This is a genomic window from Gracilibacillus thailandensis, from assembly GCF_010994055.1.
Classification (GTDB): Bacteria; Bacillota; Bacilli; order Bacillales; family Amphibacillaceae; genus Gracilibacillus; species Gracilibacillus lacisalsi.
This window is the reverse complement of sequence record NZ_WJID01000003.1, coordinates 57,672-110,903: the sequence shown is the minus strand read 5'-3', so window position 1 is coordinate 110,903 and position 53,232 is coordinate 57,672. Positions and strand designations below refer to the sequence as shown.

Sequence of the window (53,232 nt, the reverse complement as noted above, 5' to 3'; positions counted from 1 at the left end):
AATAGTCGCAAAACAGTAACGACCGCAGCCTATTAAGAGCTACCCATTTATATAATAGGTAGAATATAAGAAAAGCCCAGAGCGCCCGCTTAAAAACGTAGCGGCTGGAGCTAATCAACTGAGATAAAGGAATCGCGGGGAGCTTGCGAACCGATGATGACTTATCGTAGGGCGATTCGTGAAGTCGCCTAGTTTTTGGGCGCTCGGAGCTAGACAAATACCTAAATTTTATACTTTCTTGTCCTAAGAAAAACCGGCTAACCACGCCGGTCCTTTATTACTTTAGTAGTAATGATGAATTATTTGAACAGTTTTATCACCGCTCCGGCTTCCCCCTTCCCTTTCTGTGGGGTTTGCCCTTCAGCTAACTTTTTCGAGCCAAAACCGCTCGAAAAAGTGGATCTTCAGGCCAAACGATTCCCACAGGAGTGAAAGGGGGCGGCCTTCGCTTTATACATGTGCTACAACATTTGTCAGATCAGGCAGCTTGAGTTGTCATCCCTGTGAAAGTGCAGGTATGGCATAGGAAATTACGAATAAGTTTTATAAAACCCAATATCCTTTTTCTATTATTTGTTGTAGAACAAGAATAGCGAAGGCGACCGTTTCGACTCCTTTAGCGTTAGCATGCTCTTGGAAAGCGAAACGGTCAGCCGTAGTGGTTGACTTGCACTAGCTAGCTTTCAAAATAGCTACTCTGCTTACAAATGCGTTGATACCACGGATTATATACTTTCCTTACAAGTAACAAAAAAGAGAGGATTATTCCTCTCCTTTTGTCTCTGTTGCTTCTTCATTTGTTAGGTCTTCTGAATGAGTTGCTTCATTTAATGGTTCTTCATTTAATACTGATTCCTGATTTGTTTGTTCCTGTGGCTCTTCTTCGACAGCCGTTACTTCGTTTGTTTCTTGTACGATATGTGGCGCTTCTTCTACTGGTTGTTGTACGGTATTCATTACTCCGAACGATTTTTTCTTACTTGGTACATGTTTTTTCTTCTTTTTACTTATTTCAGGTTCAGGTTCTCCATTAGGAAAAACAACTGGGCATTGTGCCGGAATCGTTGGTGATGGGCAAGGTGGAACTGGTAACATATCACGTGACTGACAAAAATCAGCTTCTAACTCAATTGTAACCTCATGTGTTGATTGAATGCTTTGACATATCCGGACTGTTATTGCCAAATTTAATTCATCGATTTCCGTCGTTGTACCTGTATCACAATTTACCGAACATACAAAACAACTTAAATCAGTATAGGATACATTAATATCTGTTCCTTCTGGTGCACAAAGTATCACTTGCTCACAACGTGAAAAGGTAGCCGTACCAATTTCAATTGTACCCCCACCAAGCTCTGGTATTAGTTGTGCATTTACGATGACATCAAAGCTTTTTCGGATATTGACAACTTGTAAAGTTACTTCTTCATCATCTATTGTAAATACCTGATCTTCGCGATCTAACACAACAATTGAATCTACTTCCGCTGGAATAACCTCACATGTTACGGTATTTAGATCAATATCGTCACATTCTAATTGGGCACCAGTCACCGTATTAATTGGCAATTCCAATCCATCTATATTTAAATCAAATGTTCCCTCATTTAGGACCCAGTCATATACTTTTTCGGTATTGACACATAATAACTCCTGCCCACCTGTTATGTGGTTAATTGCCATTTCACTTACACACCTCCATTATGATCGTCATCTCCCTATAGACTATGAAACTAATAGGTAAAACGTTAATGTTATTTCACGGTTTATCAGAAGCATCATACATTAGGTAGTAGGCGATAATCACGAAAGGAGATTCAGAAAATGAACGAAAAAAGTGATCAATTAGATATCGAAAATCTTAACGAGGTGCTCGCAGAATTACAACAAGAAGTACAGTCCATAAAAGGTGACGTGGAGAAATTGCGAATAGCGAAATTGATCGATAGGTTAGAACTATTTATTAATGAAATGAATGGCGTCAAACAGGATGTCGATCAGCTGCAACAAGGATTAACAGAAATGAGAAAACCGGTGACATCTAAAAAAAACAAATATCAGCCATCAGAATACAGTAAGTTGCAGAGAATGCTTCAATCGGTTCAGACAAATAGCTCTAACAATACAAATAGAAAGTGGAATAACACAACGACTGAGGTAACAGCTATTCATACTAATAATCGATAAATACCTAATTTTTCTGTAACACTTCCATTCGTCCAAACCCTTTTTAAAACATTTCAATATACTAAAATGGACAATAATTAAAGGAGATGTATCAATGAAAGCTAAACAAATTACAAAAAAAGTAGGCAATTATTTTAAATCATCAAATGAACCAATCGTAATCACTTCTCAGATTAAAAGAAAAGCTATAAGAAGAAGCAAAGGCGGCTGCTGTATGAAATAATTCATTCTGGTTTAATATGGAAGAGATTTCGCGAAATTTGCTTAATCGTTCGCTTGGGCGGTTGGTCCTCTATATCATCTAATTTTTGATAAAAGGATTTAATTTCCGCTGCAGACAATGAAAATTTCCGCTTTTGCTTTCTAATTTTTTTTTCCTGTTGGACCTTAGGGTTCGAACGGCTACGAGGTGGTGATGGCAACGAAATCGTATTACATAAATCTAAAATATAATCAACCGCATATTTATCTTTTTCCCAGCTACAGTAATGATACAACCTATCATCACCTGGAATAACAACTGGATGATGTAACAGCTGATCAATGGTATCACGTAATTCCGTCAAACTTGTTGCCTTAAAACCTAATAAATTTGGCAGCTCTACTTCATTTGTTTCAAAAGGTTGATAGACAATCACTGGCTGATCCAGAAGAAAGGCTTCAATACCTGATGTACAACCATTATGAATTACGAGTTTTGCTGCTAATATCCATTTATTAATGCCGCCTTCATGGACTACATGGACATTTGATATATTTTTGAACAGTCGTCGGTAAGAATTAAAATTTTCAGCTGGGTGTGGACGAATAACTATGTTGACATGGGGAAAATGGCTTGCAGTCACTTCAATCATTTCTACAAAAGACTCATAAAGTGCTTTGATATGTTGGACAAAGACCGTATCTTTTTTACCTTTTGCCGCATTATATAAAGAGAACCTGGTATTAATTAAAATAAAATCGCCATATTGTTGTCGCAGGCTTTTAACCTCATCCTGATACAAATTTCGAAATTTAGGCTTTAGTAAATCAATTCGTGGATTACCTACCACATGACATTTGTTAGCCATATCAGGATATGTATCACTAATAATTTGTTTTTGGTGCTCACCCCAACAATATTCATGTTCGACAAGCTTTAAAGTATCTTTTCTCATTCGATCACGTATATATTGATTTTTTTCAATTAATAATCCTTCTTCATCCAGTTCAACAACCTTTAGATCCTGTTCAACAGCATTGGTAACCATGCGTTTTCGAAAGCCTTTTGGTCCGCCTTTTGCGAAATATATACCTGAAGGATAATGAGCTGCAGCTTCTGCCACGAAGGCAAGGTCGCCAATTATTACTTGATAGCCTCTACGAATTGCATAATAAGCCAGAAGTAATTTAGCATCTAGTTCACGTACTTTCACTTCAATCGGCAAATATAACCAACGATTAGTCATTTTCGTTACTTCCTTCAACTCTAGATTTTAATAGCTGAATTACTTCTTCATAACCTAGACGGTTGTTTTCAATATGACGATCTAGTACCTCCGCTAGTTCTGATAAATTAACTTGACTACTGTCGGTATTATTACTAGTATTTTTTATAAATAAATACATGAGCAGCATATGCAATGTTTCGTTTTCCAAATATACAAAACTATTATTCTTTTTATAATCCTCCTTATGGATACGGTCGATATAGTCTTTCATATATTGGCTTATCATTTGATTAAAATCAAATGATTGTTGATCTCTTTTACTTTTTTTCATGTTGATTGCCCTCCTGTTGTCGATCTGCTACGGAGCCGTTCAGGTTAATCTGATTCAATGCATTCACACCATTAGGTAATTCATTGCCATAGGTGAATCCTTGAATCGTACCAGAGTATTTATCGGTTGGAATCCATTTAATTTGGAAATTGGTAAAGGTTAATGTCTCACCTGGTTCAATTGTCTGTTGTTGGGTAGGCCTTAACCAAATCTCATTTTTGTCAGATGGTTCATTAATTCGCTCCCATGCATTTGACAGCATTCTTGTTTGTTTGGAATTTTGATAGAGGTATTTTCCTGAAAATTGAAAGTCAATGTTGGCGGTGATCTTTAGCCCTATATGTGGGTTAGTTAAGGCTTTGTTTCCAACATTCTGAACATGAAAGGAACCGATGCCATAATTCTCCCGATCTTCTTGATGTGCCAGTTGAAAAGAAGAAGCAAAATAGCAAATTATCTTTAAATCTTCAGGAACACCTAAATCTTGAATTAAACCTTTGATTTGGTCTAAATAAGACGACTGCTCTTCTTGCCAGTCAATTAGTTTTTGTTGTATTTCCTGATGATCAGACATAAATACACCTCTTTCGTATGTCTTTCTAGATGAAAAAAAAGAAAGAGAGGATTTTCCCTCTCTTTATCCCTATGTCGTTGAATTATCCGTTATTCCCGTTACTAGGGAAAACTACAGGGCATTGTGCTGGAATAGTTGGTGCTGGGCATGGTGGGAATGGTAAAATGTCTCGTGGTTGACAGAACTCAGCTACAAGTTCTAATGTTACATCAAAAGTAGATTGGATGCTTTGGCATAGACGTACAGTTACTGTAACATCTAATTCATCTGCTTCTGTAGTAGTACCTGCATCACATGCAGCAGTACACACAAAGCAATCTAGATCTGTATACGATACATCTATGTCTGTTCCTTCTGGTGCACAAAGAATGACTTGCTCACAACGAGTAAATTCTGCCGTACCAACTTCTACCTGAGTACCACCAAGCGCCGGTACCAAATTAACGAAAACAGTTACCTCGAAATTTTTACGAATGTTAACAATTTGTAATGTTACTTCTTCATCATCCACGATAAACACTTGATCTTCACGTTCCAATACAACGATTGGATCCGTTTCAGCAGGAGCAACTTCACAAGTTACTGTGTCTAAATCAATATCATCACATTCTAGCGGATCACCAGTTACAGGGTTGATCGGTAATTCTAAGTCTGGCAAATTCAAATCGAAAGTTGCTTCGTTTAAGATCCAGTCATATACCTTCTCTGTATTAATACACAGAAGCTCCTGCCCTCCTGTTAGATTATCCATTTGCATCGAGCAAACACCTCCAAATAAGATTACTGTCCATATAGCCTATGACAACACACCAAAAAATGTTTTAGTGAATTTGCGGAAATATCATGATATTTAGGAAGTTAGGCGAATATCATATGATAAAAAAGAGTCCGCAAGCGCAAAACAAGTGTGAGTTTCATCAGTATCAGTTATAAAATCTGAATAAAACAGCACATTTGTCACGAATTGGTGTTTCACCAATATTATATTAATGTGCAGTAAAAAGGGTGAATCGTCATGTATCAATATAGGCTCTATAATTATGAAGAAATTGAAAAATTAAATCGTGATCTAGAAGTTTATAAAAAAGCAATAGAAACATGGAATCAGAGTGAATCCGTTTTATATATGGAAGCCCAGAAAGAACTAGAATCAACAAAGAAAGAATTAGCTAAATATAAAGGAGAAATGAAGGTTATGGAAGAAACCTATCAAAAGCAAATACAAGGTTATGAACAGAAGGAACAAAAAGTAGCTGCTCAAATCCATGCAATTAACCACTCAATCCAACAATTAAAGAAGGACGTTCACAGTATAAAGGATGATGTGAAAGAAATACGTATTAATGAATTACTCGAAAAAGTAGATCAAATAATCGGACATACAGATACAGAATTACATGAAGTAAAAAAACAAATAGATCAGCAGAAGCATGTATTTACTCAAGACAAAAATCAGCCTCAACCTGAAAAACAACAACAGCGAACGAGAAGACGTACGAGTGAATACCGTCGATTGCATAACATGTTAAATGCAGCAAAGCCTAAAAGCCATGTAACCCCACCCCAAAGTAATCGTACGATGACAAATCCAAAACCGCGACGTCCATCTACTGATACGAATATGATCACTGTCCAAAATGGTAAGAAGGTATTCCACAATGCAAAATACGAACTCAACAAAAATATCATTGTCAAAAAGAAAACAGCAAATACGGAATCAAAAACGGAAATGAAAAATAATGAAAAGGTAAAAAAAGAAAACGTGAATAAAAAGATAACTGAAAATGAAGAGAAAAACATCCAACAGGTGGAGCAAGTAGAAGAACCAAAAACGAGAGTATCCGAACTTCCTTCTGAACCAAAAGAGCAAGAATCAGCCGTTTCTCGAGAACCAAAGAAACAAGAGCCAATTGTTGAGCCTAAACCAAGTAAACCAGAACCAGCCTCAGTTAAGCCAGAACAAAAAAGCGTTTCACAAAAACAAGATCCAAAAACTACACAAGAGGAAAACACTTCTCCAAGTGGCATTAAAAAAACATGGTTATTAGCTAAATCATTATGGAAAAAATAATTACTTTACCAAATAACATCTATCAAACCTTGATTGCAGAAGGCGAAAGACAGTTACCTTATGAAGCATGCGGACTATTAGCTGGTTTTCAACAACAAGTCACGTCATTTTGGTCATTACAAAACCAAGTCAAATCAAGCAGCCGTTTTTATGTTCCTAAAGAAATCGTTACTTCCACAGTTGAGAAGATTCAAAACAGGAAGGAACAGGTTTTAGCTATTTTCCATACACACCCCTCAACTAAACCTGTCCCTTCACATTTTGATTTGAAACATCACCCAGATGACGAAGTGGATATGGTAATATTATCCCATAAATATGCCCTACCACAAATAAAGTGGTATCAGATTCGACATAATACCTACACTACATGTAAACTTGTTATAATTAATGACTAATTAGAAAGTTTGTGCAAGGAAATCATCTTTTTTCTAAAAAAGGTAACCCATATATACAGTGGATAAATGATGTAGATAGTTATTTAGTATCTGTTTGATTGATTTTAACTAATTCCTTCAGTACACGGTGGATATTTTGCAGGCTGATTAAAATTAATCCTAACATCACAAAAGTTACTATTTCACCTGTTACAACCGATATGATTCCAAGCACCAAAGCGTACAAGACATATGGCCAATTGCTCAATGGTATTCACCTTCCTTTTAACACCTGTTAAATTTTAATTTTAAGCCTTCATGTGTTGCTTTGAAACCAAGGTTTTCATAGAACCTTAAAGCATCTGTTCTTGATTTGTCTGTTGTTAGTTGAACTAAGTGACAATTTCGGGTTTTGGCACGCTCAATTGCCCAGGTAATCATCTTCGTTCCGATCCCTTTCCCTCTTACTGACTCATCAGTCCGCACCCCTTCAATCGTTGCTCGCCATCCCCCTTGATGCGTTATGTAAGGGGTAAATGTAATTTGTAGTACTCCAATAATATCTCCTTCCAAAACAGCCACCATTAACTCGTTATTGGGATCTGATTGAATCGCTTCAAACGCTTTAATATATTGCTTTGGTAGAGGATGTCTATAATTTTCACGTGTTTTACCTAGTGGATCATCCGCTAACATTTTCACAATTTTATCCAAATCTCTTGCTTCTGCTTGCCTGAATAGTAACTCATTTTCCAATACACATCAAACTCCTTTTATCCATTTTCGTGTTGCTGTACTTCGATATTCTTCATGTGAAAATTGCCCTTTCACTAAAGATAAATTTTAATTCTTTTTTTAACATCATGATCACCTCTTCCGTTAACCACGCTTTATTTATATGCTCTTCTTTACCGTTATCCTGCACCAATAAAAACATATCGTCCATCTCAACAACACGCTTAATGTTACGATATTCAATTTTTATTCTGGTTAACAAATTTGGTCGATACAATGAGATAGAGTTCTCTTCCAACCGTAAATATACTTTATTAGGCATTTTATAATAAAACATAACCCGAGTTATACCGAATAAAATAATTAACAATTGCAAGATAAGGCCGATAATTAACTGGATCATGCCTATCTCTAACATGTTAGAAAATGTGCTCACCACAGTCACAACAACAGCGATTACATATAGAAACCAATTGACACTGTATTTCTTCCATTTAACATCAGGATTAAATGTAAACTGCAACTAATCCCCCCTAAGCTTAAGTTTTGTCGGAATAGTCTCCCCCATTATTATACAGTTCTTCTATATTTTCAATAATCTCATATTAGATTATAATGTAAAGTATTGATTGAAATTTACATACTTATTGAGGTGCAGTAAAAATGAAACAAATTTATACAGATGTGATCCAATTTCGTGGTTCGCATTATGATCTAGGCTATATTCAAGGTCAAAAATTAAAAAACTCTTTTCTTGTGCAAAATCGAAATAGACAATGGAAAGTAAGAATTCCCCGATTTCGAATTGACGAGAATGCAGCAAAAACCATATTTAGACGTTTTAATTCCTCTATCTGGGACGAAATGGAAGGGTTAAGAGATGCACTGGGCTGGCCAATGGAACGCGTTTTGTTAGAGTTTGGCGGCTATCGCTTGAAACTACAGCAATCCGGTTGTTCTATTTTTGTCGGAAAAGATTATATGATCCGTAATTATGATTATCACCCGAAAACCTATGATGGGCGTTACGTAGTATATCAACCAACAGATCATGGTTATGCGACAATTGGTGTCAGTCAACGAGTTTCAGGAAGATCGGACGGAATGAACGAAAAGGGACTTACTTTAGGCTATACATTTATTAACCGAAAACGCCCTGGTGACGGATTTGTTTGTCACATGGTTGGAAGACTTATTCTAGAATTATGTGCTAATGTGGAAGAAGCAGTTTCCTTATTAAAAGAACTTCCGCATCGTGGTTCATTTAGTTATATACTCTTCGATGGAAAAAGTAATATGGCTTCGATTGTAGAAACGTCACCTCGAGGTGTACAAGTACGTCAAGGAAATACTTGTACTAATCATTTTGAAATGATGACTAAAGAAAACCGCCATTTCTTAGATGATTCCAACAAAAGGTTACATGCAATGAATAACAAACAAAATCATGATTTATCTGGACTCGAAGCTTTCCGGATGTTGAACGATTCTGATCAAGAGCTGTTTTCGAATCAATATCGTAATTGGGCTGGAACGATTCATACATCAGCATACTTCCCTCAGTCATTAGCTTCATGGCTTGCATTAGGTGGTGATCAAAAGCCGACTGAGTTTGATTTTGCTGAATGGTTAGCTGGAACCGATTTTTCCAATGTACGAATTGAAGGAAAGGTTGATACGGATATTCCGTTTCTACATATGGAAAAAGCGGATTGGTTTAAAAATTAGCATGAATAAAACCAGTTACTCCTTATGCCGGGTAACTGGTTTTAATTTAACACGTTAAAAGAATATTTCGACATAGTGAAATATCCTGATTATCAACAGCCAAGTCCTTTTTTTGTCATTTTGATAAATTCGATACATTTTTGTAACTTAATCAAACTATCAGACGACTAAGTTAATAAGGGAGGTTTGGATAATGGGAAAAAATAATCTACTTGTTTTCTCCACTATTCTTTTGTTTGGACTTTTTGCGTGTTCTAATCCACAAAATGCAAATGATTATGCTAACCAACATATGGGTAAACACAACAAACAATCGAGTAAAACCGACTTAGTTGAAGTTAAAAAGACTGTTTGGGGCCAACTATCAGCTGAGCAGAAAGAATGGGTTAATGGCACTTGGGAAGATGGTGACGTATCCAAAATTACTTTAAACCAAAATATGATCATTCACCTAGATGATCAATCATATCAAGGGAAGGAAGTTTATTTGATTGATTATCCTACAAAAAATACAGGTATGCCTAATAATATGATTGTATATGCTGATTTAGAAACTCTAGATTATATTGGAAATGGACTTGTTGATTGATGATTCTTTAACTCTTTTATAATATGTAGCAATTCATATCCATACATAAAAATCAATAATTGATCTTTCCAGGGTTACTTTTCAACGCTAAATAAAGTGCAGCTATCCAACCGAGTAGAGTCCAACCTAAGAAAAGGTTAATAATATATACAATTATTTTGTTAGGTTTATTTTTTTTAGTAGCTAAAATACTTGGTATGAAATAAATAAAAACTTGTGCTGTAAATACAAATATGGTTAATAAAACTTCCATACTAATGCGCACCAATACTCCTCCTTTTTGAATAAAATGGTATAATTGTATTAAATTATATCAAGTATTACTACTATTTTCATCTATCAAGTATGAGCTTGAGCGTGCGCGGAAAACCAGTTAAGAAATACCTGGTCTGTTATACAATATTTTACAATCGAACTATTTTTAAAGTATAATCAAAAGAAAATTATAAATAGAAAACTAGGGGAGACATAATAAAAACAATTATAGAGTTTCTTCTTATGTTTCTTCTTTTAATTGGGGTTGGTGCTTTTATTGAAATAAGTTTTATTGCATTAAAAATCAATTCTACATTCAAGAACATCTTCATGTATTCTGTTGCATTTATATTATTAGGATTCTTTTTATTCCGTGTAATAAAAAGACATCAATTAAATAAATGGATTCTATTAATAGCAGCTGCTGTATTTTTATTTCTATCAACGATCATACCGGATCAAACACCCACATTACTGCATACAACAAAATATACTTATACTTTTGGTGTTCCATTTCCGTTTATTACAATCTACAGCGAAAATAATTCTGGCTTCCTTTTACAACATCTTTCTATAAAAAATTCATATTCAGTTAACATCTTCGCATTCATTGCAAATATAATTTTAATGTATTTTGTCATAAAGTGGATTTGGAATATTTATCATAAACCACAAATACCAACCACTACTTCTCAAATGAATTCCTAACCACAGAAAAACCAGTTATTCCTTTGTAGAATAACTGGTTTTCATCTAAAGCTCTAACTCGCCCATTCGCAATAACTCCACTACAGCTTGTGAGCGCCCCTTTACAGCCAGCTTCTGCTACATTGGAATTCTATCAAATTTCAATTGCATATCAAATGCTTTTCTGATGATCATAACAATAGATTTCACCTTTAAATTTCCGATTAGATAAACAATATGCTTTCACTTTTGCCGATACAGGTTTATGGCAAATTTTGCACTTCGCCCCTTCTTCTTTAGATTCCTTATTCTCTTTCTTCAATGAATCTACATGCTGTTTTCTTATAGATTGATCAGTAATATTTGCTTTTTCAAATTGAGCATAAATCTTTTGGATTTCACTATCTGTTAAAAACGGGGCTTTATATTGATGCTTATTAACGGATACTTTTCTGGCAATGTAATCTGATAATTCAACGTCATAAACAAGTAATTCGTTGGAAGCAATTTTTCTTAACTCTGTATCATTTAGTTTGAAGGTACAGCGTTTTGTAAAAGATACCATTGATATAAAAAATGGATAATATTTTTCATCAATAAATGCTTTCAATGCTTGAATATGACCGTAATTTTGCTTAAATGGATTCATCATTTTAAATTTACCATTTACCGACCATACTTTTCTGTCTTTCCCACCATAAACCGTTCCTTGATAATTTTTCGTTTCTATTACAAAAATTCCATATGGGGAGATGACAATATGGTCAATTTGTGAATAACCGGTTTTACCTTTTGCATTCAGAACCATTACATCTTCTAAATGCATATACTCTTTTGGAAGTTGATCTAATTGGATATTAATTTTGTACTCGCCAATTTCCCCTTTGCGTTTTGCTACTTGTTCACTACCTTTCTTTTTAAGAGACGTAGTTTTTTTCTTCGTTTGCATGTTTTTTACCTGTGTTTCATCATTTTTATTACTAAATAATTTTGACAAAAAACTCATAGGGAATCTTCCATTCTTATTGATTTTTACCATGATTTTATCACTCACCAACATTAATTACTAGTATTTATTGCCTGATTCAATTTTATTATTGCAATCACTCACTAATATTTACTTTGCCAAATATATGAGCCCACACAGAAAAACCAGTTATTCCTTTGTAGAATAACTGGTTTTCATCTAAAGCTCTAACTCGCCCATTCGCAATAACTCCACTACAGCTTGTGAGCGCCCCTTTACACCCAGCTTCTGCATGGCATTTGAGATATGATTCCTCACAGTTTTTTGCGAAATAAATAACTCTTGGGCGATTTCCTTTGTTGTTTTGTCCTGTACTAGTAGCTCAAATACTTCTCTTTCCCTTTTCGTTAGTAATTGCTTCGGCTTGTAGTCATTATCTTTCAAATGTGAACCCCTCCTTGCTAACTTTAGGGCGTTGAAAATAAGAGGGTAATTACTTAGTCAATCTTATAATATGTCAACCACAGTAAAGTTGTGCTCTACAAACGTCTAAATTGGCTACAAGTTTTTATGGATAATTATTAGCATAAAAAGGTACATGCGACATCTAGATCACCGTCTTCATTCCCTCACACCTTCTACTGGTACATAATAACTTATGATTGACACTCGAACTTTGCAATCAACTGTAGCCCATTATTTATTAACAAAAGGATTTTTGCTAGCAAGTTTATGGTTTTATTGGCAACTCCGGGGGCTTTACTGGCAACTTTTCAATTTTACTGGCAACTCCGACCACTTTACTGGCAACTTTCCGATTTTTACTGGCAACTCTGGGGACTTAACTGGCAACTTCAAGCTCCCAGAAGCACAGAAAACCCTTCTCCATCGGAGAAGGGTTTTGAATAATGATATTAGTGTGCGTTGTCGCTTCCGAAGAAGTTTTTGAATGATTGGATGTTGGTATCACGGTTTAGTGCTGCGATGGATGTTGTTAAAGGAATTCCTTTTGGACAAACTTGTACGCAGTTTTGTGAGTTACCGCATCCTGCTAGACCGCCATCTTCCATTAGTGCTTCTAAACGTTCACTTTTGTTCATCTCACCAGTTGGATGAGAATTGAACAGACGTACTTGTGACAATGGTGCAGGTCCGATGAAGTCGGACTTGCTGTTCACGTTTGGACATGCTTCTAAGCAAACACCACATGTCATACATTTGGATAATTCATATGCCCATTGGCGTTTCTTTTCTGGCATTCTTGGTCCAGGGCCAAGATCGTGTGTACCGTCGATTGGAATCCACGCTTTTACCTTTTTTAAAGAGTCAAACATGCGACTACGATCAACGACTAAGTCACGAACAACCGGGAATGTCGACATCGGTGCGACACGGATAGGTTGTTCTAATTTATCGACAAGCGTTGAACAAGCTTGTCGAGGTTCCCCATTAATTACCATCGAACAAGCACCACATACTTCTTCTAAACAATTTGATTCCCATTGCACTGGTGCTACAGATTCTCCGTTTGCATTGACTGGATTTTTTTGTGTTTCCATTAATGCGGAGATGATATTCATATTTTTACGGTAATTTACCTTGAAAGTCTCCTCATAGGGAGCTGAATCTGGACTATCTTGACGAGTTACTATTAGTGTTAATTTCTCCTCTGCCATTTCGCGCTACCCCCTTTATTTTTTCTTACTGTAGTCACGTTTTCTTGGCTTAATTAATGACACATCCACATCTTCATATTCAAATTTCGGTGCTTGATTTTGTTCGTCAAAAGATGCTTTCGTTGTCTTTAACCATTCTTCATCATTACGATCAGGGAATTCTGGTTTGTAATGGGCGCCACGGCTTTCATTACGGTTATATGCCCCTTGTGTAATAACTCGAGCTAAATGAAGCATGTTTTTCAATTGACGAGTAAACATAACACCTGAGTTATTCCAACGTGATGTATCGTCCATATTGATGTTTTCCCAACGTTCTAATAATTCCTGAATTTTTTCATCTGTTTTTAACAGTTTATCGTTGTCACGTACAACGGTTACGTTATCAGTCATCCATTCCCCTAGCTCTTTGTGGATCTGATATGCATTCTCGTCACCACGCATATTCAATAACGCTTCGAATTTCTCTTCTTCTTCTTTTAATTGGTTATCAAATAAAGTGGATGATACGTCTTCAACTGTTTTTTCAAGACCGTCCATATATTTAATCGCATTAGGTCCAGCAACCATACCACCATAAATAGATGATAGTAATGAGTTAGCACCTAGACGATTGGCACCATGCTGTGTGTAATCACACTCACCAGCGGCAAAAATACCAGGAATATTGGTCATTTGTTCGTAATCAACCCATAGACCACCCATGGAGTAGTGTACAGCTGGGAAGATTTTCATCGGTACTTTACGAGGGTCTTCCCCAACGAATTTCTCGTAAATTTCGATGATACCACCAAGTTTTACATCTAATTCCTTTGGATCTTTGTGTGATAGATCCAAGTAAACCATGTTTTCACCATTGATACCTAATTTTTGATTGACACAGACATCAAAAATTTCACGTGTTGCAATATCACGAGGTACAAGGTTTCCGTATGCAGGATATTTCTCTTCTAAGAAATACCATGGCTCTCCATCTTTATAAGTCCATACTCGACCACCTTCACCACGAGCAGATTCACTCATGAGACGAAGTTTATCATCACCAGGGATTGCAGTTGGGTGGATTTGAATGAACTCACCATTTGCATAAATACCACCTTGTAGGTAAAGAGCTGCAGCTGCTGAACCGGTATTAATAACGGAGTTGGTAGATTTACCAAAGATAATACCAGGTCCACCTGACGCTAATATAGTGGCATCCGCTTTAAATGCTTTTAGTTCATGAGATTTGATGTTTTGACCGATAATACCTCGTCCAACACCTTCATCATCAATAATAGCCGAAATAAATTCCCATCCTTCATATTTCGTTACAAGCCCTTGTACTTCATAACGACGAACTTGTTCGTCTAATGCATACAATAATTGTTGCCCTGTTGTCGCACCGGCATATGCTGTACGGTGATGTTGTGTACCACCGAAACGACGGAAGTCAAGTAACCCTTCTGGCGTACGGTTAAACATAACTCCCATACGATCAAGCATATGTATAATTCCTGGTGCAGCTTCACACATTGCTTTTACTGGTGGTTGATTCGCTAAAAAGTCACCACCGTAAACTGTATCATCAAAGTGTTCCCAAGGAGAATCTCCTTCCCCTTTTGTATTTACTGCACCGTTAATTCCACCTTGTGCACAAACAGAGTGAGACCTTTTTACAGGTACAATTGATAATAGATCAACGTGTACGCCTGCTTCTGCTGCTTTAATTGTGGCCATTAAACCTGCCAAGCCACCACCAACAATAACAATATTGCGATCACTCATTTATACTCACTCCCTTTACTCCCTACTACTTATTAAACAAACGCGAACAATGCGCGAATACCGATATATGTTACTGCTAAGAAAACTAATAGTGTTGCATATGTAGCAATTTTTTGTGAACGTGGTGTAACGGTAATACCCCAGCTTACTAAAAAGCTCCACAAGCCATTTGCAAAGTGGAATGTAGTGGAAACTACACCAATCACATAGAACCAGAACATGACAGGATTAGCCAAAATGTTTTCCATTAAGCTATAATCCAATTCTTTAGTTCCCATTCCAATTTGAACTCGTGTCTCCCATACGTGCCACACAATAAATACAAGTGTAATGATACCCGTGATTCGTTGCAGATAGAACATCCAGTTACGGAAGAAACCATAACGGCTGACATTGTTTTTAGCAACAAATACGATATACACACCCAATACTGCGTGGAATATTATAGGAAGAAAAATGATAAAGATTTCAAGCACGATACGGAATGGTAAATCATGCATAAAGTGTGCCGCTTTATTAAAGCTCTCAGGACCATAAACTGCAAAATGGTTGACAACCAAGTGCTGAATTAAAAAGATCCCGATTGGCACAACCCCTAATAGTGAATGTAACCTGCGATAAAAAAATTCCCTATTCTCCACCTTTTGTGTACCCCCCTCTAGTTCATCATAAATTCAACATACGACTCTTTTTTTGCGCAAAAATTTTAAAGCGCTTTACATCTCGTTGTACGGATTCTTTCTTTCGTTTCCTCCCTCTTACGAGACATCCCATCCAAGAATTTCGTATATTGGTACCACAACTATTGTACTTCTATCAGGAAAAAGCGTCAAGAAAACGAATTCTTTTTCTTCAAATATTTGTCGATTATCCATGGAAAAAAAGAGAAAGTTACTTTTGAACGATTGCAGAAAACGGTAAAAAAGGTGATAATAGTTGTAAAGCGTTAGGTTTTGATTGAGGTAAGAGAGGGGACAATGAAGTGACAAATAAAAAGACAAACATTGCTACAGTACTTACAAACCTTCAAACAACAAGCAGTGGATATGATTTACTTCGCTATATCGGATTACCAGATATGTTGGGACAGGAATCCGATCTTATTTTATATGTTATGGGTAAAAATTTGGCCAGACAAGCGGAATGTGCATCAACAGAAGAAATACAAGAATTTTTTCAACATGTTGGCTGGGGAGAGTTAGCTTTAACACACGAAAAGCGGCGTGGTTTTATATATGAATTGAGTGGAAGCTTAATTAAAGCACGACTGCAAACATTAAAAGAGATTGATTTTCAACTGGAAGCTGGATTTTTAGCGGAAACTATGCTACAAATAACGGACAAAAGCTGTGAGTGTGTAGCTGAGGTCAATAAAGATCATGTTATTTTACACGTACTACATAATTAAAGCCCCTTATTCCTATTAGTCGGCTATAAATGGCCACGTCCTGTGGCCAATGCCGACATCCATTTTAGGAAAAGGGGCATTATTCATCTTCCTGGAGATGTTCTAAGATATTTTCTGCAACAGGTTTTGGGATTCCTAGCTTTACGATCGAGTCAACAGATGCCTGCTCGATATCCTTAATCGATTTAAAATGGGTAAGTAATAATTTCTTCCGCTGGGCACCTACACCATCAATTTCATCTAACTTAGAATGGAAGGCACTTTTTCCTCTGAGCTGACGATGGAAGGTGATTGCGAACCGGTGTACTTCATCTTGTATCCGCTGAATAAAATAAAATTCCTGTGAACGCCGATCTAATTCGACTACTTTTGGCGGATCTCCATACAATAATTCACTTGTCCGGTGTTTATCATCTTTTGCTAAGCCACAAAGTGGAATATCTAAACCTAATTCATTTTCTAAAACGTCTATAGCGGCCGACATCTGACCTTTGGCTCCATCAACAAGGATTAAATCAGGAAGTGGTGCTCCTTCTTTTAATACCCTCGTATATCTTCTGCGGATAACCTCACGCATTGTTTCATAGTCATCAGGACCATCCACTTGTTTAATTTTATATTTACGATATTCTTTTTTTGCCGGTTTCCCATCAATAAAAACGACCATCGCTGATACCGGATCTGTTCCTTGAATATTCGAGTTATCAAAAGATTCAATTCGATGTGGTGTCTCGATATGCAGTTTGTCACCTAGTGTTTCGACAGCACGGATAGTCCGCTCTTCATCTCGTTCAATTAAGCTGAATTTTTCCTGCAAAGCTATTTCAGCATTTTTCTTGGCTAACTCTACTAGTTCCTTCTTGCGACCTCTCATTGGGATATGCACATCTACATCTAATAATTGCTTGAGCAAATCCACATCCGTAGGAATTGGTACTAGTATTTGCTTTGGTTTCGGATGATGGTGGTGCATGTAAAAACTCCCGATAAAACTAAGGAAGGTTTCCTCTGCTTCATCATAAAACGGAAATATTGAGATATCACGTTCAATTAATTTTCCTTGGCGGATAAAAAATACTTGTACACACATCCAGCCCTTATCATAGCTAAAGTTAAACACGTCTCTGTCAACCTGATCTTTCATCGTCATTTTTTGCTGCTCCATGACTGATTCGATATGTTGGATTAAATCACGAAACTCCTTAGCTCGTTCGAAATTTAACTCTTCAGAAGCAGTTAGCATCTTTTCTTTTAATTCCGCTTTTATTTTTTTATGGCCACCATTTAAAAAACTCGTGACTTCTTGGGTAATGTTTCGATATTCTTCTTTAGACGGTGGCTTATCAGCACAAGCCAGGCACTGACCCATATGATAGTACAGACAATGCCGCCCTTTTTGATTATTACATTTGCGCAATGGATATAGGCGATCTAACAATTTTTTCGTTTCCTTTGCTGCCAATACGTTAGGATAAGGTCCAAAATATTTTCCTTTATCCTTTTTGACTTTTCTTGTAATAATAAGGCGCGGATGTCGTTCATTAGTAATTTTTAAAAAAGGATAAGATTTGTCATCTTTCAATAGTACATTATATTTTGGATCATATTTTTTAATTAAGTTCATTTCCAAGATTAGTGCTTCGATCTCTGAACTGGTGACAATATATTCAAAATCTCTTATCTCACGGACAAGACGTTGCGTTTTTTGATCATTAGCCCCAATAAAATAAGAACGAACCCGGTTACGAAGAATTTTGGACTTACCGACATAAATAATCGTTCCATGCTTATCCTTCATTAAATAACAACCAGGTTGCGCTGGCAATACTGCTAATTTCTCCTTAATATGGTCGTTCACCACTTCACCCCCCCAGAATTTCAAAATGTTTCTCTCTATTCTTTATTTTTTCGATGTAAATATTATTATAGTACAAAAAAAGATCCAGTACGTAAAGAATCCCTTATTATAGGGTCTCTATAATAAGGGATAATCGCGTTTTATTAAGCGTGTTTGTTAATTAGTTCTACAAGCGCTTCTTTTGGTTGATAACCAACTACTTGGTCAACTACTTCCCCATCTTTGAAAAGTAGAAGAGTTGGAATACTCATTACGCCGTATTTTCCAGCTGTTTCTTGGTTTTCGTCTACATCAAGTTTTACGATTTTAACTTGATCACTCATTTCACCATCTATTTCTTCTAGGACTGGTGCAATCATTTTACATGGTCCACACCAAGTAGCCCAAAAATCAGCTAATACTAATCCCTCGCTAGTTTCATTACTAAAAGTGCTATCGCTAGCTGCTACAATTGCCATTATGAAATTCCTCCTTCATTATTCCGATTTCTTTACAAGTATAACATTGACAAAATAATCAGCCTAATACTTTGCTTATCGTTATTATATGTTGCCAAAAAAATACTATACAGTCATGACATAATAGATTCCTACTGCTAAAAAAATGACTGCTATAACCATTAAAACATAGGCTAATGTTTTCACGACGCCACTCCTTTACTGGATGCTTGACCCGATAACATAGGATAATCCAACGGAAATTACTAGTGATATAAAGCCAACAGCTCGGTTATCGTTGGCAATTTCCTGATCAATTTTATAAGTTGGGGTTAAAAATTCAAAAATAAAGTATCCGAATAACAGTAACAAAAACCCATATCCACCCCATGCAATGCTTTCTAAAATCGTATCATTGTGTTGTATAGAATAGCGGATCACATTAGCAATCCCAAAAATTTTCCCACCTGTTGCCATCGCTACACTGAAATTACCTCGTTTAATTTCTTCCCAATTTTTATAAGAAGTGACTAATTCAAAAATTACAAGAAATAAAACTAAACATAACACTGCTACACTATAACGGGCTGCGGTTTCGACAAAGATATTTCCCCAAAAGTCAGACATGACATGGCCTCCTTTTATTTTAATTCCATTACAGTAACACCAAGACCACCTTCACCCATATCACCATCACGTGCACTGGCAACTTTCGAATGCTTCCGGGCAAAATCTTTAACCCCTTTTCTTAGTGCTCCGGTTCCTTTTCCATGAATGATTGATACTTTGTTGTAACCTGCAAGCAGGGCATCATCGATATATTTCTCTAGCTGTTGTACAGCATCTTCAAAACGTTCCCCACGCAAGTCTAACTCTGGTTTGACATGGTAGGCAGAACCTCTGACTGTTGCTAATGGTTTTTCCATTTTTGGCTCTTCTCTTCTAATAAATAAAAGATCTTTTCGTTTTGCCTTCATTTTCATTATACCTACTTGGACTTGGAATTCATTTTTACCTGTCTGTTCAATAATAGTTCCTTTTTGATCCAGTGTTAATAATCGTACCTCATCACCAGGCTTTAACGCTTTTGCTTTGTCTTCATCAATGGTTGGTGCTTGTTTTTCCTGTTTTTTCGATAACTCAGGCCTTGCTTCATTTAATAATTTCTTCGCTTCGATCCATTCATGCTCTTTTAATTCCGCCTCTGTCTGCATATTACGCAGTTCAGATACGATAGTTTCAGCTTCTTCTCGTGCTTTAGCGACTGCTTTTTCTGCCTTTTCTTCTGCTTTCTTATATAATACTTCGCGTTCTTTCTCGAACTGCTGCCATTGTTTTTCCAGATCCTGTTTTAACTGTTCTGCATCTTCTAAAATGGCCTCTGCATCTTCATAATCGCTTTCCGCTTTTCGGCGTGAATCTTCAAGGGATGCGATCATATTTTCCACACTTTTCGAATCCGTTCCGATATGTCCTTTAGCGTCTTCAATAATGACTTCATTTAGCCCTAGACGTCTAGAAATTTCAAATGCATTACTCCGTCCTGGTACACCAATCAGCAGATGATAGGTTGGCTTTAATGTTTGAATATCAAATTCAACGGATGCATTTGTCACGCCTTCGCGGTTGTAACCATACGCCTTCAGTTCCGGATAGTGGGTAGTTGCGATAACGCGAGCTTGTTTGCTGATGACATGATCGAGAATAGACATGGCTAATGCTGCCCCTTCTTGTGGGTCTGTACCAGCACCAAGCTCATCAAATAATAGCAATGATTTTTCGTCGAAAGTATTCAAGATATCTACAATGTTCGTCATATGCGAGGAAAAAGTACTTAAACTTTGCTCAATCGATTGTTCATCGCCTATGTCTGCGAATACATCTGAAAATACGGCTAACTCACAACCGTCCAATGCAGGAATCTGTAATCCTGATTGGGCCATTAACGTACAGAGTCCTACCATTTTTAAAGTAACAGTCTTACCACCCGTATTGGGACCTGTTATGACAATCGCCGTGAAGTCTTCACCTAATTCCACATCATTTGCTACGACTTCATCTGCCGGAATCAGCGGATGGCGCGCCTGTTTCATTTTGATGACCCCTCGGTTATTCATCGTTGGTCTGCTTGCTTTCATTTGATGACTTAATTTTGCCCTAGCAAAAATAAAATCAATCATAGCAAGTGCTTCGACATTTTGGATTAAAAATCCTTCATCAGCAGCGATTCTTTGTGACAAATCTTTTAAGATTCGTTCGATTTCCCTTTTTTCTTCAACTCGTGCTGCTTGTAATTGATTATTTAATTCCACAACTGATTGCGGCTCCATGAACAATGTTTGTCCTGAGGCTGATTGATCATGGACAATGCCACCTATACTAGAACGATACTCTTGTTTTACTGGAAGCACATAACGGTCATTACGAATCGTAATAATCGCATCTGACAGCATTTTTGATTTAGTTTTTGTAACATGATCTAAACGATCACGCACCTTATTTTCATTGGTACGAATTTTAGATCGTAATCCTCGGAGTTTATCGCTTGCCCCATCCATCATATGACCATGATCATCAATACAGCTTTTGATCTCTCGTTCTAGTTCATTTAACGGGACAATTTCATCTGCTAAACTCTGAATAATTGGTAATTCGATGTCTTCTAATTTATCAATAAAAAGCTTTAGTTGTTTACCTCCATAAATGGTACTAGCGATATCTAGGCATTCATGGGTAGTCAATATCCCTCCAATAACAGCTCTTTTCACACTAGGTTTAATGTCGGATATGCCACCGAGCGGGACATTGCCTTTTAAGCGAATGACATGATAGGCTTCATCTGTTTCCTCTTGCCAATTCACAACTTGATCGAGATCCGTTGATGGCTTCAACTTACGTATTTTTTCGATACCTAGGGAGGAAGCTGCTTTTTCAGCTAGTTGATCGATAATTTTATGAAATTCTAAAACATGAAGAATTCTTTCGTTCATAAACGGACCTCCTCTTCGTTTATTTCGTTAAAAATTCAATTAATTGTTCTTTCGTCCACGTATTTACGACGGTTTGTTTTGTTAGTTTACCTCTTCTAGCCGTTCCTACCCCTGTTGTCATATCTTCTAACATAGCATAGCTGTGGGCATCCGTATTAATTGCAATATGCACACCTTGTTGTTGGGCAAGTTCCACCCACTTAGCTGCTAAGTCAAGACGATTTGGGTTCGCATTTAATTCTAATATCGTATTGGTTTCTTTGGCTTTTTCGATCAACCATTCTACATCAACTGCATATCCGTCTCTTCTGCCCAGAAGTCTTCCTGTTGGATGAGCAATCATATCGACATTCGGGTTTTCTAACGCATTTAGTAAACGTTCATGAATCTTTTCTTGTGCTTGTCCGAAACTAGAGTGGATCGATGCGATTACAAAATCAAGCTCTTGTAGAAAGTCATCATCAAAATCCAAGCGTCCATCAGGTAAAATATCCATTTCAATACCAGCAAAAATATGAATATCTGGATGTTTTGCTTGTACTTGCTCGATTTCTTTCCGTTGTAATCGTAAGCGTTCCTCGTTTAATCCGTTTGCGACACGAAGATATTTGGAGTGATCAGTGATCGCAATAAATTCATAGTCCTTTTCTTTGGCACGGACCACCATCTCTTCTAAAGATTGGGCACCATCGCTCCACGTGGTGTGCATATGCAGATCTCCACGAATCGCTGCTTCATCCACTAAATCTATTTCTGTTTTAGCTAGTTCTATTTCATCTTTTCCTTCACGAATCTCTGGTGGAATGTAGTGAAGTCCAAAACTTTCATAAAATGCAGTCTCGGTAGCAAAGGTTTCCACTTCGCCTGTTTCAACATCCTCTACACCATACTCACTAATTTTTTTACCTTGTGCTTTTGCCAGTTGTCGCATCAAGACGTTATGGTCTTTCGAACCAGTAAAATGATGTAATGTTGTCGGAAACTCTTTCTCTGTAACTAAGCGGAAATCAACACTTATATCGAAACGACCTTCCACAACAATCGAAACCTTTGTATCACCAGCGGCAATTGTGTCGATGAGGTCTTCAAACTGTAATAGCTTTTCACGTACTACTTCAGGCTCATCAGTTGCAATGATAAAATCCAGATCTTTGACCGTCTCCCGAAAACGTCGCATACTACCAGCAATAGAAAACTGCTTAATCTCTTCAATCGTATAAAGGAAAGCTTCTATCTTCTCAACAATAGCCACTACCATTGATACTGGTAAACGTTCCGGTCGAGCTCCGGCACTATTTAATGCTTCTAAAATTTTTTCCTCTGTCTTTTTACCAAAACCTTTTAACCCGCGGATCTCACCTTTTTCACATGCTTCTCTTAAAGTTTGTTCATCGACAATATTTAGCTCTTGATACAGCTTAGCTAATTTCTTACCTCCAAGTCCTTGCAGGTTTAACAGTGGGATTAACCCTTGCGGTACCTCTTTCTCTAACTGTTTTAATGTATCTGATTCATCATTGTCAATAAACTCCTTTATAACCGCTTCCGTTCCTTTGCCGACTCCTTGTAATTTAGTAAAGTCGTCTATTTCCGTAAGCGAACGATCATCTCGTTCCAGAGCTTGAGCTGCTTTACGGTAAGCAGAAATTTTAAAAGGATTTTCACCTTTTAGTTCGAGATACGTGGCTATTTTTTCAAGTAGTTTAATGACATCTTTTTTGTTAACAGACATCTTAATTCCCTCGCTTTTTTGTATTCTACATGTGAAATACCCTTGCTTACTCCAGTGGCAAGGGTATATGATGGATTAACCATTATTGAATGGATCATTTTCAAACCAATACGTTGTTAATTTATCCGTTAATACTGGTGTATGTTCAATAATATAAGTGGCAATACTTGAACCATCAATATAGTCCTGAATAACGGAGACAGGTGCAAGTGCTAAAATATAAAGTGCAACAAAAATAAGTAAATAAACCTCTATAAATCCTAAAATAGCTCCTAGCCAGCTATTAATAACATTCAGCAGTGGTAAATCCGCAACAAAATCAAGCATCGTTGCTACGATTTGCAAGATAATTTTAGTTACAAAGAATAAAGCACCAAATGCAATCGCATTATAATAGGCTGCTTCTAAAGGTAATGACTCTAAAAAGACAGCCCACGAAGAATCAGACATTACTTCAGGATACGGTATCCATAATTCTAATTTGGAAGCAATATCATCGTAATATGTAGCTGCTACAATAAAAGCAATAATAAACGCAGTAAGATGAAGTACTTGCAATATAAAACCTCTCCTTAGGCCAACAAGTACCCCGATAATTAATAAAACAATCAATATAAAGTTCACCATGACAAATTTATTCCTCTTTCTCCTCTAGTAATTTTTGTAATACTTCAAACTCTTCTTTCAGTTTCATATAATCATTCATAGTATTTACAGCTGTCAAAACAGCCAAGTTAGTGGAATCTAATGATTTATTCACAGCATGAATTTCACGCATTTTTTCATCTACTAAATTTGCTACAGCACGGATTTGCTCAGGTTTTTCATTTCCAACAATATTATATGATCTTCCATATATATCAACGGTAGTCCGTGTTTTTTCTGGCTGGGACACCATGATTCCCCCTTCTAGACAAATAACCTTAAAATTAATATTAACATGAAGCATCCAAATAGAAAACTATTCTGATAAATCCTATCTCTGTTATACTTATAGAAAAGAGGAGAGAGTACCGTTCTATCCTCCTATTTTATACTATTAGGTTAAAGAAAGGACGAATACTGTTGTCAAATATCGTATTACAATTTTCAAAAAATGAGTTATCTAAGGTTAAAGAATACTACGAAAAATATATTACCAAAGTTCCGCCAAATAGTCTTTTCTTAGCAAAAATCAATCATGTAACGGTTACTGCCTATAAATCCGGAAAGGTTATGTTTCAAGGTGATCATGCTCAACAAGAAGCAGAGAAATGGAGTGCGCAGACTACAGGGAAATCCTCCTCCAACCGCGCTAAAGCTTCGGTTAACGAGCATAATTACCAACCACCTGAAACACTTTTCACCCATGCACATATCGGCACAGATGAAGCAGGCACAGGTGACTATTTCGGCCCAATTACTGTTAGTGCTGTTTATGTCCCAGAGGATAAAATCCCGTTACTCCAGTCCATGGGCATTACCGATTCCAAAACATTAACAGATATAAATATTGCTCGACTGGCTAAAGAAATTGTCCAAGAGAAGATTCCTTACACTTTGTTAACCTTAGATAATACGAGATATAATAAACTGCAGAAAAAGGGCTGGAATCAAGGTAAAATGAAAGCAATGCTCCACCAGCACGCGATCCAAAAATTATTAGCGAAAATCGGTCAAGCTCCTAGTCATGGTATCTTAATTGATCAATTTTGTCAGCCATCCTCTTACCTAAAACATATCGGTCAGGAGGGAATGAATTTAGAGAAAAACACTTTTTTTATGACAAAAGCTGAAAGTTATTCCACTTCGGTTGCCGCAGCCTCGATTATTGCACGTGCTAAGTTTGTGAAAGAGATGGATCAAATGTCCAAGCAGTATGGCTTCACCATTCCAAAGGGTGCTTCCAGTAAAGTCGATGAAGCTGCCGCATATTTTATTAAGAAAAATGGTTTAGATGCTTTATCTCATGTTGCAAAAATGCACTTTGCTAATACGGATAAAGCTTTGAAATATGTAAAAAGGTAAGGCGCATTCATGTAACAATGTAATACCACTTCCTTTTCTGTTGGCTTTTGCCCTTCAGCTATGGTTAGAACTGAAACTTTTTCAAGATCAACTGAAATAATGAATAGTGTCACGAGGAAAACTGTTAAATAAAAAAGTAAGATTTCCCCGTAAAGTTGGATTAACAGGGAAATCTGTCAATGAGAAGGAACGGTTTTCCCGATAAACAGATAATTACCGGCAAATCTTACATGTGAAATGAGAGGTTTTCCACGTAAGATATGCTAGTTCGATGTATGTTTGCCACTTCTTTCGGTGGTGTTACTCCAAGATCTTCACACTTGCCATGGTCTTCGTCTATAAGAAAGAGTCTCGACTTCCCTTTTTCCCTAGTAGAAGGTTCTAATTGACAAGGCTGTAAGAGAGTTACTTTGTAACGGGAATTCAACCTTAGAATTTCTCTATCAGTTACTCGTCAGCTACCGAGCTTCTTGGCACATCGGATTGAACTTTCACCATCTTGGCTAGGCACACTGCTTTTGAAAAAGAGAACAGAAAAAAAAGATTGATTAGATAGGAAAATCCGAACATTAATGTCTGATCGCAAATACTGCTTCAGCAAAATACTTCGCTTTCCGTGGGCGCGACTTCAGCTATTCCCACAGGAGTTTACGTATTTTGCCTACGCTGCGTTCAGATTGTTCGGATTCTCGTTCTAACTATTTTATTATGTTCTAGCCTATTTTGTTTTATCCTCTTAATTCAGCATTATGGTCGTTTGCTACTGCATCTAGAATAGCTTGGTAAGATGATTCTACTTCTTCATCTGTTAGTGTTCTTTCAGGATCTTGATAGAACAAACTGAATGCAATAGACTTCTTACCTTCTGCTAAATGCTCACCTTGGTACACATCAAATACTTGGATGTCTTTAACCAATTCTCCGCCAGCCTGTGCAATCGTTGCTTGCAATGCACCTGCCTGAACAGATTCATCGACAACTAATGCGATATCTCTAGTTACACTTGGATAACGAGGTATCTTCGTAAAACTAGGTTCGTTTTCATGGATGGAAAGAATATAATCAAAATCGATATCAAACACGAATGTTTCTTTCAAATCATAATCTTTTTGTAGTTGTGGATGCACCTGTCCAATAAAACCAATTGCTTGATCAGCTAAGAACAATTGAGCCGTTCTACCTGGATGCATTCCCTCCACTTTCGCCTGTACAAAAGTAATATCTAGATTTAATGTTTCAAATAATGCTTCTACAATTCCTTTCACAACAAAGAAATCTACTGTTTTCTTCTCTTGTTGCCAAGGGTGTGTAAGCCATTCTCCAGTTAGTGCACCTGCTAATCGTACTTTCTCTTCTGGTTGCTTTGTTACTTTCTCTTCTTTGGAAATGAAAATACTACCTAATTCATAATAGGCTACATTCGCTTGTTTACGCGCCAAATTATAGGCAACAGATGATAGCATTTCAGGCAAAATACTTAAGCGTAATGTACTATGCTCTTCACTCATCGGCATTGCCAACGAGACAGAAGAAACCATTACTTCTGCTACTTCAGGACTAACAAGTTCAGTTGCTCGTTCCTTACTTGTTAATGAATAGGTTACTGTTTCAGATAAGCCTGCACCTTCTAAGAATCGTTTAACATGACGTTTTAACGCTTGTTGTTTCGTTAATCCTCCTGCTTGTGCACCGCCACTTGGTAAGGTGAAAGGTAAATTGTCATAGCCATAAATTCGTGCCACCTCTTCTAGCATATCTTCAAAGATAACAATATCCTGACGACGAGTTGGTGCATAAACTGTAAAAGTTTCACCGTCTTGATCATAGTTAAAGTTTAATTTCCGCAAAATATCAGCAATATCAGCATCAGAAATATTCGTACCTAATCGATCATTAATAGTAGACGTCCAAATCGTTACAGTTTTCTCTGAATAATCTAATTGATCATATTCGGCTACACCTTTTAAAACAGTTGCCTCTGCGTATTCTTGTAGTAATTGACAAGCTCTTTCACCAGCTGTTTTAACACGATTAGGGTCTACTCCTTTTTCAAAACGATTACTTGCTTCACTGCGTAAATCAAAGTCTTTAGATGCTTTACGGACGGTTTGACCATCGAAATAAGCTGCCTCTAATAACACAGTAGTAGTTTGCTCAGAAACTTCTGAATCAGCACCACCCATTACACCAGCAAGTGCTACAGGTTCTTTTCCATTTGTAATCACTAAATGCTCATTTGTTAATGTGCGTTCTTGGTCATCTAGTGTAATCAGTTTTTCCCCTTCGTTCGCCATTCTGACAACCACTTCATTTGATCCAAACTTATCAAAATCGAAAGCGTGTAATGGCTGACCATATTCTAACAACACATAATTAGTAATATCTACCACGTTATTAATTGGTCGAATACCTGCTGCCATTAAGTAGTTACGCATCCAAAGTGGTGATGGACCAACTTTCACGTCTTTAAGTAAAAATGCACCATAGTAAGGGTTTTGCTCAGCTGCGTCTACTTTAACAGAAACTTGCTTCTCTATCTCCTCATCATTTGACAGATAGTTCGTCTGTGGTAAACGAATTGGTACATCTAAAATAGCCGCTACTTCATATGCAACACCTAGCATGCTTAATGCATCGGAACGATTGGGTGTTAAACCAAGTTCGATAATAATATCATCGAGATTCAATAGTTCGTTTACATCTGCACCAATTTCTGCATCATCCGGAAATACGAAAATACCACTAGCAAATTCTTTTGGTACAAATTTTTCTTCTACACCTAATTCTTGTAGGGAGCAAATCATCCCATTTGATTCCACACCACGCAGTTTTGCTTTTTTTATTTTAAAATTCCCAGGTAAAACAGCACCAGGTTTTGCTACAGCAACTTTTTGTCCTTGCGCAATATTCGGTGCACCGCAGATGATTTGTAGTGTTTCGTCACCTACACTCACCTGACATAAGTTTAATTTATCAGCGTTCGGATGTTTTTCACAGCTCTCTACATAACCAACAACCACATTATTTGCTGGGCTTGCAAAATGCTCTAACCCTTCTACTTCAATCCCAGACTTAGTAATACGTTCCGCTAAATCTTCTGGGGATAATTGATCGATATCTACATAATTTTTTAACCAATTTAATGATACAAACATGTTTCAGCCTCCTCCTTATGCTTGATGATACTGTTTCAAGAATCGAATATCGTTCGTATAGAAATGACGAATATCGTCCACACCGTATTTCAACATGGCAATTCGTTCTGGTCCCATACCGAATGCGAACCCACTGTATACTTTCGGATCATATCCTGCCATTTCCAATACTCGTGGATGTACCATTCCAGCACCTAAGATTTCGATCCAGCCAGTTTGTTTACATACGCTACATCCTTCTCCGTTACATACTTTACAAGAAATATCCATCTCAACAGATGGTTCTGTAAACGGGAAAAAGCTCGGACGTAAGCGAATCTCTCGTTCTTGACCAAACATCTGCTTCGCAAAACGATCCAGAACACCTTTCAAGTCGCTCATCCGTACATTTTTGTCTACGTAAAGCCCTTCGATCTGCGTAAATTGATGTGAGTGTGTCGCATCATCGGTATCTCGGCGATATACTTTCCCAGGACAAATCATTTTTACGGGGCGTTTATCCTCCATAGCGTTCATAGTTCTTGCTTGTACTGGTGAGGTATGTGTACGCATCAAGATTTCTTCTGTAATATAGAAGGAATCTTGCATATCTCGTGCTGGGTGTCCTTTTGGTAAATTAAGTGCCTCAAAATTATAATAGTCCGTTTCTACTTCTGGACCTTCTCGTACTTCGAATCCCATACCGATGAATAAGTCTTCAATCTCTTCAACAATACTTGTTAAAAGATGTGGGCCACCTGTTGGAACAGGTCGTCCTGGTAATGTGACATCAATCGTTTCTTCTTCCAGCTGTTTTTCTAACTCTGCTGCTTCGATAGACGCTTTTTTGCTGTCAATAGCGTCCGCGATATTTCCTCTTACTTTGTTAGCTAATTCACCTATTACCGGTCGTTCTTCTTTCGATAATTTTCCCATTCCTCTTAATACTTCTGTGATAGGACCTTTCTTACCTAAATAGGCAACTCTTACATCTTGTAATTCCTTAAGGGATGTTGCATCGTCCACTTTTTGTAACGCTTCTTTTTCTAATGCTTGTAACTGTTCTTTCATCTTGTGAACCTCCTTCTTTTATTCAAAACTAATTTCTGACTGCGAAAGCAATTAAAAAAGTCTCGCTCCCTAAAAAAGGGACGAGACTGTATGTATCGCGGTACCACCCTTGTTGATATAGTTCACTATATCCACTCAAGTTAAAAGATAACGGTATAAACCGGAACACCTTTACTTGTCAAACAAGATCCAAGTGTCAGCTCCAGAGTGAAATTTCAACATGTGATCGTTAGAAGCATTTCCAGTCCGTGATGCTTCTTCCCTTGAAACGATAAGTCACACATCTACTAGCTCTTTCGACGCTTTTATAAATGTTTTTACTTCATATAGTATAAGCAAGCATTGCAAATGTTGCAAGTCCAACTGTTTATTTTTTTGCTACTTCATACATAAGAATCGCTGCAGCAATGCTAACATTTAATGATTCTGCCAGACCATATATCGGAATTTTAACATTTTGAGTGGCTTTTTTCATTAAATCAGGATCAACACCTGACCCTTCATTGCCAACCAATATTGCAAGGTTATTCGGTACTTCTAGTTCATGATAAAACGTCGCATTATCGAGGCCTGTTGACCATACTATCGTACCTTCCCGCTGTAATCGATCGATTTCTTCATGTAAATCTGCTTCATAAATATGAAGATGGAACATCGAACCTTGGGTAGATCGAATCACCTTATCATTAAACAAATCAACAGTTCCTTTTCCTAATATGATAGTATCAAACCCTGCTGCATCTGCAGTTCGGATCATTGTTCCTAGATTGCCCGGATCTTGAACACGATCTACCAACAAAGCACGTTGCAGTTGTCTTTCTCTTGATTGATTCTTTCTTACTACTGCCAATATACCTTGAGGCGTTTTCGTTTCCGTAAGAGCTGCCATTACATTATCGGAAACCTCATGTAATGAATAAGCAGACCATTCTGGATTAACCTCTACCCCGGTTTGGTAGATAATTTCTGTAATTTCCCAATTACTCTTATGTGCTTCTTCAATAAGGTGGAAGCCTTCAATCAAGAATTTCGACTCAATATCGCGCTCTTTTTTCTTTTTTAATTTTCGCCAATTCTTTACTTTTTCATTCTTAACAGATGTTAGCATTTAACTCATTCCTCTTTTTTGATGTTTCTATCATACATATTATCCTTTATAAAGGTCAAACTATAATGAAAAATGTAAAAGATGTGGGGTGATGATATGGATTTAAATTTACGAAAAGCAATCATGTCCAACGTGTCAGGTAATTCTGCTAATGATTTAGAAGCTACTATTGTCGATGCAATTCAAAGTGGAGAAGAAAAGATGCTTCCTGGTCTGGGAGTTTTGTTTGAATTATATTGGCAACAAGCAGACGAATCAGAAAAAACAGAAGTTCTTGATACATTGGAACAGGCCGTTAATCAATAAAACCCAAAGAATTCCGATCATCTAAAAACGATGATCGGAACTTTTGTGTTATGCCTCCATTCATTTTATCAGTCACTTTCGGTATATTATCAGTCACTTTTTTGCGTTTATCAGTCACTTTCAAATATTTATCAGTCATTCTCAATCTTAGCTCTTTCCCTTTTCAAGATATTGCTTTTTCGAGTGATAAATTGTATATTTATAATAGATATATTTTACTAAAAAGGGAGAGCGTTTCAGTGAACGTACAATCCATTTATCACCTAATGCAAATGCAGGCGATGTCTACTTTAACAGGCAATTCTAATAGCAATGATACAGAAACTGATTTTAGTCAATTATTGCAATCCTTAATCGGAAATTCTGCCTATATGAATACATCACATAATAGTAAGATTCCTGCTGAATACTTTCTGAATAATCCGGAGATGGCTCAATCAATCAGGTCACAAGTACATACTAACTCCGTTACAGAGATATCAGATCCTACCGGATTTACTTCTGATATAACTGCTATTATTGAACAAGCAGCAAATCGATATAATATTGACCCTAAATTAATTGATGCCGTAATCCAAACAGAATCAAATTATAATCAACAGGCCGTCAGTCATGCTGGCGCTCAAGGCTTAATGCAATTAATGCCAGAAACAGCCAAAGGATTAGGAGTTCAAAACCCATTTGATCCAGTTGAAAATATTTTAGGCGGGGCAAAATATTTAAAACAAATGTTGGATCGGTATGATGGTAACAAAACTTTAGCACTAGCTGCGTATAATGCAGGCCCCGGAAATGTTGATAAATTTAATGATGTTCCTCCTTTTGCAGAAACACAAGCTTATGTACAAAAAGTACTTGGCAAATACTTAGCATAACTAGAAAAACATAAATAATTTACTGATTATTTAAGAAAAACTGGGAAAGCCCCCACCCGGTCCTTTTCATTGATCATTAATATATCGATAGTATAAAGTAGTTATTTTGAGATGGATATTGGGCGCAACAACCGCTACGGCTTGCCCACTTCGCTTTCCGTGGGGCGTTTCTTCAGCTAACTTTTGTAAAGAAGATCGCTTTACAAAAGTGGATCTTCAGATCACACTGATCCCACAGGAGTCGAAGTGGGCGCCTACGCTAATTAATGCTCTACATTGTATGTACTCGCTGACATTCCAATTTTATTACACAGGTTAAGAAAGCTCGAGAAGTTAGCAGTCACAAACGTTGTAGAACAATTTCATAGCGGAGGCCGTCCACTTCCACTCCTACGGGATGATTTTCGACTAAGATCCACTTTGGCAAGCTAACTTTGCTTACCAAAGTTAGCTTAGGCGAAAAGCCCGTGGAAAGGGAAGTGGACAGCCGCAGCGATGGTTTCCTGTACAAGCTATTTCAAAATGGCTACTCTGCTTACAATTGGGTTGATACCGCGGATTATATACTTTCCTATATTACAAAGAAAAACACGAACATCGATTTGATGTTCGTGTTTTATCGTATAATAATGTTTGATCAAGCTTAAGAAAAAGTAATATTATCTACCGTATCTTGATCTAAATTTTTAATAACTTCAACAATTAATTGTACAGCATTTTCGAAATCATCCTGATGTAAAATCGCAGCGTGTGTGTGGATATATCTTGTAGCAATGGTAATCGATAAAGCCGGGACCCCATTTGCTGTTAAGTGAATCGAACCAGAATCAGTTCCACCACCAGCCAAGTGTCCATATTGATATGGAATTTGATGCTGATCAGCTGTCTCAACAACAAAATCTCTTAATCCTTTATGAGATACCATAGAGGCATCATACAGGATTATTTGCGGGCCATCACCAATTTTGCTATCTGCATCCTTATCTGAAACACCTGGTGTATCTCCTGCAATACCAACATCTACCGCAAAACCAATATCAGGCTCAATCGCGTATGCAGAGGTTTTGGCGCCTCGTAATCCAACTTCTTCCTGTACTGTTGCAACACCATAGACACGGTTAGGATGATTTTCTCCCTTTAATCTTCGTAAAACTTCGATCGCAATTGCACAACCGATACGATTATCCCATGCTTTTGCTAGTAATAATTTTTCATTTTTCAAAGGAGTAAATTCGAAGTATGGGACAACAGAATCACCAGGTTTAACCCCAAATTCAGCTGCTTCTTCCTTACTAGATGCTCCAATGTCAATAAACATATCTTTAATATCTACTGGTTTCTTGCGAGCTTCCGCTGAAAGGATATGAGGAGGTTTTGAGCCAATTACCCCTGTAACATCTCCACTTTTGGTCAGGATCGTTACGCGTTGTGCCAGCATTACTTGACTCCACCAGCCACCAACTGTTTGAAAATAGACAAAACCTTTATCATCAATTCGTGTTACCATAAAGCCAACTTCATCCAAATGACCAGCTACCATTATTTTCGGACCATTTTCGTCGCCATTCTTTTCGGCGATTAAACTTCCAAGATGATCGGTATAGACTTTGTCAGCATAGGGTGAAATCCATTTCTTCATGACTTCGCGTGCTTCTCGTTCATCTCCTGGAATTGCTCGTGCATCTGTTAGTTCTTTTAACATCGTTAATTGCTCATAGTTTGACATCAGATTTCCTCCTAGAAATTAATAACCTTGATTTTGTCGTTCAAAGTTAATTTTATTTTTATCCACATAGGCTTTTTTTATATCATTTGCAGAAAAGCCTAGTTTTTCACCTAATGTTAAATATGTATCAAAGACATCTTTATACGCTTCTACTGACTGTTCTTCCTTTAACACAGAAATAGAACGGAAAACATGATGAAACAAGGATGTTAAATCTTCATCACTAGCTTGATTACTTGACTCGTATTGATCTAGTCCTAATTCCAATCCTAATGATAAGATGAAATGGATTCCGTCCACATATTCCTCTGCAATAACAGCCTTCTCACTAGCTGGTTTGACACTCCAATACTTGAAGCATCTTGTTTCATTTGCTAATTCTCCAACTTCTACCAAGATCGCTAATACCTTTTTATCAAAAACATTTTCGTTTTTCAAATCATGTTGTGCTAAAATATAGTTATCTAATTCTCGTTGCATATCAAAAAGTGTTTGCCAATTCATATTGTTCTCCCTCAATTTTTTGGATTTATTCTCATATTATAGCATGTTTGGTTTATTTTTTTGAAACCAAAGCATCCATGAATTCGTAAGCCTATTTAGAAGTCTTGTATATTAGGAGTTGATTTTCGTGATCGTTATTCTTTTTCGTTTTTTAGTAGTTATTGCTATGATTGTATTAATATATACTGCCTATAAATATATCGTTAATCCAAAAAGAAAACTAGAAGTTGCCCAGGAAAAAAGTGAATTCTATTTCCTTGATTATAATGATAATATTAAGAAAAATTTTTTTATCACGTATAAAGGATTTTTATTTGAAGGGGAAAAGTATTTAGGGACAACAGAGGATGCCTTTGAAGTAATCAACATCGTGATGCACACGAGAAATCCAGAGAAATTAAAAGGGTTTGAGCGCAAGGATCTCTATTTCTTAGAGGAAGAAATATTGATTCGTTATCCTCACGCTGATATAGAGTGGAAGTATCCCATTAATAAACTGCATTTAAAATAATTCAGGCTGTGTTTTGCTGAAAAAAAGTTTGCCATTTAATAATTACCTGTTTTCTTCTGACCAAATAGGCAAGAATTATTACCATTACGACAAGTGGAATCGCATAATAGATGGATATTTCTTGGATCGTTTTACCTAAAGTAGTATAAAAACAAGCAACAGGAATCACCGTTAAAAATGTTGTCCGTAAGTAAGAGGAAAAACTTACGGATTTTTTATATATGCAAAAGGACATAAGATGGAAGTGGATAAATGGCAGCATTCTTAATAGCATAATTTGAATCGTATTTAACGATAGTTCATTACCTAACAACTTTTCTTCCAACCGTTTACAGCGTTTTTCAATGGCAGGTAACAAATGAATGATCAGATAAAAAATAATGCTCGAAATCATTAAACCGATAATCGAATATATCGTACCAGCTAATAAGCCAAATACAAGCCCACCGGTAATACATAGCAGCAAGACTGGAATAAATAATAGCGGGCGAAGGATATGAACCATAATAAAAAGCACAGGGGCTACAAATGCATAGCTTTCCATTACTTTCATTTGGCTAATCATTTCAATTGGCATCATTCATCAGCTCCTTCTAATTAACAATATGACAAGAGACGAGCCTTTATGACAGCCATTATAAGAAAAGCTCAGAGCGCCCGTTTAGAAACCAGCATCAACTGAGATAAAGGAATCACGGTGAGTTTACGAACCGATGATGACTTATCGTCGGGCGATTCGTGAAGTCTTCTAGTTTCTGGGCGTTTGCGTAGACATCTGCGCAAATTTTATACTTTCTTGTCTTATAGGAAAAAAATGATGATCAACAACCATTGAATAATGGCTATAAAAGGTAAACCGATTAGAAATAGTGTATGTTTCGTTTTATGTCGACATACATACATCCCGATAGTCGCTCCCAGTGCACCACCAATAATTGCAAAGAACCAAATTCGTCCTTCCGGTATACGCCATTTATTCTTTCTTGCTTTCCTTTTGTCTATCCACATAGTAAACAACGAAATGATATTAATAATTGCTAAGTACACTAACATTTCTTCACACCTTTATCGAGATTGTAGTTGTTGATATAATCTATCTAATTCTGATTCATTTTCTCTGTTAAAAATGATAAGTCCTTCCTCTGTTTCCACTGTAACATAATAACTGGACTTACCTGCTATAAACAATCTGATCGATTCTTCCGATTTTTCTATCAGGAATTTTCCCTTTAAACGATTACTCATAGCAAATCCGTTTGTCTTAGCTGTAATCTCTGGAAGTTGGTCTATCTTTTCCACTTTACTAATTTGGTCTAATGGAATATTATCCCCGTACATCCCTTCAATCACTAGTGTGTTATCAACAACTACCATATCATTTTCACGATAGCCAAATATTGATAAGAAAGCAATAAATATAACAATAATTCCTGTAATAATCCCAATCAGCCAATAGTTTCTTTTGCGTTTACGAGGTACTTCGTATCGCTGCAACCAGAGCGTGCCTGCTAATAGTACAATTAGAAAAGTAGCCATACCAACCTCAAAGCCATACGGAACAGAAAACACACCTAACAAAAAGGACAATGCTAATAAACTAAACGTAACCATTAGTAGTTTACCAACCGCTTCTATATATCCGTTCTGTTTTAAGTATACTTGTTCTTCTTCAGGACGATTAGCGAATCCCGAAAGGAGAAAATAATCTTTTTTCTTCACAACTAAAAACGTAAGCCCACCATAGATGAGTAATGTCCATCCCATGATAATTAGAAAAATAATATGTCCTTTCTCCACCTGTAACACCACCTTAAAATTTTTACGAATGTGTAGAATAGAAGGTTTCATATTTTGGAGCGGAACTTTAGCAGTCTTATAATAATGGATAACCTATGCTATTAGCGTATATAAAAAACGGATAACTCTAAACAGAGCTATCCGTCATTCTTAGTTATCGTTATTTTAAAGCAGATTTTGCTTGGTCTGCTAATTGTGCAAATGCTTTTTCATCATTTACAGCTAAGTCAGCTAGCATTTTACGGTTTACTTCAACACCAGCAAGCTTTAATCCGTGCATGAAACGGCTGTAAGAAAGATCGTTCATACGTGCCGCAGCGTTGATACGAGAAATCCAAAGTTTACGGAAATCACGTTTTTTCTGACGACGGTCACGATATGCATATTGACCTGATTTCATTACTTGTTGTTTTGCAGTTTTAAACAATGAATGTTTTGAACCATAATAACCTTTAGCTAGCTTTAATATACGTTTACGACGTTTACGTGTAACTGTTCCACCTTTAACACGTGCCATAATAATTCCCTCCTATAAATCAACGAATCTGTTTTGTTATTTCAATCAATGTCTAGCTCGGAGTGACCAGAAACTAGGCGACTTCAGGAAAGCGCCCTACGATAAGTCATCATCGGTTCGCAATGCTCACCGTGATTCCTTTATCTCAGTTGCTTCCTTCCATTCACTACGTTTCTAAACGGTCACTTTCGCTTTTCTACTTTATTTTGGTAGCATTTGTTTAATGCGTTTGTAGTCTCCAGCTGATACAAGAGCGGACTTACGAAGTTTACGCTTTTGTTTTTGAGACTTGTTTGCAAATAAGTGACTTGTATATGCGTGGGAACGTTTTACTTTCCCAGAACCTGTCTTTTTCATTCTTTTAGCTGTTCCGCTGTGTGACTTCATTTTTGGCATTATTACTTCCTCCTTGAAACTAAATCTATTTAACTCAACGCCTGAGCTAGTTATTTCTTTTCGTTTACAGGTGCAAGCATCATGAACATACTGCGGCCTTCCATTTTTGCTTTTTGTTCAACAGTGGAAAGGTCTTTACATTCCTCTGCCATACGTTCTAATACTTTTTGACCTAATTCTTTATGGGTAATCGCACGTCCACGGAAGCGAATAGAGACTTTTACTTTGTCTCCTTTTGTTAAGAATTTACGCGCATTACGAAGCTTCGTATTGAAATCATGCTCTTCAATACCTGGGCTTAAACGTACTTCTTTCACGTTAATTACTTTTTGTTTTTTACGTGCTTCTCTTTCTTTCTTTTGTTGCTCAAAACGGTATTTACCGTAGTCCATGATACGACATACTGGTGGTTTTGCTTTTGGCGCCACCAATACTAAATCAAGGTTTCGTGTTTGAGCAATGTCCAACGCTTCTTGACGAGATTTTACTCCTAATTGATCCCCATTTGAATCAATGAGACGCACCTCACGTGCACGAATACTCTCATTGACATTCATATCTTTGCTAATAATCAGCCACCTCCGAAATTTAATAAAAGCGTAATGAAACATGATCATTTTAACTAGACAAGTTTAAAATATTCATAAAAAAAGTGTCGGTACACATACTGCACCCACACATCCTAAATTTCATTACAAATAAGTCGGATTTGTACCTGTCAACTACAGTTGTGTGTCAATCAGGTGAGAAGCGGGTGCTTCTACTTGTCTCTAGTGATCATATTTAATTCACTTTATACATATTATCATCTGAAATATCCCATGTCAATAGTTAGCTGAGACAAAATTCACCTTGACTAAAATGTTAATCTTTTTGGATTTCCTCCCACTCTTCACGCAGGATCCCCATCTTAATAGCATCAAAATACTCCCCGTTCACTATACGTGCTTTCCTAATTCTTGCCTCTTCTTTCATTCCAACTTTTTCAGCAACTTTGATCATTCTTGTATTTCCAGACCATGTAGACATACCTAAACGATGTATGTCCGCAGACTCAAAAATAAAATCGATCCAACGTTTATACGCGTCACTGCCATTACCACCGTTCCAATAATCACTATCATATATGACAATTCCTGTTTCAAGCCAGTTTGTCTGTTTATCTATCCAATAGGAACCAACATACCCAATTGCTTTGTCATCACATTTGATCATTAGCGCCGCTGGAATTCCTTGCACGATCTCTTGTTTCCAATTCTTTCGGTACTCTTCTTTAGATATGTTCTCTTCAGAAATATATGGTCCATTCCACTTCTTGGCTTCTTGCTTAGGTTCCACGTATTTCCAATAGTAAAGTATATCTATGTCACTAATAGTTGGTTGCTCCAAAGTGATTTTATTCCCTTTGATCCTATCCATATGCAAAAGTTTCTCCTCCTCGCTGTGTAGCATAGACTTCCGTCATTGAAGATTTGAGGGACAATTCAAACTCATAGTAGTTTTGCCATGTAATATTCATCAAGGTATTCGCCTTCAACCAACAATGCTTTTCGCTTTGTTCCTTCTATTTCAAAACCTATTTTTTTATATAATTCCACTGCCGATCTGTTTGAAGTAGCTACTGTTAATTCCATTCTTCTAATATTCTGCAACCTTGCCCATTGATCTAATTGGTTGAATAATTTTGATCCAATGCCTTGTCCCCTGTAGCCTGCTAATACCCCCACAACAATATAAACAATATGTCTATTTCTTCGTGAATTACCACCGAAGGCGAACAGATATCCTAGCAATTGTTGATTTTCCTCTGCAACCAATATCGTAGAATTATTGCTATCTTGTACACTTTTAATCATCTTCAACTGTTTGTCTGCTGAGTTTTCTCTCTCCCCTGGTTCCAAAAGCATATACTGTGAGCTCTGCTCCACTTCCACTATTAGATTGGCTAATTTTTCAGCATCTGACATTTTTATTGTTCTGATTATCATTGTTTTTCTCCTATTATAATCTAATACAAATAACTAAATAAAAAGACGAGTAATTATACATTGAACTTTCTAGCTTCCTCTGGACAATCCTTGATCAATTCAAACAATCACTTTCTTCTTTTAATGGTAAAATATCTTCTTTCAAGATTTGTTTGAATTTTTCTTTTTCATCAACAAATGGGGAATGTGCGCTTTCTTCAAATGTATAGAACTTTTTCAATGGGGCTTCTATTTTTTTATAAAATCGTTTTGCTTCTTTGTAAGATGTTTGATAATCATAGATACCTTGTAAGATATAAACTGGAATATTGAATCTAGGAGCTAATAACGCAGCATCTGCATTGTTCATTGTTTCCGCTAATGCTTGATAGCTAGTGAAACTACCTCTTGGAATGTTAAATCGTTCTTTCCAGGTATACCGTTTACAAGTAAACAGTTCTTTCATCCCTTGCCAATTAGAATAACCACATCTTTTTGCTCCTCCACCATACTTATCTAAATAACGACCGAGTATTCTGCGATAATCTTTGTTTTGATAAAACTTTTCATCAAATGTGACAGATCTTATATCTTTCTCTGCTTTACGATCCCCTCGTTTCATAGATGTCTCTAATAGAAAGTCATATGTATGCCTATTTGATTCAAAAAATCTCCCAAACTGTCCGACACCAATATACGCATGGAAATGATGAGGATAGCGACTTGCAACAACACTTCCTAACAATGCTCCCCAAGAGTGCCCTAAGAGGAAGATGCTTTCTTTAGCAAATTTACATTTTAAATAATCCACTATTTTGATTGTATCGGTCACCATTTGTTCTAACGTTAATTCACCTTGAGTTGATGCATTGTATGACATCCCAGCCCCTCTCTGCTCCCAGTAACAAACAGTAAATTCTTGTTCCCACATAAGCCCAGTATTTTTTATAAAAGCATATTGCGGAAAGCCAGGCCCACCATGAAGGAACAAAAGAACGGGATTAGTAAAATCCGTAGACTCGATAAATAGACCTGTTTGATGACCATCAATCTCAACGACATCTTTACTAAAATAAATACTTCTCTCAGAATTCAAAGTTATTCCTCCAATTCTGTTTTAATGAACTATCCTGTTACTGGTACCAATCCTCTTGTAAAATATTATGCGTTTGGCTGCTTCTAAATAATGCTTGACGAATGTTCCTCATGATTTATCAGCGTATTTTCACACTATAGAAACGCATTCCCTTTGGAATACCTTCAATATCTAGAAACCCATTTACTATTAAATGTCTGACCCTATATTCAAAATAAAGATCACTAATATATTGATCTGCATGACCAATAAGCTCGCCAATAACTATCGCCACTTTAACAAAGTCTGAATTGTTCCGTTCATCATGTATTTTCTTAACCGTATCCAAAATATAATTATCATAATAAGCTTCACCTACACTTTGTATTAACTTATCCTTCCATAATCTAAGTAAGTTCTTTGTTGTAGCAAGCTCTTCCCATTCTCTCACTAATTGATCTCGCTCTTCTTGTCTTAATTGTTTCTTACTATTAGTTTGCAGATAGATGTGTGCTAATTGATCATGTGTTACTTCTCCAGAATGTCGTAATTGTACTACCTGATCATTTTGAGTGAAAAAACGCTGATAATTAATAGTAGTATTGATGATAAAAATGGCATTAGTTTTTTCCGATAATAAGGAAAGAACATATCTAAGTGCAGTCTGTTCATGTGCATTTTCCCCTGTCCAAATCACAATCGGAATATGCTCTTGGATAGCACGAACCGCTAAAACACCTTGATTAAACTGTTCAAGATAACCTTCTATATACTCTTCATCCCAATTAATATTTTTTTGTAACCATTGATATCTAAATGAACGACCTTCTTCCTTATGTAGTTGCCAGATGGGGCCAATCGAGAAAAAATCAGAAAATACAATAATGTTTTCCTCATCTTGCCTATTCATTTTCTCCAATGCCATCTTTAAACTTCCAGCGATACTATCTCCGAATACAATGTGTACCGTTCTATAATTTCCTTTCATAGACTCTGTTTCTTGTTTTCTTTTATACGCTACATAATCATTTAATACTTTCTTCACATCTTGTGCTAATTGTCGATCTGAAATTTCTTCTATCTCCTCAGCCATTTGAATGCGTAAAAATAAGTTTAATAAGACCGCTTTTGCCTCTTCTTCTTCGGCATCTTTCACTATTCTTCTTAGTTCATCCATCACAGTTCTCCTCCCTTTCACTGATCTCGTACCTTATCCTTTTCAGGTTCAACCTTTACGTTAAAATATTGACAACATCAACAGCAGATTCATTTTTTTGAGATATAAATATTTCCTACTAATTTATTTTAACATAAAATCCCATAACAGAAATTTATCTCCTAAAGGTTTAGAAATAGGTTTACATAAAACTACACCATCTATTTTTAGCACTGTATATTCCTCAAATATGTAAAAAAACAGGGAGTGAAATTTAATTCTGTTCAGTCATGTTCCAAAGATACAGAACAATGGAAATTTATCTAATAATGCCAAATAAATTGACTCTATTAACAATTGGGACATACAGACGTTTAGCTACGTAATGAATACACTGTGCCATGAACTCTTGTACTATATAAAAAAATGGTCCAAATCACTCTCGATTTGGACCATTTCCTTATCTACTTGCGCAATTTTTTATTTTGAATTTCATCAGTGATCAGTGATTTAAATGCATCAAGCTCAATTGTTTCTGAATCTTTTTCTCCGTAGCGTCGGACGTTAACGGCATTTGCTTCTACTTCTTTATCACCTACTATCAGAGCAAACGGAATTTTCGCAGTTTGTGCTTCGCGGATCTTATAACCAATTTTCTCATCGCGGTGATCGACTTCAACACGAACACCACTCATGCGTAATTCATCTTCTACTTTCTTCGCATAGTCAGCGTGGACTTCTGCAGAAACCGGAATCACTCGTGCTTGGATTGGCGCTATCCATGTCGGGAATGCACCTTTATATTCCTCAATTAAGAAGGCAACAAACCGTTCCATTGTTGATACAACACCACGATGGATTACAACTGGACGGTGTTCTTTACCATCTTCACCAATGTATGTGAGATCAAATTGTTCAGGTAAGTGGAAATCTAATTGTACAGTAGATAAAGTCTCATCCTTACCTAAAGCTGTTTTCACTTGTACATCCAGTTTCGGTCCGTAGAAAGCCGCTTCTCCGTCTGCTTCTACATATTCCAAATTCATTTCTTCCATTGTTTCTTTCAATAAACTTTGAGCTTTTTCCCACATTTCATCATTATCAATATACTTCTCTGTATCTTTCGGATCACGGTAAGATAAGCGGAAATAATAATCATCAATACCGAAATCTTTGTAGACATTCTCCACTAATTGTACTACTCGAATAAATTCATCTTTCAATTGATCAGGACGAGCAAAAATGTGAGCATCATTTAATGTCATACCTCGAACACGTTGAAGACCTGCCAGTGCACCAGACATTTCGTGTCGGTGCATTGTTCCAAGTTCTGCAATACGTACCGGCAAATTACGATAACTGTGTAATTCATTTTTATATACCATCATATGGTGTGGACAGTTCATTGGTCGCAAGATTAATTCCTCATTATCCATTTGCATTGGTGGGAAAATGTCATCTTGATAATGATCCCAGTGACCACTTGTTTGATATAATTCTTTACTACCAAGTACTGGTGTATAAACATGATTATAACCAAGACGCTCCTCAAGATCTACGATATAACGTTCAATAGTACGACGAATTGTAGCACCATTTGGTAACCATAATGGTAAGCCTTGTCCTACTTTCTGTGATACGGTGAAAATACCCAGTTCTTTACCAAGTTTACGGTGATCACGCTCTTTTGCCTCCTCACGCAAACGTAAATATTCATCGAGTTGGCTTTGTTTTTCGAACGCTGTACCATAAATACGTTGTAGCATTTTATTATTACTGTCACCACGCCAGTAAGCACCGGAAATGCTCAAAAGTTTAAATACTTTTATTTTACTTGTTTGTGGTACATGGACACCACGGCAAAGGTCAAAGAATTCTCCTTGCTCATAAAGCGTTACTGTTTCATCTTCTGGAATGGCATCCAGTAATTCTAGCTTTAATTCATCACCGATTTCTTCATAGATGGCTTTCGCTTCATTACGACTGACTTCTTTACGAACTACTTCTAAATTTTCGTCAACAATTCGCTTCATTTCTTTTTCAATACGTGGAAGGTCTTCAGGTGTAATCGTTTCGTCCATATCAATATCATAATAAAAGCCATCTTCAATAGTTGGTCCAACACCTAGCTTAACATTATCATACAAGCGTTTAATTGCTTGTGCCATAAGGTGAGCTGTCGAGTGTCTTAAAATATCAAGGCCTTCATCTGTTTTAATGGTAATAATCTCGATTGCACCATCTGTCGCTAATGGTGTTCGCAAATCATAGAGCGTATCATCCAATTTAATTGCTAATGCCTGTTTTTTTAGACCTGGTGAAATCGATGCAGCAATCTCTTCACCAGTTGTTCCATGATCAAACGGTTTTACAGTTCCATCTGGAAACGTAATATGAATCTTACTCATTTTCATACTCTCCTTTTTATATTAAAGTTAATCACGCCAAAATTTTGAACATTAAAAAACGCCCGTCCCCCTACGAAAAAAAGTAAAGGGACGAGCGTTATACCCGTGGTTCCACCCAATTTTCCACACATAAACGTGTAGCTCATTGACAATCGATAACGATGATGAATCGCTACTAATTACTAGCATAAGCATTCCTTAGTAGTGCTCAGAGGTGGTAATAGAATGCGGTCATACAGGAAGCTTTCAGCCAAGGCTCCCCTCTCTTATCCGTATGCCTTACACACTATCGTGTCCTCATCTTCGCTTGTTTATTCTTGTTATGCGATTTATTATAACGATTGTCAACGAAAAAATCAAGATTCTTTTTCATCAGCGTGATAAAAAGGAAAATATTCAGTCGGATAAAAAGAACATCTTTCTTGAAAAATAGTGATTATCGTATGAGTTCTCGACTCTGCCTGATCTTGCCCATACATATAAATATGGTTTGGCGCCAACATAATGAGAGGTGAAATATCCCATTCTTCTTGTTCTAATCCGAAAATAAATAATGGAAAACGTGATTTTACTTGTTGTAAATCTTCCATTGTGTAGACTTCCCCATCATCTCTAAAAATACGAAATCTTTCACCTTGCAATACATGTACAACCTCTTCTTCTGGTGACTTACGTCTGACAAACTCTCTAATCGAGTGAATAAAATCCTGATATTCCTCTTCTCTCTTAAATTCATCTATTGCCAGACCGACCATTTCCGTTAATTGGTCGATATAGTGATGTAATCTGAAATGAACTATCGAATCAAAGCGGATAAAAGAAGCGTCTATTTGTAAGGAGAAAATTGTCGTTAATGTGTCACGTAATTCATGTTGATGGATTCGATCCTCATAAACAGATTCATCTTTTTCCAATAATGATCTGGCAATGGCTGTTATTCTCTCGATCTCCTCTGCACTTGAAAAATAATACTTTTTCATTAGTATATGCTGAATCATAGAAGTCTCTCGACACTGAATAAATACCATACTTAACAACGGAGCAAGATGTTTCTTCTTTTCATCCCAATTCAAGTCTTCCAACAAATGGAGTTGCACAAGATTTTTCTTAGTTCGTTTACGTGTAGCTTGCCATTTGTCATCTTGTTTGGCTAACTGATAAAACACCTCTGCTTCGTTGTCATGCTCAAAATATACTTCTAACACATATCATCACCCTCACCACCATCGAACTGGTATATTATATGGGTGATGATGAAAAAAAATAACCTCTGTCCAAGGATTAGACAGAAGTCATGGTTATTCATTCGTTCGATAACGATTCGTTAATTCAATTGGTTTACTAAGCTGGGTAATTCGCTCAATTATTCTTCCAGCTTTAATCGTTTCTACATCTCCTCGATTGGATGTAGATAAATGATCCTCTAATTGCTCTAAATTATAATTTGACGTAAAGAAAACAGGGAGCTCTTCCATCATCCGATATTGCAGGATAGCACCGAGCACTTCATCTCGGAACCATGGTGATATCGACTCCGCCCCAATATCATCAAACATGAGCACTTGCACTTTTTTAAAGCTTTCAATTTTCGACTGAAAACTGTCATTTCCAATGGAAGCCTTTATTTCCCTTACAAATTCAGGCATGTAAATAATGTCTGATTGGATGTATTGTTTTTTGAGCTCGTTAGCAATAACACCCAGTATATAAGATTTTCCCGTTCCAAAAGGTCCATGAATATATAAACCACGACGGAAGTCCCCTTTAGAGTAGTTTTGCACGAACTCAATAATCTCTCTTATGACCTCCTGGCGTTCATAAGAATTGCGATCCATATTTGCTAAGTCAGCTTCTTTAATCTGTTTCGGTATATATAAACTGCGAACCAGTGATTCTTTTTCAAGCTGTGCTTCCTCATGGACTTTATTTTTACATTTTTCGTATCGTAAGGAAATATCTTTACCGTCGATATCTAAATGAGGCGTATAACCTTTTAGAATATTTTTGCAACCTTCTAAGTTAGGGCAATCCGCACAATTTTTAGACGCCTGTTGATATTCGTATAATTTCATTAAATTACGGTTAATATCCTGCTCATCTATTTCAACATGTTCACTTAACTTTTGTTTGATTTCCGGATCATTGATAACTTTATTTCGTTGCTGGGTAAAATTATCTTTCATTTTTTTATTTTCTTTCATCCATTTTTTCATGGCAGATTGAATTGGTTCCATGATTATCACCCTATTCCTCATTCGCTTGCTGTTTCAAATATTGTGCAAGCATTTCATCCGTTTCTTTCGCGAGGCGTTCTTTTTCCTCTGTCGAAGTTTCTTTCTTTGTCTGTTGTTTGGCTTGCTGTTTTTGTTTTTTATACCAATCCGGTACAATGTCTTTTTTAGTATTTTTATACGAAAATCGTTGATTACTTTTTGAACTATTGGTCCATTGCTGGTATTTCTTATTTTCAGACTTGGCAAGTGTCATAGCTTGTCTGACTGTTTTTACATTTTTTCGTGCCCAGTGACTGGCGATTTTCTCTAAATAACTTTTAGAAAGTTTCATATCTGTTTTTAATAAAACATAATGAATTAAAACATTCATGACACCTGGATTTAAGCCCTGGCTTGTCATAACCTCACTGATCACTTTTAAATCTTGTTGTGATGCCTGATTTCCATCAGCAAGGTCCTCTAAAAGTTGTCTTGGTGAAATGTGTTCCAACATTTCAATAAATTGTTCTTCTTTTGATTTTTTGGTTGTTTTTGCCGGTTTGTCCGGTAATTTTTGTTTATCAGAGCTAACATGGATGGACACTTGCTTATTAGATCCGCTAATAAGGTCCATACAAGCATTTTTAAATTCTTCTGTTTGTAACTGGTTTTCATCATTAATAGACCAGAGTAATGCTTTTTCTATATCTTGATTGTGTAAATCGTATGCAACATACATTTGATTAATCAATTTCCTTGTTGCCGGAGTTAAGATCGATTGGATAGGTAGCATCCGTTGTTTTAACATTTGCTCTAACCATTCAAAGTCCACTTTCTCCTGTATTGGCACTTCGACAACTTGCTCTTCCGCTTGTAGATCAGATGGATTTGGTTGTTGATCAACAAGTTGAAACACTTCCTCAAATCTTGCCGTCGTTTCTTTTTGTTCTTTCTTTTCACCGTCTTGTTTAACAAATGCTTGTTTTACTTTTTTAAACTTGTCACTTCCAAGCTGATGATATAATAAGTGACTTAAAAAATCATTCTCAAAAAAACGAGCTGGTGATTGAGGTGGATGTAACAGATAATGATAAGCCTTATGTTCTTGTTGTTCTTGTTCAAATGTTTGCAATAAGCCAATTGCTTCTAGTTTTCTTCTCGCTCTATAAATACGATCGAGCGGTAAACCAATATAATTCATCAACATGTGATGTGTTTGAAAATTGGTAGATAATGTTGACTCTGTGTACAGTGTTTGATAAAGGGATAGCGCATCAATACCGATAAGAGGTTGATATAAGTGTGTTAATGCATTGGTATAGGATAGTGGCAGCTCCTGAGACATTTCAACTATATATAATTCTGATGGTAGTATTTTTCCGATGTCACCGAGTTCCATATACACAGCCCCTTCCTATCCATTACTCGTTCTGATCATTATTATCATTACGGATTAAGTCCTTTAATTCATCTAAAAATACACTGATATCTTTAAACTGGCGATAAACCGAAGCAAATCGCACATAAGCTACTTCATCGACATCAGCTAAGCGATCCATTACCATTTCACCGATCTCATCACTTTTTACCTCCGAAGTACCTCTGTTACGTAGTTCCTTTTCAATTTCCACTGCGATATGTTCTAACTGTTCAAGTGCTACAGGGCGTTTTTCACATGCTCGTATTAAGCCTCGCATTAACTTATCACGACTATACTCTTCCCTTGTCCCTTCTTTTTTAACTACAATTAACGGGACTTCTTCGATACGTTCAAAAGTAGTAAAACGAAAATCACATGATTCACATTCTCTTCTTCGTCGAATCGATCGTCCTTCTTCAATTGGCCTGGAGTCTAAAACCTTTGTGTTTTTATAGTGACAATGTGGACATCGCAATCTCAATCATCCTTCATTCATTATTCTTTCGTACCAATAAAGTCTAGTTCTTTTTTTATTTTATCATAAAGTTTAGGAATTAATTTATGGCTGTAACCAAAGTCAAATGGAATAGCTGATTCTGTTGTTGCAGAAATATCAATGGCCGTACGATAAGGTTTTACCATAATAATAGTCATGATAACAAATACTTTTCTACCTGCCTTATAATTAAAGCTGATTTCCCCATGATCCTTTGAGATACCGACGATCTGACATTCTTTCATATTCCGGAAAAGTGGCTCTAATTTATCGAATGCTTTATCTTTTGTTGTTTTAAAATAGTGTGTTTGCAAAGCAGGGTCCCAATGCTTGTCTCTCGTTTCCGAATGATTATTAAAATGCTTATTTAACGTGTTACGAAATGACATAAACTTACACCTCATTATGTATTTTTGTTTACTTTTAATTGTAACATGTTTTTAAAAAGAAAACGATTAATCTCCATTAGAAACAGCCAGCCAACCATCTAATGATTAAAACTCTCATAAATGACCATGACAAAAATATACAACCCTACCCCGTGCTCTAATAGATAGTAGATATATACTGCGAAGTAATGAAAGTACTGTTTGCTCGAAACTAAATGCACAGTTATCTATGAAGTAATTTTGACATTTATCGTGATCATTACCGCCACTCCGGCTGCCCACTTCCCTTTCCGTGGGGTTTGCCCTTCAGCTAACTTTTTCGAGCAAAACCGCTCGAAAAAGTGGATCTTCAGGACAAACAATTCCCACAGGAGTGAAAGTGGGCGGCCTTCGTTAAGATATGCTCCACAACGCTTATCCGAAATCAGATAGGCGATTTCTCCACCATATGTAGCGTAGGGTACGACTATGTTAAAAGTGCTTTCGCAGACCGATAAGTACTGTAATTAAACAGAAAAGTTTAGTTCCATGAGTTTATTTCTTTCTATAATCAGATAACAAAAGTAGCGTAGGCAGAATACGGAGACTCCTGTGGGATCAGCACGAGCCGAAGATCCACTTGGTAAAGTGCTTTTCTTTACCAAGTTAGCTGAGGCCGTGCCCACGGAAAGTGCAGTATTCTGCCGAAGCGGTTTGTCTGCACTCTCTATGTCAAGAATGGAGGAGAGCAAATACACGTGCAAGTTACTGCGCAGTTTATGGATGTTGTTCATCATTCTTCAAAAGTAAAAACCCGTTTCATTGGTTCTCGAAACGGGTTCCTCGTTTTCAGCCTGTTTATTGTACTTTTATATTTTTCATTTGGACAGCACCCATACCTCTTGGTACTTCCAATTTTTCTGTTGATTTGGCTTCTAAGTGTTCTTCAATATATGCAACCGCAACATTAGGATCAATTATGTCACCACAAGTATATACATCAATACTTGCATAACCATGCTCCGGAAAACTATGAATCGTTAAATGGGACTCGGAAATAATGACCACTCCACTTACACCAAAAGGTGCAAATTTGTGAAAGGCAACTTCTCTTACCTCAGCACCTGCTTTAAGAGCGGCATTAACAAATGTTCTTTCGAGACGTTCGATATCATTTAACATATCAATATTACATTCCCATAATTCTGCTATTACATGTCTTCCCATTGTATCCATATATTACTCCCCCTTGTTCGCTAATTCTTTCGAATAATAATGCCTGATATGCCTCGGGGGAAAGTTAGTCCAAAGAGGTCCTAACCCTTTAAGCAATCATTCGGTTGCCATTATTCAAAAGTTCTCGTTACAGGCTAATCATTCCTTTAAATGATTTAGCTGCAAAAAGATTATATCTACTTTTGTCGACTTTGACAAGACAAAATTACTTACCTTTGTATTTTTCACAATACTTAATTGATTAATTCCCATTTTTTGAGGATGTTTATTAATTGAATTTCTGACTCTTCGATGGAACCACTATTATCAATCACTGCATCAGCAAGTTCTCGTTTTTCTTCGATATTCATTTGACTATTCATTCGGTCTCTGGCTTCTTTCTCAGTCAGGTCATTTCGTTTGATAAGACGCTGTAATTGCACATCCTCCGTAGTATAAACTACTATTGTTTTTTCAACTAAATATGTAAGATTATTTTCAAACAAAAGCGGGATATCCATCACAATCGATCGGTATCCTTGTTGAAGTAGCTTTTCTTTTTTGGAAATCATTCTCTTTCGAACAGCGGGATGGACAATAGCATTTAATTGTTCTCTCTTGCTCTGATCCTGAAAGATGATCGATCCAAGCAGCTTGCGATTTAGCGTTCCATCTTCGAGTAAGATTTCTTCACCAAATGTTGCTGCTATTTTTTTTAACGCTTGTTCTCCCGGTTCTACTACTTCACGCGAAACGATATCGGCATCAATAACCGGAATCTGATACTTTTCCTGTATCATGTTACTGATGGTTGACTTCCCTGTTGCTATGTTACCTGTTAATCCAATAATCAATTCTTTCACCCTTTTCAATCGACACCTTGTCCACCTTTATCCATCAAAAAGGTAAAATAGATAGTGGTACTGGGATACACGTTCTTATTCGTATATCCCAGTTGCTACATAAACTTAAGAACCCTTTTCATAATGAACGGTGTGTCTTGTTTAAACTACCATTTTCCATATCCCAATAATAATAAGCAGACATCCTGGGATAAATGACATGTTCTTTAACCCTTTAATATTTGCGCAATATTTACCAACATTTACACCTAATAATAAAAAGACAACGGTTATGCAAAATACATATAGTGGTGTAAAAATCGGGGAAGCACCCAGTATATAAATCCCGATTCCAGCACCAAAAGAATCTAAGGATAGGGCGATTCCAATCAGAATTGGTTCCACACCATTAATCTTTCCTGAACGGTCAATGTCAGCTGTCATTGGCTTCTTTAAAATTTTTATAAAAAAAGCGCAGAGCGCTCGTATAGAAACGAAGCGACTGGAGCGAATCAATTGCATCCTTATGCGTTTACGAACCGATGAAGACTTACCGTTGGGTAATTCGTGATTTCGCTTCGTTTCTTGGCGATCAGAGCTAGACAGATCGCTATTTTCTTTCGTTCTTAAAAAAGGAATATCTTTCTTCTTTTTTTCCTGAAATAGTGAAATTAATAAGACGACACCTACGAGCGCCAAAATAAATCCTCCCACTATTTCTGTAGAACGAATCGAGATAATAGAAGATAAAATCGAACCTGATAGCATTGATATGGCAAAAACTATCCCGACCGTCGCCGAAATTAACAGCAACGCTCGAACAGGTAACGTCAATCCTCTTAATCCGTACGTAAATGCTATTAAAAAGCTATCAATGCTAATTGCTATAATAAGTAAGGTTAACATCATCTTCTTTCATTACTCCTTCATACGTCGTTTCTGTATTATATGGAGTAAGGAAAGAAGTTGTGAGAATTTAAATCGGCTGGCAGGTCGGACAATAGTGTGTTCCACGTCCATTTACTTTTATTTTCATAATGGTATCTTCACATCTACTACATGGCTTCTCATTTTGCGCATATACATTTAACTTTTGCTGAAACATACCAATTTGACCTTGTGAGTTGACATACGAGCGAATCGTTGTTCCTCCTTGCTTTACAGCATCCTCTAACGTCAGAACAGCCGCTTGTTTGATTTTAATGACTTGTTCATCAGTTAGACTTACACCTTTGGTTAATGGATGAATTCCTGCCAAAAACAAGGTTTCATCTACATAAATATTTCCTAAACCTGCAATAACCGATTGATCCAATAATATATTTTTAATATTACGCTCACTCTTTTGCACTTTCTCTTTAAATGCTTGCACGGAAAAATCAGCTTCTAGTGGATCTTTTGCTAACAAAACAAGTGGTTTCTTTGTTGCTTCTGTTCCTTTTTCCTGCAAATGCATCGTTCCAAATTTTCGAACATCCCGGTAACGTAAATCTGTTCCATCAGTAAACCGGAAAATAATATGAGTATGTGGTACAACCTCTTCTTTCCGATCATGCACACCATATTTTCCTTCCATTCTTAGATGAGATACTAAGACATGCTCGTCCAGATCAAACAATAAAAATTTACCTTTCCTGCGAATATCATGAATTGTTTGTTCCTGGATTAATGCAATAAATTGCTCCATATCATCTGGCTCTTGAATGATTTTTGGCCAAAACACATCAACGGATTGAATGGTTTTGCCAATTACTAATTGTTTTAAAGTCTGTCTAATCGTTTCTACTTCAGGTAATTCTGGCATTTTCTTTTAACTCCTTACTTCGCATCATACCAAGTGTCCCCCTGTTCAACATCCACTTTCAAAGGAACAGTTAGTTCGATCGCATTCTCCATGACATCCACAACAAGTTGAGATATCGCTTCTAATTCTTCTTCAGGTACTTCCAGAATCAATTCATCGTGTACTTGTAATAATAATTTTGCTTGGTAGTTTTCATTCTTAAGTTGTTGGCCTAATTCAATCATTGCTAATTTGATAATATCAGCGGCACTTCCTTGAATTGGTGTATTCATCGCAGTACGCTCTGCAAAACTTCGCTGATTAAAATTTCTGCTCGTAATGTCAGGTAAATACCTTCTTCTGTTCATAATTGTTGTAACATATCCATGTTGCTTCGCTTCTTGGACGATTTCATCCATGTACTCTTTTACACCTGGGTAGCTTTCCAAATAACGGCTAATAAACGATTTTGCTTCTTTTCTAGTAATCCCTAGACTTTGTGATAACCCATAATCACTTATACCATAAACAATAC

Annotated in this window: 60 protein-coding genes, 1 pseudogene and 3 other annotated features (1 of these 64 cut by a window edge); of the genes and pseudogenes, 12 read left to right on the top strand and 49 right to left on the bottom strand. The window is 36.7% G+C overall.

The window, feature by feature from the left end; all coding sequences use genetic code 11:
- Window positions 1-762: 762 nt before the first annotated feature.
- Window positions 763-1,686 (bottom strand): BMQ_0737 family morphogenetic spore coat protein, encoded by a 924-nt coding sequence (locus tag GH715_RS02065; RefSeq protein ID WP_228760237.1) that lies wholly within the window; start codon window positions 1,684-1,686, stop codon window positions 763-765.
- Window positions 1,687-1,827: 141 nt separating this feature from the next.
- Here GH715_RS02065 and GH715_RS02060 point away from each other — a divergent pair, with 141 nt between their 5' ends.
- Together GH715_RS02060 and GH715_RS21720 are read left to right on the top strand one after the other, a co-directional pair.
- On the top strand, window positions 1,828-2,190 hold the full coding sequence (locus GH715_RS02060) for a hypothetical protein (RefSeq protein ID WP_153834166.1): 363 nt from the start codon (window positions 1,828-1,830) through the stop codon (window positions 2,188-2,190).
- 94 nt (window positions 2,191-2,284) lie between these two features.
- A complete protein-coding gene (locus tag GH715_RS21720) occupies window positions 2,285-2,413 on the top strand; it encodes a hypothetical protein (RefSeq protein WP_267463671.1) in 129 nt (42 codons plus the stop codon).
- Between the two features lies 1 nt (window position 2,414).
- On the opposite strand, the gene GH715_RS02055 is transcribed toward GH715_RS21720, so the two are convergent.
- From GH715_RS02055 to GH715_RS02040, 4 genes are all read right to left on the bottom strand, one after another.
- The gene (locus tag GH715_RS02055) at window positions 2,415-3,638 is read right to left on the bottom strand and encodes a surface carbohydrate biosynthesis protein (RefSeq protein ID WP_153834165.1); all 1,224 of its coding nucleotides are present in this window, start codon (window positions 3,636-3,638) and stop codon (window positions 2,415-2,417) included.
- Window positions 3,631-3,951 (bottom strand): hypothetical protein, encoded by a 321-nt coding sequence (locus GH715_RS02050; RefSeq protein WP_153834164.1) that lies wholly within the window; start codon window positions 3,949-3,951, stop codon window positions 3,631-3,633. The genes GH715_RS02055 and GH715_RS02050 overlap by 8 nt, the downstream gene beginning before the upstream one ends.
- Window positions 3,938-4,525, bottom strand: a complete 588-nt coding sequence (locus GH715_RS02045; protein ID WP_153834163.1) for a hypothetical protein — start codon at window positions 4,523-4,525, stop codon at window positions 3,938-3,940. The genes GH715_RS02050 and GH715_RS02045 overlap by 14 nt, the downstream gene beginning before the upstream one ends.
- 82 nt (window positions 4,526-4,607) lie before the next feature.
- Window positions 4,608-5,282, bottom strand: coding sequence for a BMQ_0737 family morphogenetic spore coat protein (locus GH715_RS02040; RefSeq protein ID WP_153834162.1), 675 nt, complete (start codon window positions 5,280-5,282; stop codon window positions 4,608-4,610).
- A gap of 258 nt (window positions 5,283-5,540) precedes the next feature.
- On the opposite strand from GH715_RS02040, the gene GH715_RS02035 reads away from it, so the two are divergent.
- Window positions 5,541-6,596 (top strand): hypothetical protein, encoded by a 1,056-nt coding sequence (locus tag GH715_RS02035; RefSeq protein WP_153834161.1) that lies wholly within the window; start codon window positions 5,541-5,543, stop codon window positions 6,594-6,596.
- The gene (locus GH715_RS02030) at window positions 6,584-6,994 is read left to right on the top strand and encodes a M67 family metallopeptidase (protein WP_153834160.1); all 411 of its coding nucleotides are present in this window, start codon (window positions 6,584-6,586) and stop codon (window positions 6,992-6,994) included. Before GH715_RS02035 ends, GH715_RS02030 begins: the two co-directional genes overlap by 13 nt.
- A 79-nt stretch (window positions 6,995-7,073) precedes the next feature.
- Here GH715_RS02030 and GH715_RS02025 read toward each other — a convergent pair whose 3' ends face one another.
- Genes GH715_RS02025 through GH715_RS02015 form a run of 3 tightly spaced genes read right to left on the bottom strand, consistent with a single transcriptional unit; the run spans window position 7,074 to window position 8,231 of the window.
- On the bottom strand, window positions 7,074-7,241 hold the full coding sequence (locus tag GH715_RS02025) for a hypothetical protein (RefSeq protein WP_194928249.1): 168 nt from the start codon (window positions 7,239-7,241) through the stop codon (window positions 7,074-7,076).
- A 17-nt stretch (window positions 7,242-7,258) separates the two neighbouring features.
- Window positions 7,259-7,729, bottom strand: a complete 471-nt coding sequence (locus GH715_RS02020) for a GNAT family N-acetyltransferase (RefSeq protein WP_153834159.1) — start codon at window positions 7,727-7,729, stop codon at window positions 7,259-7,261.
- Window positions 7,730-7,781: 52 nt separating this feature from the next.
- Window positions 7,782-8,231 carry a hypothetical protein gene (locus GH715_RS02015; protein WP_153834158.1) on the bottom strand — a complete coding sequence of 150 codons (450 nt, stop codon included), beginning with the start codon at window positions 8,229-8,231 and terminating at the stop codon, window positions 7,782-7,784.
- 140 nt (window positions 8,232-8,371) lie between these two features.
- Here GH715_RS02015 and GH715_RS02010 point away from each other — a divergent pair, with 140 nt between their 5' ends.
- Window positions 8,372-9,436 (top strand): C45 family autoproteolytic acyltransferase/hydrolase, encoded by a 1,065-nt coding sequence (locus tag GH715_RS02010; RefSeq protein ID WP_153834157.1) that lies wholly within the window; start codon window positions 8,372-8,374, stop codon window positions 9,434-9,436.
- Between the two features lie 193 nt (window positions 9,437-9,629).
- Window positions 9,630-10,025: a hypothetical protein gene (locus GH715_RS02005; RefSeq protein ID WP_153834156.1), complete on the top strand. Its 396-nt coding sequence runs from the start codon at window positions 9,630-9,632 to the stop codon at window positions 10,023-10,025.
- 52 nt (window positions 10,026-10,077) lie between these two features.
- Here GH715_RS02005 and GH715_RS02000 read toward each other — a convergent pair whose 3' ends face one another.
- Window positions 10,078-10,290 (bottom strand): superinfection immunity protein, encoded by a 213-nt coding sequence (locus tag GH715_RS02000; protein WP_240469334.1) that lies wholly within the window; start codon window positions 10,288-10,290, stop codon window positions 10,078-10,080.
- Window positions 10,291-10,523: 233 nt separating this feature from the next.
- On the opposite strand from GH715_RS02000, the gene GH715_RS01995 reads away from it, so the two are divergent.
- Window positions 10,524-10,988 (top strand): hypothetical protein, encoded by a 465-nt coding sequence (locus tag GH715_RS01995; protein WP_153834155.1) that lies wholly within the window; start codon window positions 10,524-10,526, stop codon window positions 10,986-10,988.
- A 45-nt stretch (window positions 10,989-11,033) separates the two neighbouring features.
- Here the strand turns inward: GH715_RS01995 and GH715_RS21445 are convergent.
- From GH715_RS21445 to GH715_RS01970, 6 genes and pseudogenes are all read right to left on the bottom strand, one after another.
- Window positions 11,034-11,105: pseudogene (locus GH715_RS21445) on the bottom strand (hypothetical protein); the annotation flags it as partial.
- Between the two features lie 34 nt (window positions 11,106-11,139).
- Window positions 11,140-11,973: a nuclease-related domain-containing protein gene (locus GH715_RS01990; protein WP_153834154.1), complete on the bottom strand. Its 834-nt coding sequence runs from the start codon at window positions 11,971-11,973 to the stop codon at window positions 11,140-11,142.
- Between the two features lie 180 nt (window positions 11,974-12,153).
- Window positions 12,154-12,378, bottom strand: coding sequence for a helix-turn-helix domain-containing protein (locus GH715_RS01985; RefSeq protein WP_054859055.1), 225 nt, complete (start codon window positions 12,376-12,378; stop codon window positions 12,154-12,156).
- Between the two features lie 470 nt (window positions 12,379-12,848).
- Window positions 12,849-13,610: a succinate dehydrogenase iron-sulfur subunit gene (gene sdhB, locus GH715_RS01980; protein ID WP_153834153.1), complete on the bottom strand. Its 762-nt coding sequence runs from the start codon at window positions 13,608-13,610 to the stop codon at window positions 12,849-12,851.
- A gap of 15 nt (window positions 13,611-13,625) precedes the next feature.
- Entirely contained in the window at window positions 13,626-15,377 is a 1,752-nt protein-coding gene (gene sdhA / locus GH715_RS01975; RefSeq protein ID WP_153834152.1) for a succinate dehydrogenase flavoprotein subunit, read from the bottom strand.
- 32 nt (window positions 15,378-15,409) lie between these two features.
- Window positions 15,410-16,018, bottom strand: a complete 609-nt coding sequence (locus GH715_RS01970) for a succinate dehydrogenase cytochrome b558 subunit (protein ID WP_163578400.1) — start codon at window positions 16,016-16,018, stop codon at window positions 15,410-15,412.
- A 341-nt stretch (window positions 16,019-16,359) separates the two neighbouring features.
- On the opposite strand from GH715_RS01970, the gene GH715_RS01965 reads away from it, so the two are divergent.
- Window positions 16,360-16,785: a YslB family protein gene (locus GH715_RS01965; protein WP_163578399.1), complete on the top strand. Its 426-nt coding sequence runs from the start codon at window positions 16,360-16,362 to the stop codon at window positions 16,783-16,785.
- Between the two features lie 79 nt (window positions 16,786-16,864).
- On the opposite strand, the gene uvrC is transcribed toward GH715_RS01965, so the two are convergent.
- From uvrC to zapA, 7 genes are all read right to left on the bottom strand, one after another.
- On the bottom strand, window positions 16,865-18,643 hold the full coding sequence (gene uvrC, locus GH715_RS01960) for an excinuclease ABC subunit UvrC (protein WP_163578398.1): 1,779 nt from the start codon (window positions 18,641-18,643) through the stop codon (window positions 16,865-16,867).
- A gap of 143 nt (window positions 18,644-18,786) precedes the next feature.
- On the bottom strand, window positions 18,787-19,101 hold the full coding sequence (gene trxA, locus GH715_RS01955; RefSeq protein WP_018931318.1) for a thioredoxin: 315 nt from the start codon (window positions 19,099-19,101) through the stop codon (window positions 18,787-18,789).
- Window positions 19,102-19,299: 198 nt separating this feature from the next.
- Complete coding sequence (locus tag GH715_RS01950) at window positions 19,300-19,707, bottom strand: DUF350 domain-containing protein (RefSeq protein ID WP_018931317.1); 408 nt, start codon at window positions 19,705-19,707, stop codon at window positions 19,300-19,302.
- 14 nt (window positions 19,708-19,721) lie between these two features.
- Window positions 19,722-22,070: an endonuclease MutS2 gene (locus tag GH715_RS01945; RefSeq protein ID WP_153834150.1), complete on the bottom strand. Its 2,349-nt coding sequence runs from the start codon at window positions 22,068-22,070 to the stop codon at window positions 19,722-19,724.
- A 19-nt stretch (window positions 22,071-22,089) separates the two neighbouring features.
- On the bottom strand, window positions 22,090-23,802 hold the full coding sequence (gene polX, locus GH715_RS01940; protein WP_153834149.1) for a DNA polymerase/3'-5' exonuclease PolX: 1,713 nt from the start codon (window positions 23,800-23,802) through the stop codon (window positions 22,090-22,092).
- Between the two features lie 75 nt (window positions 23,803-23,877).
- Entirely contained in the window at window positions 23,878-24,429 is a 552-nt protein-coding gene (locus GH715_RS01935; RefSeq protein WP_153834148.1) for a CvpA family protein, read from the bottom strand.
- A gap of 7 nt (window positions 24,430-24,436) precedes the next feature.
- Entirely contained in the window at window positions 24,437-24,697 is a 261-nt protein-coding gene (zapA, locus tag GH715_RS01930; protein ID WP_018931313.1) for a cell division protein ZapA, read from the bottom strand.
- A gap of 170 nt (window positions 24,698-24,867) precedes the next feature.
- Here zapA and rnhC point away from each other — a divergent pair, with 170 nt between their 5' ends.
- A complete protein-coding gene (rnhC, locus tag GH715_RS01925; protein ID WP_153834146.1) occupies window positions 24,868-25,809 on the top strand; it encodes a ribonuclease HIII in 942 nt (313 codons plus the stop codon).
- 728 nt (window positions 25,810-26,537) lie between these two features.
- On the opposite strand, the gene pheT is transcribed toward rnhC, so the two are convergent.
- From pheT to GH715_RS01910, 3 genes are all read right to left on the bottom strand, one after another.
- On the bottom strand, window positions 26,538-28,964 hold the full coding sequence (gene pheT, locus GH715_RS01920) for a phenylalanine--tRNA ligase subunit beta (protein ID WP_153834145.1): 2,427 nt from the start codon (window positions 28,962-28,964) through the stop codon (window positions 26,538-26,540).
- Between the two features lie 15 nt (window positions 28,965-28,979).
- Window positions 28,980-30,014: a phenylalanine--tRNA ligase subunit alpha gene (gene pheS / locus GH715_RS01915; RefSeq protein ID WP_153834144.1), complete on the bottom strand. Its 1,035-nt coding sequence runs from the start codon at window positions 30,012-30,014 to the stop codon at window positions 28,980-28,982.
- 73 nt (window positions 30,015-30,087) lie between these two features.
- Window positions 30,088-30,323, bottom strand: a binding site (T-box leader).
- A gap of 58 nt (window positions 30,324-30,381) precedes the next feature.
- Window positions 30,382-31,122: a TrmH family RNA methyltransferase gene (locus tag GH715_RS01910; RefSeq protein WP_153834143.1), complete on the bottom strand. Its 741-nt coding sequence runs from the start codon at window positions 31,120-31,122 to the stop codon at window positions 30,382-30,384.
- 96 nt (window positions 31,123-31,218) lie between these two features.
- Here GH715_RS01910 and sspI point away from each other — a divergent pair, with 96 nt between their 5' ends.
- Entirely contained in the window at window positions 31,219-31,428 is a 210-nt protein-coding gene (sspI, locus tag GH715_RS01905) for a small acid-soluble spore protein SspI (RefSeq protein WP_018931308.1), read from the top strand.
- On the opposite strand, the gene GH715_RS01900 is transcribed toward sspI, so the two are convergent.
- Entirely contained in the window at window positions 31,418-31,567 is a 150-nt protein-coding gene (locus GH715_RS01900; RefSeq protein ID WP_163578397.1) for a hypothetical protein, read from the bottom strand. The two genes, sspI and GH715_RS01900, sit on opposite strands and share 11 nt — an antisense overlap.
- A 100-nt stretch (window positions 31,568-31,667) precedes the next feature.
- Between GH715_RS01900 and GH715_RS21715 the strand changes: the two genes are divergently transcribed.
- Complete coding sequence (locus GH715_RS21715) at window positions 31,668-32,303, top strand: lytic transglycosylase domain-containing protein (protein ID WP_276208095.1); 636 nt, start codon at window positions 31,668-31,670, stop codon at window positions 32,301-32,303.
- A gap of 643 nt (window positions 32,304-32,946) precedes the next feature.
- Here the strand turns inward: GH715_RS21715 and GH715_RS01890 are convergent.
- The gene (locus GH715_RS01890; RefSeq protein WP_018931306.1) at window positions 32,947-34,029 is read right to left on the bottom strand and encodes a M42 family metallopeptidase; all 1,083 of its coding nucleotides are present in this window, start codon (window positions 34,027-34,029) and stop codon (window positions 32,947-32,949) included.
- Between the two features lie 18 nt (window positions 34,030-34,047).
- Complete coding sequence (locus GH715_RS01885; RefSeq protein WP_153834142.1) at window positions 34,048-34,533, bottom strand: dUTP diphosphatase; 486 nt, start codon at window positions 34,531-34,533, stop codon at window positions 34,048-34,050.
- A 127-nt stretch (window positions 34,534-34,660) separates the two neighbouring features.
- On the opposite strand from GH715_RS01885, the gene GH715_RS01880 reads away from it, so the two are divergent.
- Window positions 34,661-35,044 (top strand): hypothetical protein, encoded by a 384-nt coding sequence (locus tag GH715_RS01880; protein ID WP_018931304.1) that lies wholly within the window; start codon window positions 34,661-34,663, stop codon window positions 35,042-35,044.
- Between the two features lies 1 nt (window position 35,045).
- Here GH715_RS01880 and GH715_RS01875 read toward each other — a convergent pair whose 3' ends face one another.
- The 21 genes from GH715_RS01875 to polA form a co-directional block, all read right to left on the bottom strand.
- A complete protein-coding gene (locus GH715_RS01875) occupies window positions 35,046-35,624 on the bottom strand; it encodes a TVP38/TMEM64 family protein (RefSeq protein WP_153834141.1) in 579 nt (192 codons plus the stop codon).
- 221 nt (window positions 35,625-35,845) lie between these two features.
- Window positions 35,846-36,097, bottom strand: coding sequence for a DUF1294 domain-containing protein (locus tag GH715_RS01870; RefSeq protein ID WP_018931302.1), 252 nt, complete (start codon window positions 36,095-36,097; stop codon window positions 35,846-35,848).
- Window positions 36,098-36,109: 12 nt separating this feature from the next.
- Window positions 36,110-36,841: a DUF3784 domain-containing protein gene (locus GH715_RS01865; protein ID WP_163578396.1), complete on the bottom strand. Its 732-nt coding sequence runs from the start codon at window positions 36,839-36,841 to the stop codon at window positions 36,110-36,112.
- 160 nt (window positions 36,842-37,001) lie between these two features.
- Complete coding sequence (rplT, locus tag GH715_RS01860) at window positions 37,002-37,358, bottom strand: 50S ribosomal protein L20 (RefSeq protein WP_018931300.1); 357 nt, start codon at window positions 37,356-37,358, stop codon at window positions 37,002-37,004.
- A gap of 201 nt (window positions 37,359-37,559) precedes the next feature.
- On the bottom strand, window positions 37,560-37,754 hold the full coding sequence (gene rpmI, locus GH715_RS01855; RefSeq protein WP_018931299.1) for a 50S ribosomal protein L35: 195 nt from the start codon (window positions 37,752-37,754) through the stop codon (window positions 37,560-37,562).
- 50 nt (window positions 37,755-37,804) lie between these two features.
- Window positions 37,805-38,311: a translation initiation factor IF-3 gene (gene infC, locus GH715_RS01850; protein ID WP_018931298.1), complete on the bottom strand. Its 507-nt coding sequence runs from the start codon at window positions 38,309-38,311 to the stop codon at window positions 37,805-37,807.
- A gap of 83 nt (window positions 38,312-38,394) precedes the next feature.
- Window positions 38,395-38,526: a sequence feature (ribosomal protein L20 leader region), on the bottom strand.
- Between the two features lie 92 nt (window positions 38,527-38,618).
- Window positions 38,619-39,173 carry a GNAT family N-acetyltransferase gene (locus tag GH715_RS01845; protein ID WP_153834139.1) on the bottom strand — a complete coding sequence of 185 codons (555 nt, stop codon included), beginning with the start codon at window positions 39,171-39,173 and terminating at the stop codon, window positions 38,619-38,621.
- A gap of 71 nt (window positions 39,174-39,244) precedes the next feature.
- A complete protein-coding gene (locus tag GH715_RS01840) occupies window positions 39,245-39,742 on the bottom strand; it encodes a GNAT family N-acetyltransferase (RefSeq protein ID WP_153834138.1) in 498 nt (165 codons plus the stop codon).
- Between the two features lie 94 nt (window positions 39,743-39,836).
- On the bottom strand, window positions 39,837-40,817 hold the full coding sequence (locus GH715_RS01835; protein ID WP_153834137.1) for an alpha/beta fold hydrolase: 981 nt from the start codon (window positions 40,815-40,817) through the stop codon (window positions 39,837-39,839).
- A 118-nt stretch (window positions 40,818-40,935) separates the two neighbouring features.
- Window positions 40,936-41,973, bottom strand: coding sequence for a DUF1835 domain-containing protein (locus GH715_RS01830; protein WP_153834136.1), 1,038 nt, complete (start codon window positions 41,971-41,973; stop codon window positions 40,936-40,938).
- Between the two features lie 443 nt (window positions 41,974-42,416).
- Window positions 42,417-44,360 carry a threonine--tRNA ligase gene (gene thrS / locus GH715_RS01825; protein WP_153834135.1) on the bottom strand — a complete coding sequence of 648 codons (1,944 nt, stop codon included), beginning with the start codon at window positions 44,358-44,360 and terminating at the stop codon, window positions 42,417-42,419.
- 83 nt (window positions 44,361-44,443) lie between these two features.
- Window positions 44,444-44,673 (bottom strand) — a binding site (T-box leader).
- Window positions 44,674-44,716: 43 nt separating this feature from the next.
- A complete protein-coding gene (gene ytxC / locus GH715_RS01820) occupies window positions 44,717-45,565 on the bottom strand; it encodes a sporulation protein YtxC (RefSeq protein ID WP_163578395.1) in 849 nt (282 codons plus the stop codon).
- A 93-nt stretch (window positions 45,566-45,658) separates the two neighbouring features.
- Window positions 45,659-46,594 carry a primosomal protein DnaI gene (gene dnaI, locus GH715_RS01815; RefSeq protein WP_153834134.1) on the bottom strand — a complete coding sequence of 312 codons (936 nt, stop codon included), beginning with the start codon at window positions 46,592-46,594 and terminating at the stop codon, window positions 45,659-45,661.
- Window positions 46,595-46,604: 10 nt separating this feature from the next.
- Complete coding sequence (locus tag GH715_RS01810; RefSeq protein ID WP_153834133.1) at window positions 46,605-47,972, bottom strand: replication initiation and membrane attachment family protein; 1,368 nt, start codon at window positions 47,970-47,972, stop codon at window positions 46,605-46,607.
- 22 nt (window positions 47,973-47,994) lie between these two features.
- On the bottom strand, window positions 47,995-48,468 hold the full coding sequence (gene nrdR, locus GH715_RS01805; RefSeq protein WP_153834132.1) for a transcriptional regulator NrdR: 474 nt from the start codon (window positions 48,466-48,468) through the stop codon (window positions 47,995-47,997).
- Between the two features lie 20 nt (window positions 48,469-48,488).
- Window positions 48,489-48,878, bottom strand: a complete 390-nt coding sequence (locus tag GH715_RS01800) for a hypothetical protein (RefSeq protein WP_018931292.1) — start codon at window positions 48,876-48,878, stop codon at window positions 48,489-48,491.
- A gap of 837 nt (window positions 48,879-49,715) precedes the next feature.
- Window positions 49,716-50,093: an adenosylmethionine decarboxylase gene (speD, locus tag GH715_RS01795; protein WP_153834131.1), complete on the bottom strand. Its 378-nt coding sequence runs from the start codon at window positions 50,091-50,093 to the stop codon at window positions 49,716-49,718.
- A gap of 233 nt (window positions 50,094-50,326) precedes the next feature.
- Complete coding sequence (gene coaE, locus GH715_RS01790) at window positions 50,327-50,935, bottom strand: dephospho-CoA kinase (protein ID WP_163578403.1); 609 nt, start codon at window positions 50,933-50,935, stop codon at window positions 50,327-50,329.
- A gap of 141 nt (window positions 50,936-51,076) precedes the next feature.
- Window positions 51,077-51,823 carry a manganese efflux pump gene (locus tag GH715_RS01785; RefSeq protein ID WP_153834129.1) on the bottom strand — a complete coding sequence of 249 codons (747 nt, stop codon included), beginning with the start codon at window positions 51,821-51,823 and terminating at the stop codon, window positions 51,077-51,079.
- A 67-nt stretch (window positions 51,824-51,890) separates the two neighbouring features.
- Entirely contained in the window at window positions 51,891-52,718 is an 828-nt protein-coding gene (gene mutM / locus GH715_RS01780; RefSeq protein ID WP_153834128.1) for a DNA-formamidopyrimidine glycosylase, read from the bottom strand.
- A gap of 14 nt (window positions 52,719-52,732) precedes the next feature.
- On the bottom strand, window positions 52,733-53,232 hold the 3' end of the coding sequence (gene polA / locus GH715_RS01775; RefSeq protein WP_153834127.1) for a DNA polymerase I. It continues 2,140 nt past the right edge of the window; only the last 500 of its 2,640 coding nucleotides appear in the window; its start codon lies off the right edge, out of view — the gene reads right to left on this strand; it ends in the stop codon at window positions 52,733-52,735.

Coding starts and splice junctions, on each gene's coding strand:
- GH715_RS02065 (WP_228760237.1), bottom strand. CDS start 1,686: ATGGCAATTAACCACATAACAGGTGGGCAGGAGTTATTATGTGTCAAT.
- GH715_RS02060 (WP_153834166.1), top strand. CDS start 1,828: ATGAACGAAAAAAGTGATCAATTAGATATCGAAAATCTTAACGAGGTG.
- GH715_RS21720 (WP_267463671.1), top strand. CDS start 2,285: ATGAAAGCTAAACAAATTACAAAAAAAGTAGGCAATTATTTTAAATCA.
- GH715_RS02055 (WP_153834165.1), bottom strand. CDS start 3,638: ATGACTAATCGTTGGTTATATTTGCCGATTGAAGTGAAAGTACGTGAA.
- GH715_RS02050 (WP_153834164.1), bottom strand. CDS start 3,951: ATGAAAAAAAGTAAAAGAGATCAACAATCATTTGATTTTAATCAAATG.
- GH715_RS02045 (WP_153834163.1), bottom strand. CDS start 4,525: ATGTCTGATCATCAGGAAATACAACAAAAACTAATTGACTGGCAAGAA.
- GH715_RS02040 (WP_153834162.1), bottom strand. CDS start 5,282: ATGCAAATGGATAATCTAACAGGAGGGCAGGAGCTTCTGTGTATTAAT.
- GH715_RS02035 (WP_153834161.1), top strand. CDS start 5,541: ATGTATCAATATAGGCTCTATAATTATGAAGAAATTGAAAAATTAAAT.
- GH715_RS02030 (WP_153834160.1), top strand. CDS start 6,584: ATGGAAAAAATAATTACTTTACCAAATAACATCTATCAAACCTTGATT.
- GH715_RS02010 (WP_153834157.1), top strand. CDS start 8,372: ATGAAACAAATTTATACAGATGTGATCCAATTTCGTGGTTCGCATTAT.
- GH715_RS02005 (WP_153834156.1), top strand. CDS start 9,630: ATGGGAAAAAATAATCTACTTGTTTTCTCCACTATTCTTTTGTTTGGA.
- GH715_RS01995 (WP_153834155.1), top strand. CDS start 10,524: ATGTTTCTTCTTTTAATTGGGGTTGGTGCTTTTATTGAAATAAGTTTT.
- GH715_RS01990 (WP_153834154.1), bottom strand. CDS start 11,973: ATGAGTTTTTTGTCAAAATTATTTAGTAATAAAAATGATGAAACACAG.
- sdhB (WP_153834153.1), bottom strand. CDS start 13,610: ATGGCAGAGGAGAAATTAACACTAATAGTAACTCGTCAAGATAGTCCA.
- sdhA (WP_153834152.1), bottom strand. CDS start 15,377: ATGAGTGATCGCAATATTGTTATTGTTGGTGGTGGCTTGGCAGGTTTA.
- trxA (WP_018931318.1), bottom strand. CDS start 19,101: ATGGCAATTGTAGCAGCTAGCGATAGCACTTTTAGTAATGAAACTAGC.
- GH715_RS01950 (WP_018931317.1), bottom strand. CDS start 19,707: ATGTCTGACTTTTGGGGAAATATCTTTGTCGAAACCGCAGCCCGTTAT.
- GH715_RS01945 (WP_153834150.1), bottom strand. CDS start 22,070: ATGAACGAAAGAATTCTTCATGTTTTAGAATTTCATAAAATTATCGAT.
- polX (WP_153834149.1), bottom strand. CDS start 23,802: ATGTCTGTTAACAAAAAAGATGTCATTAAACTACTTGAAAAAATAGCC.
- GH715_RS01935 (WP_153834148.1), bottom strand. CDS start 24,429: ATGGTGAACTTTATATTGATTGTTTTATTAATTATCGGGGTACTTGTT.
- pheT (WP_153834145.1), bottom strand. CDS start 28,964: ATGTTTGTATCATTAAATTGGTTAAAAAATTATGTAGATATCGATCAA.
- pheS (WP_153834144.1), bottom strand. CDS start 30,014: ATGAAAGAACAGTTACAAGCATTAGAAAAAGAAGCGTTACAAAAAGTG.
- GH715_RS01910 (WP_153834143.1), bottom strand. CDS start 31,122: ATGCTAACATCTGTTAAGAATGAAAAAGTAAAGAATTGGCGAAAATTA.
- sspI (WP_018931308.1), top strand. CDS start 31,219: ATGGATTTAAATTTACGAAAAGCAATCATGTCCAACGTGTCAGGTAAT.
- GH715_RS01900 (WP_163578397.1), bottom strand. CDS start 31,567: ATGACTGATAAATATTTGAAAGTGACTGATAAACGCAAAAAAGTGACT.
- GH715_RS01890 (WP_018931306.1), bottom strand. CDS start 34,029: ATGTCAAACTATGAGCAATTAACGATGTTAAAAGAACTAACAGATGCA.
- GH715_RS01885 (WP_153834142.1), bottom strand. CDS start 34,533: ATGAATTGGCAAACACTTTTTGATATGCAACGAGAATTAGATAACTAT.
- GH715_RS01875 (WP_153834141.1), bottom strand. CDS start 35,624: ATGATGCCAATTGAAATGATTAGCCAAATGAAAGTAATGGAAAGCTAT.
- GH715_RS01870 (WP_018931302.1), bottom strand. CDS start 36,097: ATGTTAGTGTACTTAGCAATTATTAATATCATTTCGTTGTTTACTATG.
- rplT (WP_018931300.1), bottom strand. CDS start 37,358: ATGGCACGTGTTAAAGGTGGAACAGTTACACGTAAACGTCGTAAACGT.
- rpmI (WP_018931299.1), bottom strand. CDS start 37,754: ATGCCAAAAATGAAGTCACACAGCGGAACAGCTAAAAGAATGAAAAAG.
- infC (WP_018931298.1), bottom strand. CDS start 38,311: ATGAATGTCAATGAGAGTATTCGTGCACGTGAGGTGCGTCTCATTGAT.
- GH715_RS01845 (WP_153834139.1), bottom strand. CDS start 39,173: ATGGATAGGATCAAAGGGAATAAAATCACTTTGGAGCAACCAACTATT.
- GH715_RS01840 (WP_153834138.1), bottom strand. CDS start 39,742: ATGATAATCAGAACAATAAAAATGTCAGATGCTGAAAAATTAGCCAAT.
- GH715_RS01830 (WP_153834136.1), bottom strand. CDS start 41,973: ATGGATGAACTAAGAAGAATAGTGAAAGATGCCGAAGAAGAAGAGGCA.
- thrS (WP_153834135.1), bottom strand. CDS start 44,360: ATGAGTAAGATTCATATTACGTTTCCAGATGGAACTGTAAAACCGTTT.
- dnaI (WP_153834134.1), bottom strand. CDS start 46,594: ATGGAACCAATTCAATCTGCCATGAAAAAATGGATGAAAGAAAATAAA.
- GH715_RS01810 (WP_153834133.1), bottom strand. CDS start 47,972: ATGGAACTCGGTGACATCGGAAAAATACTACCATCAGAATTATATATA.
- GH715_RS01800 (WP_018931292.1), bottom strand. CDS start 48,878: ATGTCATTTCGTAACACGTTAAATAAGCATTTTAATAATCATTCGGAA.
- speD (WP_153834131.1), bottom strand. CDS start 50,093: ATGGATACAATGGGAAGACATGTAATAGCAGAATTATGGGAATGTAAT.
- GH715_RS01785 (WP_153834129.1), bottom strand. CDS start 51,823: ATGATGTTAACCTTACTTATTATAGCAATTAGCATTGATAGCTTTTTA.
- mutM (WP_153834128.1), bottom strand. CDS start 52,718: ATGCCAGAATTACCTGAAGTAGAAACGATTAGACAGACTTTAAAACAA.